Annotated in this window: 41 protein-coding genes (2 of these 41 only partly in view); 23 read left to right on the top strand and 18 right to left on the bottom strand. The window is 62.8% G+C overall.

Annotation, left to right across the window (positions count from 1 at the left end):
- The 3 genes from P0Y59_11760 to P0Y59_11750 form a co-directional block, all read right to left on the bottom strand.
- A protein-coding gene (locus tag P0Y59_11760; GenBank protein ID WEK02323.1) for a DUF5624 domain-containing protein crosses the window boundary here: on the bottom strand, positions 1 to 599 show its 5' portion. Its footprint begins 568 nt before the window's first position; the window shows 599 of its 1,167 coding nt (coding positions 1–599); its start codon is at positions 597 to 599; its stop codon lies off the left edge, out of view.
- Positions 600 to 620: 21 nt separating this feature from the next.
- Positions 621 to 1,748: a hypothetical protein gene (locus P0Y59_11755; protein ID WEK02322.1), complete on the bottom strand. Its 1,128-nt coding sequence runs from the start codon at positions 1,746 to 1,748 to the stop codon at positions 621 to 623.
- 168 nt (positions 1,749 to 1,916) lie between these two features.
- A complete protein-coding gene (locus P0Y59_11750) occupies positions 1,917 to 4,205 on the bottom strand; it encodes a TonB-dependent receptor (GenBank protein ID WEK02321.1) in 2,289 nt (762 codons plus the stop codon).
- Between P0Y59_11750 and P0Y59_11745 the strand changes: the two genes are divergently transcribed.
- Positions 4,204 to 4,458, top strand: coding sequence for a hypothetical protein (locus P0Y59_11745; protein WEK02320.1), 255 nt, complete (start codon positions 4,204 to 4,206; stop codon positions 4,456 to 4,458). The two genes, P0Y59_11750 and P0Y59_11745, sit on opposite strands and share 2 nt — an antisense overlap.
- Positions 4,459 to 4,502: 44 nt before the next feature.
- On the opposite strand, the gene P0Y59_11740 is transcribed toward P0Y59_11745, so the two are convergent.
- Positions 4,503 to 5,414: a LysR family transcriptional regulator gene (locus tag P0Y59_11740; protein ID WEK02319.1), complete on the bottom strand. Its 912-nt coding sequence runs from the start codon at positions 5,412 to 5,414 to the stop codon at positions 4,503 to 4,505.
- A gap of 168 nt (positions 5,415 to 5,582) precedes the next feature.
- Between P0Y59_11740 and P0Y59_11735 the strand changes: the two genes are divergently transcribed.
- From P0Y59_11735 to P0Y59_11725, 3 genes are read left to right on the top strand one after another with little or no spacing between them, the layout of a single operon-like run.
- A complete protein-coding gene (locus P0Y59_11735) occupies positions 5,583 to 6,392 on the top strand; it encodes an aldolase/citrate lyase family protein (protein ID WEK02318.1) in 810 nt (269 codons plus the stop codon).
- Positions 6,393 to 6,427: 35 nt separating this feature from the next.
- Positions 6,428 to 7,312 carry an amidohydrolase family protein gene (locus P0Y59_11730; GenBank protein ID WEK02317.1) on the top strand — a complete coding sequence of 295 codons (885 nt, stop codon included), beginning with the start codon at positions 6,428 to 6,430 and terminating at the stop codon, positions 7,310 to 7,312.
- 2 nt (positions 7,313 to 7,314) lie between these two features.
- Positions 7,315 to 8,556 carry an MFS transporter gene (locus tag P0Y59_11725; protein ID WEK02316.1) on the top strand — a complete coding sequence of 414 codons (1,242 nt, stop codon included), beginning with the start codon at positions 7,315 to 7,317 and terminating at the stop codon, positions 8,554 to 8,556.
- Between the two features lie 28 nt (positions 8,557 to 8,584).
- Here P0Y59_11725 and P0Y59_11720 read toward each other — a convergent pair whose 3' ends face one another.
- From P0Y59_11720 to P0Y59_11710, 3 genes are all read right to left on the bottom strand, one after another.
- A complete protein-coding gene (locus P0Y59_11720; GenBank protein WEK02315.1) occupies positions 8,585 to 9,013 on the bottom strand; it encodes a heme-binding protein in 429 nt (142 codons plus the stop codon).
- A gap of 22 nt (positions 9,014 to 9,035) precedes the next feature.
- Positions 9,036 to 10,352, bottom strand: coding sequence for a fumarylacetoacetase (fahA, locus tag P0Y59_11715; GenBank protein WEK02314.1), 1,317 nt, complete (start codon positions 10,350 to 10,352; stop codon positions 9,036 to 9,038).
- A 341-nt stretch (positions 10,353 to 10,693) separates the two neighbouring features.
- Positions 10,694 to 12,946, bottom strand: coding sequence for a TonB-dependent receptor (locus P0Y59_11710; protein ID WEK02313.1), 2,253 nt, complete (start codon positions 12,944 to 12,946; stop codon positions 10,694 to 10,696).
- Positions 12,947 to 13,313: 367 nt separating this feature from the next.
- Between P0Y59_11710 and P0Y59_11705 the strand changes: the two genes are divergently transcribed.
- From P0Y59_11705 to hmgA, 6 genes are all read left to right on the top strand, one after another.
- Positions 13,314 to 14,075 (top strand): SDR family NAD(P)-dependent oxidoreductase, encoded by a 762-nt coding sequence (locus tag P0Y59_11705; protein WEK02312.1) that lies wholly within the window; start codon positions 13,314 to 13,316, stop codon positions 14,073 to 14,075.
- 50 nt (positions 14,076 to 14,125) lie between these two features.
- The gene (locus P0Y59_11700) at positions 14,126 to 14,746 is read left to right on the top strand and encodes a cupin domain-containing protein (protein ID WEK02311.1); all 621 of its coding nucleotides are present in this window, start codon (positions 14,126 to 14,128) and stop codon (positions 14,744 to 14,746) included.
- Between the two features lie 161 nt (positions 14,747 to 14,907).
- On the top strand, positions 14,908 to 15,318 hold the full coding sequence (locus P0Y59_11695; protein WEK02310.1) for a nuclear transport factor 2 family protein: 411 nt from the start codon (positions 14,908 to 14,910) through the stop codon (positions 15,316 to 15,318).
- A complete protein-coding gene (locus P0Y59_11690) occupies positions 15,315 to 16,202 on the top strand; it encodes a fumarylacetoacetate hydrolase family protein (GenBank protein ID WEK02309.1) in 888 nt (295 codons plus the stop codon). The genes P0Y59_11695 and P0Y59_11690 overlap by 4 nt, the downstream gene beginning before the upstream one ends.
- Positions 16,199 to 16,969: an alpha/beta hydrolase gene (locus tag P0Y59_11685; GenBank protein ID WEK02308.1), complete on the top strand. Its 771-nt coding sequence runs from the start codon at positions 16,199 to 16,201 to the stop codon at positions 16,967 to 16,969. Before P0Y59_11690 ends, P0Y59_11685 begins: the two co-directional genes overlap by 4 nt.
- Before the next feature lie 88 nt (positions 16,970 to 17,057).
- Complete coding sequence (gene hmgA / locus P0Y59_11680) at positions 17,058 to 18,422, top strand: homogentisate 1,2-dioxygenase (GenBank protein WEK02307.1); 1,365 nt, start codon at positions 17,058 to 17,060, stop codon at positions 18,420 to 18,422.
- Between the two features lie 64 nt (positions 18,423 to 18,486).
- Here the strand turns inward: hmgA and P0Y59_11675 are convergent, their stop codons facing one another.
- Positions 18,487 to 19,491, bottom strand: coding sequence for a helix-turn-helix transcriptional regulator (locus P0Y59_11675; protein ID WEK02306.1), 1,005 nt, complete (start codon positions 19,489 to 19,491; stop codon positions 18,487 to 18,489).
- Between P0Y59_11675 and P0Y59_11670 the strand changes: the two genes are divergently transcribed.
- From P0Y59_11670 to P0Y59_11655, 4 genes are all read left to right on the top strand, one after another.
- Entirely contained in the window at positions 19,475 to 20,833 is a 1,359-nt protein-coding gene (locus P0Y59_11670) for an MFS transporter (GenBank protein WEK02305.1), read from the top strand. The two genes, P0Y59_11675 and P0Y59_11670, sit on opposite strands and share 17 nt — an antisense overlap.
- Positions 20,834 to 20,869: 36 nt before the next feature.
- A complete protein-coding gene (locus P0Y59_11665; GenBank protein ID WEK02304.1) occupies positions 20,870 to 21,463 on the top strand; it encodes a malonic semialdehyde reductase in 594 nt (197 codons plus the stop codon).
- A gap of 114 nt (positions 21,464 to 21,577) precedes the next feature.
- Positions 21,578 to 21,967, top strand: coding sequence for a nuclear transport factor 2 family protein (locus P0Y59_11660; protein WEK02303.1), 390 nt, complete (start codon positions 21,578 to 21,580; stop codon positions 21,965 to 21,967).
- Between the two features lie 23 nt (positions 21,968 to 21,990).
- A complete protein-coding gene (locus P0Y59_11655; GenBank protein ID WEK02302.1) occupies positions 21,991 to 22,473 on the top strand; it encodes a heme-binding protein in 483 nt (160 codons plus the stop codon).
- A 17-nt stretch (positions 22,474 to 22,490) separates the two neighbouring features.
- Here the strand turns inward: P0Y59_11655 and P0Y59_11650 are convergent, their stop codons facing one another.
- From P0Y59_11650 to P0Y59_11635, 4 genes are all read right to left on the bottom strand, one after another.
- Positions 22,491 to 23,723: an MFS transporter gene (locus P0Y59_11650; GenBank protein WEK02301.1), complete on the bottom strand. Its 1,233-nt coding sequence runs from the start codon at positions 23,721 to 23,723 to the stop codon at positions 22,491 to 22,493.
- A gap of 3 nt (positions 23,724 to 23,726) precedes the next feature.
- Entirely contained in the window at positions 23,727 to 24,707 is a 981-nt protein-coding gene (locus tag P0Y59_11645; protein WEK02300.1) for an alpha/beta hydrolase, read from the bottom strand.
- Positions 24,708 to 24,779: 72 nt separating this feature from the next.
- Positions 24,780 to 25,427 carry a cytochrome b gene (locus tag P0Y59_11640; GenBank protein ID WEK02299.1) on the bottom strand — a complete coding sequence of 216 codons (648 nt, stop codon included), beginning with the start codon at positions 25,425 to 25,427 and terminating at the stop codon, positions 24,780 to 24,782.
- A complete protein-coding gene (locus P0Y59_11635) occupies positions 25,424 to 26,965 on the bottom strand; it encodes an AMP-binding protein (GenBank protein ID WEK02298.1) in 1,542 nt (513 codons plus the stop codon). Before P0Y59_11635 ends, P0Y59_11640 begins: the two co-directional genes overlap by 4 nt.
- Before the next feature lie 172 nt (positions 26,966 to 27,137).
- Between P0Y59_11635 and P0Y59_11630 the strand changes: the two genes are divergently transcribed.
- The gene (locus P0Y59_11630; protein WEK02297.1) at positions 27,138 to 28,226 is read left to right on the top strand and encodes a BTAD domain-containing putative transcriptional regulator; all 1,089 of its coding nucleotides are present in this window, start codon (positions 27,138 to 27,140) and stop codon (positions 28,224 to 28,226) included.
- A 23-nt stretch (positions 28,227 to 28,249) separates the two neighbouring features.
- On the opposite strand, the gene P0Y59_11625 is transcribed toward P0Y59_11630, so the two are convergent.
- Together P0Y59_11625 and P0Y59_11620 are read right to left on the bottom strand one after the other, a co-directional pair.
- Positions 28,250 to 29,077 (bottom strand): hypothetical protein, encoded by an 828-nt coding sequence (locus tag P0Y59_11625; GenBank protein WEK02296.1) that lies wholly within the window; start codon positions 29,075 to 29,077, stop codon positions 28,250 to 28,252.
- Between the two features lie 17 nt (positions 29,078 to 29,094).
- Positions 29,095 to 29,700: a nitroreductase family protein gene (locus P0Y59_11620; protein ID WEK02295.1), complete on the bottom strand. Its 606-nt coding sequence runs from the start codon at positions 29,698 to 29,700 to the stop codon at positions 29,095 to 29,097.
- A gap of 241 nt (positions 29,701 to 29,941) precedes the next feature.
- On the opposite strand from P0Y59_11620, the gene P0Y59_11615 reads away from it, so the two are divergent.
- Positions 29,942 to 30,376: a lipocalin-like domain-containing protein gene (locus P0Y59_11615; protein ID WEK02294.1), complete on the top strand. Its 435-nt coding sequence runs from the start codon at positions 29,942 to 29,944 to the stop codon at positions 30,374 to 30,376.
- 186 nt (positions 30,377 to 30,562) lie between these two features.
- Positions 30,563 to 32,767, top strand: coding sequence for a TonB-dependent receptor (locus P0Y59_11610; GenBank protein ID WEK02293.1), 2,205 nt, complete (start codon positions 30,563 to 30,565; stop codon positions 32,765 to 32,767).
- Between the two features lie 193 nt (positions 32,768 to 32,960).
- Here P0Y59_11610 and P0Y59_11605 read toward each other — a convergent pair whose 3' ends face one another.
- From P0Y59_11605 to P0Y59_11590, 4 genes are all read right to left on the bottom strand, one after another.
- Positions 32,961 to 33,551 carry a hypothetical protein gene (locus tag P0Y59_11605; GenBank protein ID WEK02292.1) on the bottom strand — a complete coding sequence of 197 codons (591 nt, stop codon included), beginning with the start codon at positions 33,549 to 33,551 and terminating at the stop codon, positions 32,961 to 32,963.
- Complete coding sequence (locus P0Y59_11600; protein WEK02291.1) at positions 33,511 to 33,966, bottom strand: hypothetical protein; 456 nt, start codon at positions 33,964 to 33,966, stop codon at positions 33,511 to 33,513. The genes P0Y59_11605 and P0Y59_11600 overlap by 41 nt, the downstream gene beginning before the upstream one ends.
- A gap of 85 nt (positions 33,967 to 34,051) precedes the next feature.
- On the bottom strand, positions 34,052 to 34,645 hold the full coding sequence (locus tag P0Y59_11595; GenBank protein ID WEK02290.1) for a UbiX family flavin prenyltransferase: 594 nt from the start codon (positions 34,643 to 34,645) through the stop codon (positions 34,052 to 34,054).
- A 65-nt stretch (positions 34,646 to 34,710) separates the two neighbouring features.
- Complete coding sequence (locus P0Y59_11590; GenBank protein ID WEK02289.1) at positions 34,711 to 35,157, bottom strand: hypothetical protein; 447 nt, start codon at positions 35,155 to 35,157, stop codon at positions 34,711 to 34,713.
- A 110-nt stretch (positions 35,158 to 35,267) separates the two neighbouring features.
- Here P0Y59_11590 and P0Y59_11585 point away from each other — a divergent pair, with 110 nt between their 5' ends.
- The 6 genes from P0Y59_11585 to P0Y59_11560 form a co-directional block, all read left to right on the top strand.
- The gene (locus P0Y59_11585; GenBank protein ID WEK02288.1) at positions 35,268 to 36,221 is read left to right on the top strand and encodes an alpha/beta hydrolase; all 954 of its coding nucleotides are present in this window, start codon (positions 35,268 to 35,270) and stop codon (positions 36,219 to 36,221) included.
- The gene (locus tag P0Y59_11580) at positions 36,218 to 37,489 is read left to right on the top strand and encodes a hypothetical protein (protein ID WEK02287.1); all 1,272 of its coding nucleotides are present in this window, start codon (positions 36,218 to 36,220) and stop codon (positions 37,487 to 37,489) included. Before P0Y59_11585 ends, P0Y59_11580 begins: the two co-directional genes overlap by 4 nt.
- 173 nt (positions 37,490 to 37,662) lie before the next feature.
- Positions 37,663 to 39,207, top strand: coding sequence for a UbiD family decarboxylase (locus P0Y59_11575; GenBank protein ID WEK02286.1), 1,545 nt, complete (start codon positions 37,663 to 37,665; stop codon positions 39,205 to 39,207).
- Between the two features lie 16 nt (positions 39,208 to 39,223).
- Positions 39,224 to 40,090 carry an enoyl-CoA hydratase/isomerase family protein gene (locus tag P0Y59_11570; protein ID WEK02285.1) on the top strand — a complete coding sequence of 289 codons (867 nt, stop codon included), beginning with the start codon at positions 39,224 to 39,226 and terminating at the stop codon, positions 40,088 to 40,090.
- A gap of 283 nt (positions 40,091 to 40,373) precedes the next feature.
- Entirely contained in the window at positions 40,374 to 57,509 is a 17,136-nt protein-coding gene (locus P0Y59_11565) for a LysM peptidoglycan-binding domain-containing protein (protein ID WEK02284.1), read from the top strand.
- An 8-nt stretch (positions 57,510 to 57,517) separates the two neighbouring features.
- Positions 57,518 to 57,671 carry the 5' end (the start) of a hypothetical protein gene (locus P0Y59_11560; GenBank protein ID WEK02283.1) on the top strand. The gene runs 245 nt beyond the window's last position, so only the first 154 of its 399 coding nucleotides appear in the window; the start codon lies at positions 57,518 to 57,520; the stop codon falls past the right edge of the window.

Below are 57,671 nucleotides of genomic sequence, written 5' to 3'. Positions count from 1 at the left end.
TACCCCGTATCGAGAAAGACAAGGGCAAAGGTGGCCGCCATCATGTCGTTGAACGGCACGGGCAGGGCATCCGGGCCATCGCCCTCGAGCAGGTTCGCCTGCAGATACTCGAAATCGAAAAGCGCCGGATCTGCGAGCGCCTTTTCGAGATAGTCGGCGGTGGTCGCGCAGGTATAGTCAACGAGATCAGAGATCTTGTCTTCGAGGCCCGACCAGGCCTCGACCGCGACCGTGTCGCGCCAGTAAGCCCCGCTATTGGCGGCCCTTGTGGTGCGGCACTGGGCAATGAGGTCGCGTGCATCGCGTTCCCACCCGTCACACCCCGTCTCCCGGAGCCGGGCGAGATAGGGAATGGCGATACCAAGGTGCGAGACGCCGGTGAGCTCGAAGAAGCCCCGCGTCGACAGGCGAAAGCTTTCCGTCACCGGAGGCCGGCCGGATCCGGGAAAGAATACCAGGTCGCTTCCCGTCGCGACGAGGAGGGGATCGTCGGCGTTGACCGCCCCGAGTTGTCGCTGAAGGTGAGTCCCGATGCTGTCCTGGGTCGAGGTGAAGAGCTCGTAAAGTTTCTTGAATTCAGGGTCGGTTTCGTAACGCATCGTCTCGTCCCCTATTCTCGCTCAGGCCCGGTCCAGCGACAGTTCGTAGATCACCATGTCCTGCCGGTATCGGACATCGGGTGTCAGGCTGTCGGAGACCACCAGATAGTCTCTTCCATCCGCCCGGAAATGACTTGCATCGGTGCCGCCGAAGGTCGGAAATTCCTCGATCAGCTCGAATTTTCCGTCGGCCCATTTGAACAGCTGCGATGTGAGTGTCGTCTTGGGATCGGCAGGGGTGCCTTCGATGAAGCATATTCTCACGAGGAAGAGGCCGTGGTCGCTGTCGATCAGTTCGAATTCGCGGCCTCCCGCGCCGCCGAGCGACTGGTGGGCGACGAACAATTCACCGTTCCAGCGATAGAGCGTCGATACGCCGCCAATCGCGGCAAAGGCGAGCCAGTCGGAACCGTCACGCCTGAAATGGAGAAAGGATCGCCCCGTTTGTTCGGCGAAGGACTGGTAGGGCACGAAGGATGCCCCGTCCCAGCGGTAAATGAGACTCGGTGAGATATGATCCGCATAGGCGAGGAAGTGGTGACCATCGATCTCGAAGTCGCACCAATTATATCCCCAGCGCCCACCCAGGACCTGGAACTCGATCCATTTGCCGTTGATCCGTTCGAACAGGACCGATCGGCCGTGCCCCTCGGGCGACAGGTGGGGAAGGGTGAGGCCCTGTGCCAGCGCGAGGAATTCCCGGCCGTCGAGCGAGAAATGATGCCACTGTTTTGCCGCGAAGGTCGGTACCGTCTCGTCAAGCGTCCACTCCCCGTCGACCTCCCGATAGATCAGTGAGGTCGTGTTCGGCTGATAGGGCCCGCTTCCAGTGCGCAGATTGGCAAAGGCGAGATAGGTGCCCTCGCCGTTGTTGAAGCAAAGCGCGTCCTCGCCGCCCGGGCTGGGAAGGCGCCCATGTTCGACGAAGCGTCCGTCATTCCAGCGGTAGAGGATCGCGTCCACGTCGGAATTGCCGGCATTCATGTGCGGAGCCTGGCCCGGGATATCCTCGGCGAGCTGAGGCACGACAAGGTTCACTGTGTCTCCAAGCGTGAAGATGTGCGCGCACCGCGCGCCCGACGTGGCGAGCCGCTGGTGGACCGCGAGGATCTTTGCCTCGGCCGCCAGAAAATCGCTGTCCTGCTGCATCGAACCAGTTCCTTCTCGTCTCTCGTTCAAAAGATCATCAACCCGGCGGGGCTTCTTCCGGCAATCCCGTTCGACGAACGGAGAAAGGCTATCTGGCGGCTCCGGAATGCTCCAGAGCCGCCTGCGGGCCTGCTTGTGGTTGTGGTTGTGGTTTCCGGCTGCCCGCCATCATTCTCCAAACAGGAGCTTGACCGTGACGCCTGCCGTCCTGGGGTCGGCCACCAGGCCAACCCGTGTTGTCGTCTTGTTGTAGTCCGGAATGGCGCCGCCGCCGGTATAATAGACTTCGTTGGTGAGGTTCCGGATCCAGCCGCTGAAATCCCAGCGTCCATTGGCGGAGGTCCAGCCGATCCTGGCATCGACCACGGTGTAGGAATTGGCGCGGAGCGTCAGCTCGTTCGTCAGGGTGTTGCCCTTGAACGTCCCGTCCGCTCCTATCCTCACCTTGGAACCGTTGCCGAACCTGTGCTCATATTGCGCACCGAGCGTTGCCGTATATCTGGGAATGTTCGGCAGGCGCTTGCCGTTGAGGTCGAGGATATAGAAGGGTGGCCCGTCGGTGATCGACGGATCGAACGCCTCGATCGCATAGTTCCTGAAGGTCGCGTCGAGCAGCGAGAGGCTGCCGTTGATGTTCAGGCCCGGCAGTGGCTGAGCCCAGCCTTCGAGTTCGAAACCCTTGATGCGCGCGTCGGCGGCGTTGTTGGTGATGATCAGGCCTTGCTGGTTTACGCCCGAGACCTGCAGGTCATTGAATTTGATGTAGAAGGCGGCGGCGTTGAGCCGCAGGCGACGGTCGAGCAGGTCAGCCTTGACGCCAACCTCGAAATTGTCGGCGACCTCCGGGTTGAAGGCTTCGGTGTCCGCTGCCGTTCCCGCCTGGCCGTTGAAACCACCGCTCTTGAAGCCGCGCGCATAGCTCGCATAGGTGTGGATGTTGCCGTTCGGCGCAAACTCCAGGACGAACTTGGGCGTGAGACTGTGCCAGGTCTTGCTCCGCGATGCCCGGAAATCGCCATCAGGCATGAACAGGGAAAAGGGATCGCCGCCCGGCACGTTCGCGACGCTGGTCGCGTCGAGGTCGAAGCTCTTGTTCTCGCTGGTGTAGCGCAGGCCCGCGGTCGCGCTCAGCCGGTCGGCGATATCATACTTGATTTCGCCAAAGGCCGCGAAGCTGTCGGTGTTGACCCGCTGCAGGAAGCTCGTCGTGCTGTTCTGATAGTCGGGCGAGCCAGGCCCCAGGATCCCATCGTCGGGATCGTCGGGTTTGCCGGCATCGCATGGCTGGCTGCCGGGTGTGCAGCCGTGCAGGAAAATCTGCTGATCGCGCCTGCCCTGCTCGTGGAACCAATAGAGACCTCCCGACCAATGGAGCTTGCCACCTGCCGAGAGTGGTCCGGCATCGTCGGAGACGAAACGCAGCTCCTGGCTCGTCGCCCAGGTCTTCTGGGTTGCCGAGAAGTTGTTTTGCAGCGCGGCCGTGCGATCGACGTCCTCGACATTGTAGCTGCGTTCGCTGCGATAGGCGGAAAGGAAGGAGATGGTTCCGGCATCGGCCTTGCGGTCGACCCTCAGCACGCCGCCCCATTGGCGAATGCCCTGTTCGCCTTCGGTTTCGCTCCTGCCGCTGCGAATATCCTTTTCCTGGGTGGGGTAGGGGCCCTCGAGGAAGTCGCGGACGATGAGAGGCGTTCCGGGCACATCGGCGATGATGCTCTTGAGAACGCCGTGCTGGTCGACCTTGGAATAATCGGCCACCAGATTGATTTCCCAATCCTCGTTGGGCGTGAAGCGGACCGACCCGCGCAGCGCCTGGGAATCGATGCCGTTCGCGCGCCGGCCGGTGGTGAGATTGCGGTATGCGCCATCCGTATGGAGCGAGAAACCGGCGATCCGGGCGGACAGCTTGTCCTCGACGACCGGAGCACCTACCGCGGCTTCGAACTGGCGGCGGCCGAGCCCGCCGAGTTCGGCGAGGACATAGCCGTCCAGATGATCGGTCGGTTTGCGCGTGATGATATTGATGACCCCGCCGACGGCGTTCTTGCCGTAGAGCGTTCCCTGGGGGCCGCGCAGCACCTCGACGCGCTCGATATCGAAAAGCGCTGCGTTGGCCTCGCCCGACTGCGGAATATAGGCATCGTTGATGTTGACCGCGACGCCCGAATCCGTCGTCAGATCCTCATTGGATTTGCCGATGCCGCGAATGATATATTCTTCGTTGTTGATCTGTTCGGAATAGATCTGGAGGCTCGGCGCGATGCGCGACAGTCCCTCGACCGATACGATGCCCTGGCTTTCGAGCCTGGCGCCATCAAAGGCGCTGATTGCGATCGGCGTATCCTGCACCGAACTCTTGCGGCGTTCCGCAGTGACGATGATGTCGGCGATGCCTTGCTCTTCCCGCTCGGATTCGGGCGGGTTCACGGTCTGGGCTTCCGCGATCGGCGACATCATGGAGCCAATCAGGAAGATCGGCGCAGACCTCCCGATCGAACGTGAAAATGATCTCTTCAGCTGGTGCATCGTAACTTCCTCTCCCGAACAGGCGCGCTGCGATTTTCGTCTGTCCGGAATGGGCGGGATCGTTGCGATCAGGGCCGATAGCCTGGCCTGCAGTCGCAACGGTACCAGCGGCATTCACGGGCTGACCCGGCGGCGTCTTCGTCTGGATAGGGGAAGGAGGTTGATCTGCGCCAATTCAATGTGAAGGGCCAATTGTTTTAAATAAGCAATCAAGCTTTGTCCCGGAGCTCAGGGCGCTTCGCGGTGCGCCGATGCGATCGTCGCCTGGGCCAGGCGGCGGAAGTTCGCGACCAGCGCGCTCTCCTCGCCGGCCCGGCATCCAAGCAGCAGGCGCGTGACCGCCCCTTCATCGGCGAGCGGCCTGAAGCTGATATTAGGCACCTTGATGCACTGGAGTTCCGAGGGAACGATCGCCACGCCGAGCCCCGACGCCGCGAGGCTGATGATCGTGGATGATTCCTGCGCCTCCTGAACGATGTTCGGCATATGGCCCTGGCGCGAGAAGAGCTTGATCACCTGATCGTAGATGCCCACCCCGGATTTCCGCGGATAGAAGATGAGCGGCTCGTCCTGCAGTTCGGCGATCGTCAGCGTCTCGGCCCGATTGAGCCGATGTTCGGCATGCATTGCGACCACCAGAGGGTCCTCGACGAGATGAGTGAAGCTGATCTCGGAGCGGTTGGGGGCAGTGAGCGTGCGGATGAAGCCGATGTCGATCTCCCGATCGGCAAGTGCGGTCATCTGCCCCTGCGACGAGATTTCATGGAGGGTCACCTTCACCTGCGGATAGCGGGTCCTGAACGTCCGGACGATCTTGGGAAAGAAGAAAAGCAGGGAAGAGCCGGCGGTGAAGCCGATCCGAAGATGCCCGGCCTCGCCTTGCACCATCTCGCGGACATCATCCACGGCGCGTTCGAGTTGTCCAAGGACTGCGATGGCATTCGACCGGAACGCGGCGCCGACGTCGGTCAGCGAGACTCGCCGCTGGGTCCGGTGGAACAATTGCGCGCCGAGCTCGCGCTCGAGCGACTGGATCGCCAGGGAGAGCGGCGCCTGCGTGATGTTCAATCGTTCGGCCGCGCGTCGAAAATGAAGTTCTTCGCAGAGGACAGTGAAGTAACGCAGCTGCCGAATATCCATTGATATATTAGCCCAATCAATCGCGCTCCGGTATTAAATTAGCATAAAACGAACTCGGGCGGCAAATGACGGTTCGCGCGGTGGCCATGTCGCCGCGTCCGGAAAAAATCAGCCGTGCGGCCGCCAGGGTTCAAACCGGGGGCCCGTGCAAGAGGAGAGGGTCTGACGATGCGCTATGATCGCGAGCGCTCCATTGATCTGGAAACGCCGGTCATGGTGCGCCTTGCCGCCGGCCATCGCATATTGTCTCTCGGCATCCGCTACAGCCGCACGCCCGATATCGCGCGCATGGCGTCGGGGGCAGGCTACGACCTTGTCTGGATCGACCTTGAGCACAGCAGCATATCCATCGACGCCGCGTCGCAGATTGCCGCCACGGCACATGATATCGGGCTTGGCGCGTGGGTGCGTGTCCCGGAACGCGAATATGGGGTCATCGGCAGGCTCCTCGACAGCGGCGCCACCGGGATCATCGGGCCAAAGATTGAGAACGATGCCGAGGCACGTCTTCTCGCAGCCGCATGCCGCTTCCCGCCCGTCGGGAAGCGGTCGATGCTCGCCAGGCTTCCGCAAACGGGTTTTGTCCGCACGCCGGCGGATGAATTCGTAACGACAGCCAACCGGTCGATCACCGTTCAGGCCCTCATTGAATCCCCGCTAGGCGTTGAAAATGCCGATGCGATCGCCGCTGTCGAGGGCATCGACATCGTCGCGGTCGGCACCAACGATCTGACCGCTGAAATGGGCTGTCCGGGAAAGGTGCGCGATCCAGCGGTGATGCAGGCTTGCGAACGCGTGGCCGCGGCCGCTCGAAAGCACGGAAAGGTCGCGATCATCGGCGGCGTGGCCGATGACGATCATTTTCTGGCGTTGCTCGACATGGGGTTCGCGCCCTTCATTTTCGCCGGCATCGATACCGATGTCGTGGCGGAGGGGCTGACGCAACGTGCGGACAGCTGGCGCCGCAAGTTCGCCTGACACGATCAATTCACGGATTTACGGAAAGACATCACATGACAGCAACCGAACCGCTCGTTTCGCAGCCGATGCGCCCAGCAGAAACGCTCGAAACGCCGATGTTCGACATGCCGGAAGGCGCGGTCGACGCGCACATGCACATCTTCGGTCCGCTTGATTGCTACCCCTCCGTCGAACGGCCGCATTATACGCTGCCCGATGCCACGCTTGAGCAGTTTCGCGCGGCGATGCCGGTTCTGGGCCTTCGCCATTTCGTGATCGTGCAGCCGAGTTTCTACGATACGGACAATCGGTGCCTGATCGATAATCTGAAGGCTGCGGGCGGCATGGCCCGGGGCGTTGTGATGGTCGACCCGGACGTCGATGTCGCCACGCTCCAGGCCTATGCGGAGGCCGGTGTCTGCGGCGTGCGGCTCGACCTGTTCAAGCGCGCCCAACTGCCGTTGCAGGAAATCCAGGATTTCATCACCGCGATGGCAGCGAAGGTCGCGCCGCTTGGCTGGCACCTCCAATTCTATGCTCCAGGCTATGTTGTGCGCGACCTGATCGACTTCCTTGCGACGCTCGAGATCGATTATGTCATCGACCATATGGGCTATATGCTCGAGGAGGATGGCCTGACCGAGGACGATTTCTCGCGACTGCTCGCGCTGATGAAGCAGGGGCGTTGCTGGCTCAAGCTGTCGGCACCCTATCGCCTCGCGAAGAAGCGCGGCATGGATCCAGTCAATGAGATCGCCAAGGCAATCGTCGCCGCCGCGCCCGAGCGCGCGATCTGGGGGTCGGACTGGCCGCATATCCCGGAGGGCGGACGGGATACCGGCGCCCTGCTCAACCTGCTTGCAATATGGGCGCCCGATCCGGCGGTCAGGAAGCAGATCCTGAGCGACAACCCCAGAAAACTCCTGGGCTTCGCCTGACCATGGCCGCGGCGGAAACGAACACAGGCCTTCCGCAGGATCGCGCCACGCTCGTGCGCGTGGTGATCCTGTCGTTCCTCATCGTCATGGTCGACGGCTATGACACGCTGATGGTGTCCTTCGTCGCGCCGTTGCTCGCGCATGCGCTGCACCTCCAGCCGACGAATATCGGGCAGCTCTTCGCCGCGGGCTATTTCGGCGCGATCGTCGGCGCGGTTTCGATGGGTCCCCTGTCGGACCGCTATGGGCGAAAGCCGATGCTCGTCGGGTCCCTTCTGCTTGCCACGGCAATGACCTTCGCATGCTCGCTCGCCGTGACGTTCCACCAGCTTGCGGGCCTGCGTTTCCTCGCTGGCATCGGGCTTGGCGGTGCCTTGCCGGCTGTCATCTCGCTGACGGCCGAACATGCCGGTCACGATCGCCGTGCCGGCACGGTCACGCTGATGTATATCGGCTATCCGCTGGGCGCGGTCGTCGGCGGTGCGCTGACGGCAGGCGTCCTGCATGCCGGCTGGCCAACCGTCTTTGTCTGCGCTGGCGTCGCCTGCCTGCTGGCGACCGTGGCGGCACTCGCCATTCCTGAATCCTTCAAGGGCAAGGCAGTCGCGCGCGCGCCCGGGCGGGACCGCAATTTCCTGCGCGCGCCGCTTTCGGAAGGGCGCTTGTGGCCGGCGGTCTGCCTCTGGGTAGGGCTGTTCTGCCTGCTGATGCTGACCTACGCCCTGGTGAGCTGGACGCCGTCACTAGTGGTATCGCGGGGCGGCACGCCGCAACTGGCGGCGCTCGCGGGCGTCGCCCTCAATCTCGGCGGAATCACCGGTGCGCTTTTCAGTATTCCGTTGATCAACCGCTTCGGTCCTTTTCTCCCGATCGCTTTCATGACCCTGCTGGGCTCCTGCTTCGTCGCCTTGATCGGGGCTCCGCTTCCTTCGGAGCCATTCATCTTCGGGGTATTGTTCCTGGCGGGCTTCTGCGTCCTCGGCGCTCAGATCAACTTTCCAGCGATGATGGTCGACCTCTTCCCCCCGCCCGTTCGCGGGGCCGGTTCGGGCATCGGCATGGCGGTGGGGCGTTTCGGCTCGATCGTCGGCCCGCTGCTTGGTGGCGCGCTGGTGGCGGCCAAGGTTCCGGAAAGCCGGCTGTTCCTTGCTGCTGCGGTGCCGGCGGTGCTGGCCGCGCTGGCGATGTTCAGCGCAGCTTGGTTGCGGCGCGCGAACGGCCCGGGATCACGCGCGCCGGAATGAGGAACGGACGCTTGGACCGATCCGCCGATCAGGGGCGGTAGTCCAGTCCCGTGGCCTGGATTCCGGCGATGGCGCATAGTTCGTCATTGTCGGAGGTGTCGCCGGTCACGCCCACTGCGCCCAGCGGTTCGTCATTTCCGCCGACGATGATCAGGCCGCCGGCTGCGGGGATGATCCCGTCCGGCGCGATGGTACCCACCGCGCCGACAAAGGTGGGGCGCTCCACCGCCATCTCGGCGATCTTGCGGCTCGATACGCCCAGGGCAAGCGCACCCGCCGCCTTTCCAGCGGCGATCTTGTGACGGAGGGTCGAGGCGCCATCCTGCCGTTCGAAAGCGATAAGGTGCCCGCCGGGATCGAGTACGGCTACGCTCAGCGGCTTCAGAGAGCGGACTTCGCCTTCGGCAAATGCCTTTGCAATGATTGTCCGTGCCTGTTCGATCGTGACCTGGTTCATGGATTTGTCTTTCGTCAGATGGCTATGAGGTGAAAGTCGCGCTCGGGGTGGCGGGCAGGATCCTGGCGCGGCATTCGCCGAGGCCGATCGAGACGAAACCCTGGGCGTGCGCGTGTCCGTTGAAGATCACCTCGTCCCCGTCTTCGAGAAAGTGCCGCTGCTCCCCGGTCGGGAGCGGGAGAGGCACCGATCCGCCGCGCGTGATCTCCAGCAGGCTGCCGAAGCCCGACGGATCGGGCCCCGAAATCGTGCCGGTGCCCATCAGGTCGCCCGGGTTGAGGTTGCAGCCGTTGGAGCTGTGGTGCGCGACGATCTGCGCCGGGGTCCAGTACATGTTCGACGCGGCGCTCCGGCTGAGTTCCAGCGGCGCCAGGCCCTCGTTACGCATGCGCTCGCTCAGCAGGGCGACGCGCAGGTCGATCGCCAGGGCGCCCCGGGCCTGGTCCTCGCCGTCCGAGAGGTAGGGAAGGGGAGGTGGATCACCCTCCGGCCGGGGCGGTTGCGCGATCCGGAACGGCGCCAGCGCCTCCGAGGTGATGACCCAGGGGGAAATGCTGCTGTGGAAATTCTTGGCGAGGAACGGCCCCAGCGGGACATATTCCCACGCCTGGAAATCGCGCGCCGACCAGTCGTTGAACAGGCTGAAGCCGGCGATATGATCGGCGGCCTCGCCGATCGGGATCGGTTGTCCAAGGTCGTTCCCGCTGCCGATCCAGATGCCGAGCTCAAGTTCATAATCAAGGCGCGCCGATGGTCCGAAGCGCGGCTCCAGGTCGTCGGGGCCTTTCGACTGGCCGACTGGCCGGATCACCGGAACTCCGGACGGGCGGATCGAGGATGCCCGTCCATGATAGCCGATCGGGATATATTTATAGTTGGGTAGCAACGGGTTGTCGGGCCGGAACAACCGCCCGACATTCGTCGCGTGATGGATGCCGACATAGAAGTCGGTATAGTCCCCGATCGCCGCGGGCAGATGGAGCAGGCAATCCTCGGCCCGTGCCAGGGCCGGGACGACCGAGGCTTTGTACCTGTCGTCGCTGAGCAGGGTCGAGATCTGCCGCCTGAGCGCTCTCCGTCGCGCGGCCGGCAGCGCGAACAGGTCGTTGAGATGCTGTCCCATCGGCACGTCGCCAAGCTCCGGGGGCAGCAGGTGGCGCACGGCAGGCAGGTCTAGGATATGGTCACCGATGGCGATCCCCGGCCGCGATGCCTCACCGCTGCGCGAAAAGATCGCGAAGGGAAGATTCTGCACGGGGAAGTCGGAATGGCCGTTTGCGTCCGCCACCCAGCTTTCGAGACCCGGCGCATGCGTTTCATCGATCCCGGCCTGAGTCACGCGCTCGCTCCTCCGGAGAGGTGGCGCGTTGCGGAGAAGGGCGAGCGGCGTTCAAACATGTGGGATTCTGCCTTGCCGATAGAGAATGAGCCGACGTCCGGATGAACGCGCGCCGATCCGCCGGCGCGTTGTGTCGGGCAGATGGATCATGATCGATGCTCAAGCATCAATGACGCCATTGATTTGCGGGAGCCATCAATCGACCAGTCGAGACCAAATGGCTCTGTCGCTTATCATCGGCCGATATGGAGAGGATGGGAGGAACAAGGGTTGAGGGGCGGGCAGGCGATCGTTTCGCCCGATGGCCTCCTCTCGTCCGGCTCCTCCCGATCGATCAGTGCCTACCACGAGCGCGATATGGTGACCGAAACCGTTCGCGGCGGGCCCGCGTGCCCGGTGGGATATGCCCCGGGGGCCGCGGCGCTGTTGAGATATTGCTTGTCGGTGACGTTGCGGACGAGAAGCTGGCCGCGCCAGGCGCCGCTCTGCGATTTCCAGCCGAGCGCGAGGTTGAGCAGGCCATATTCCGGCTGGCTGAGTACGTTGACGTTGGTCACGTCGTAATAGACCTTGCCTTGCCAGCTGAATTCCCCGCGCGCGGCGATGGTGCCGATCGATGTCGGGATGTCGTACTGGATCGCCTGCAGCGTCGAGAAGCGCGGCGCCGCATTGAGCCGGTTGCCCGTGGCGTTGAACGATGTCGTCGCAGCATTGTACCGGGGGTCGCCGATAACGTAGCTCACGGCACCGGCGACGACCGCGGCGTTGGTGAAGCTGCCATAACGGGCGTCGAGATAGGAGGCATTGGAGGTCAAGGTGAGGTTCGGCACCGGCTTCGCCGTGACCTCCAGTTCGACCCCCTTCACCTTCGCGCTGTCGGCATTGCCGATAAAGGCGTTTCCAGGGCTGAGCAGCGCCTGGACCTGCAATCCCTTGTAATCATAGACGAAGCCGGTCAGGTTGACGCGCAGGCGGCGATCGAGCCAGTCGCTCTTGATGCCCGCTTCGTAGCTCCAGATCGTCTCAGGGGCGAAGTCGAGCGCGGCGAGGCTCCGCGACGAATAGTTGAAGCCGCCGCTCTTGAAGCCCCTCGTGATCGACCCGTAGATGAGGAAATCGGGAGTGACGCGGTAGTCGATCCCGAATTTCGGCGTGAACGCGTGATATTTCCGGTCGGCCGACGTCGTGAACGGCAGGCCGACCAGCCCGCCCGTGGCGAGCAATTTCGTATAGGCATAGGGATCGATGCTCTTCTCCTCCCAGGTGTAGCGAGCACCCAGGGTTACGCGCAGCGCATCGGTGACATTATAGCTGCCCTGCGCAAACACCGCCTTCGATTCAGCGACCACGTCAGGTATCGAACCGCGGATGAGCCCCGGGCCGATCAGGACCGCGGTGGTCGATCCGACGATCCTTTCCCGGAAATAATAGGCGCCCGCGACCGCGGCCAGGCCGCCGCCATTATACTGGAGGGCAACCTCCTGGGAGAATTGGTGCTGGTCTTCCGTCTGGCGGTTCTGCGTCAGATTCAGCTCGGTCGCGTCGGAATCGTTGCTGACGATATAGTGGCTTTCGCGATAGGCCGTGATCGACTTGAGCGACAGCGACGGCGCGAGACCGATATTGATCTCCTGCGAGACGCCGCCGCCCCGCGCGTCGAGCAGTTGGGGAAGGTCGAGCGCCACCTTACGGTAGGTGCCGACCGTCGAGTTGGCGAGCGGGGCCGGGACCGACACGCGCGCGAGCAACTGGTCGTAGCTCTCGATATATTCGTAGGTCCGGTACCAGTCGCCGCGCGTGATCGCCTCGACCGATCCGAGCGAAAGGCGGATCTGGCCGCGCACGGCGCCCCTGTTGGCGCTGTCGATGTCATGCCCTCCGGGTGCGATATTCTCGATATAGCCGTTGTGCCGGAGGTAGTTGCCCGACAAGCTGACCTGGAGCTTTCCCGGGATGAGCGGGCCGCTCACATATCCCTGGGTCTGGACGAGGCCATAGTCGCCCGCGGTGACGGCAAGGCGCGCGGCGAAATCGTCGCCCGGCTTGCGGGAGATGACGTTGATTGTCCCGCCGGCCGCATTGCGTCCGTACAGCGTGCCTTGCGGGCCGCGCAGGATTTCGACCCGCTCTACGTCGAAGAAATCACCAAGCTGCGCCGATGGCCGCGCGATATAGACGCCATCGACCTGGGTGGTGACGTCGGGATCGGACCCTGCATAGGTGTTGGTCGTCCCGATGCCGCGGATGAAGATCAGCGCGTTCGCCGCAGCCTGCGAAACCTGCAGGTTCGGCGTATATTGCATCATGTCCTTGATGTTGGTCGCCTGACGATCCTCGAGCTGCTGAGCGGTGAACGCGGAAATCGCGATCGGCGTTTTCTGGAGGGACTGCGCCCCGGTTCGTTGCGCGGTCACGATGATGTCCTCGTTCACCGAGGCGGAACCTGTGCTCGATTCCTGTCCGGCCGACACATCCGTACCTTGCTGCGCCAGGGCGACGCCCGGCAGCAGGAATGCGCCAAGGGCGCAACCGGCAAGGTGAAGGCGCATGGTTGCGCGCAACGTGGCGGACCGAGGCGTGATTGCTGTCGTCATGGAATATCCTCCCCCAAAGCGATGCGGCCTGGTGCTCCAGTACCGCGATTGTCGCAGCCTCTAGGGATCGTCGCGGCGATCCCGCACGGCTGGTCGACGTCACCCGTAATGAACGGGCCTCGATCGCCTAGAGAAAGTGGAAAGCCCAGGCAGCCACACGCGGCTGTGACGCGCTGGTGTCAGGTCCTGCGGCTCTGCCCATCGCGGCGCGTCGTGTGGACGGACCGGGCTGGGACACATTGGCGTGTGACTGCGCCCGGCAGGTGCGCATCCTATTCGGTCGCTTCCGGTTCGGGCGCTCGTTCGGGCTCCCTTGCCCGTCCCGGACGGGCAGTCCGGTCACCAGTTCAATCAGGATGAGCCCGTCATGACCCTCTCCATCACCCCGCTTGACGGCCGCGTGGCGGTTATTGCCGGCGCCACCGGCGGCATTGGTGCCGCGACCGCGCGCCTGATGGCGGAGGCCGGCGCTTCGATCCTTGTTGGCTATCATGCCAGCGAGGCGCGCGCCTCCGCGCTTGTCGTTTCGCTTCCGGGCGGTGCGGCGCGCCATGGTGCAATTCCCATGGACCTTGCCGATAGCGCGACGCTCCAGGCGGCCTCCGACATGTGCAGGGAGCGCTGGGGACGTTGCGACATCCTGGTGAACGCTGCCGGTCATACCAATGCGATCGCCCATCATGATCTCGACGCGCTTGATGACGAGACGTTCGACAAGATCATGGTGTCGAATGTCCGGGGCCCTTTTGCGTGCATCCGCGCCTTTGCTCCGCTGATGCGCGCGACCGGCGATGCGGCCGTGGTCAATATTTCTTCGATCTCCGGTTTTACCGGATCGGGCAGCAACGTCGCTTATTGCGCCTCCAAGGCGGCGCTCGACAATCTCGCCCTTTCGCTCGGCCGTGCCCTTGGGCCGGAAATCAGGGTCGTTTCCATTTCTCCCGCTGCGGTCAACACAGCCTTCGTTCCTGGGCGCACGGCCGATGCTCTTCAAGGAGCCGCCGCGAAGACCCCTCTCAAGCGCCTCATGGAGCCGGAAGAGGTTGCCTGGGCGGCGCTGGCGGCGGTCACGCATCTGCGGATGGCGACGGGAACGCGGATCGTGGTCGACGGCGGACGACATCTCTAGCGCCGCCGGGGTGAACCGGTGGCGAAAACAGGCAGGCACAGGAGTTGGACATGGATTGGGAGAAGGAATCCCGCGAGGCCCGTGAGGAGCAGGGTCTCGCCGACTATGAGCCGCTTCGCCCGTTCGTCGCGGAGCGAACCCTTGATCGTGCGCTGTGGTACGAAAGCCAGCTTCTCGTCATGTACGCCGACGGGCCGGCCGTGGGGCACAGTTGCTGCATCTGGGAAGGCAATATTCCGGAGGGCATGGGCCCTCCGCCGCATGTCCACCTCTATCAGCACGAAATCTTCTTCATCATCGAGGGGCATCTCACTGCCTGGGTCGAGGGAGTCCGCTACGACGTTCCCAAGGACGCGATGATCTTCCTGCCCGCGGGAAGAGCGCACTGGTTCCTCTCGGCGGCGCCGGTGACGCGGATGTTCTCCCTGACCGTCACGGCGACCGGCTTCACCTCGACGCACCAGCAACGGCGGCTGTTCGAATATGTCGGTGAGCCCGCCAGGGCGCTTACCCTGCCGCCGGCGGTGCGGGAGGAGCGTCAGCTAGACCCCGCGATCCTGGCCGAAATTTCGGAATCGGACGGCTCGAAGCTTTTCGACGTGCGCGAACATGGATGGCGAAGAGCGTTCGGTGCTGAAGGCGAGGTCGCACGAAGCGAGCCAGAACAATGATCGCCTGCCTTTCCCTTTTGCAGCACAGCCATGTGCGTGCCGCAAGGCACGGGCCGCAATCGATTACGGCATGTGGTCTCGCGATCGACGAGACGCACGTCTCGCCCACTCTTTTCGTTGCGGATTCATCGGATTCGACCTGTCCTCAATGCCGTCTTGGGGTGCCCTCCGTCGAGCCCGTTGCAAAGCGGCCGGTGGGCGGGATCGATGGTTTTTCCCGCTGGTTCATCGAGACCGTGGTCGGATCGAACGACGGCGGTGAGCTCGACCGTATTCTCGCTCCCGAGATCGCCGCCTGGCTCACCCGCGACCGGATCCAGCGGCTGCACACGCTGTTTCCGGGGTTCGGAATGGTCGTGAACGAGGTGCTCGCGCAGGAGGAGAAAGCGCTCGTCCGCTATACCGTCGCCTGTCATGACCAGTCGGGTCTTGTCGGTCCCGCCGGCGATCGCCTGCTCCTTCGCCAGGCAGTCATCCTCGAACTGGACGGCGGTCTTGTCGCCCGCATCGATCCGCTCATCGATGATTTCGCCCTCTGGAAACTCCCTTCGCCTGGAAACCGGACGACATGAAACTGGCGACTTTCTTCCACGACAACCGGACGAAGCTCGGCATCGTCGAAGATGCGACCATCTATGACGCGAGTGCCGACCGTGCTTGCCCGCAGGACATGCACTCGGTCCTCGAAGGTGGTGCCCAGGCGGTGTCGCAGCTCCGGGGCGCGAAGGCGGGGCTTCCTCGTCTTGCTCTGTCCGAGGTGATCCTGCGCGCACCCGTTTCCAGGCCGCGCAAGTTCCTGGGCATCGGCCTCAACTACCATGGTCATCGCAACGAGCTTGCGGAGCGCGGCGCGCAGCTACCGCCGATCGGTACCCAGATCTGGTTCAACAAGCAGGTGACCTGCCTCGCGGGGCCGAATGATCCGATCCATATGCCGCGCGTGTCCTCCGCTCTCGATTACGAGGGAGAACTGGCCTGTGTCATCGGGCGGCGGTGCCGGCATATCCCGGTGGCCGACGCTGGTCAGGCGATTTTCGGCTTCATGGTGGCGAACGATGTCAGCGTGCGCGACTGGCAGGCGGCGTCGCCGACAGGGACGCTCGGCAAGTCTTTCGACACGCATGGGCCATGCGGACCATGGCTCACCACGGCCGACGAGATCGTGGATCCGCATGCCCTGACCTTGCGGACTCATGTCGACGGCGAATTGCGGCAGCAGGGCAATACCGGCGACATGATCGCCTCCCTGGTTGAGATGATCGCGCATCTGAGCACGGTATTCACGCTTGAGCCCGGCGATATCCTTTGTACCGGCACGCCCGCCGGCGTCGGTCAGGGATTTGATCCGCCGAGATATCTGCGGCTCGGGCAGAAGGTTCGCATCGAAATCGACGGGCTGGGCGCGATCGAGAATGAGGTCGTTCCCGAACCTCCAGGCGAAGGATTTTCCTCATGACCCGCCACTATCCCGAACCTTTCACCGCCGGACAAGGTGTCAGTCACCTGCTCGTCATCCATGGCTGGTTCTCGGATCATCGCCTGTTCGACGATCTCGTGGCGGAACTCGATCCCGGCCATTTCACGACTGCCCGTTTCGACATCAGGGGCTATGGCAGGTCGCGCGATATCGAAGGGCGCTTCGATCTTGACGAGGTCGCCGATGACGCAATGGCGATTGCCGACGAACTTGGCTGGCCGCGATTTTCGATCGTCGGACACTCGATGGGCGGCAAGGTAGCGCAGAAGCTCGCCATCGCCCATCCCGGGCGCGTTGCGTCCGTTGCCGCGGTGACGCCGGTCCCGGCGACGCCACTCGGCCTGGACGACGATACCAGGGCCTTCTTTGCTCGGGCCGCCGAGGAAGACGAGGTCGCGCAGGCCATCGTCGCGCAATCCGTCGGATCGTCGCGCGATGCAACCTGGGTCGCCGGGCTCGTCAGGCAGACGAGGCAAACCGCGCGGCACGAGGCGTTCGCTCGCTACGCCAACTCCTTCATCGACGATGACCTGTCGGCGGGGGCGGATATCTTGTCGGCGCCATTGCTCATCCTGTTCGGGGCCGAGGATCGCGGGGTGGATCACGCATTTCTCGACCCCCTTTATCGCGCCCTTTATCGTGATGCGCGGATCGAGGTCATCCCGGAAACCGGGCACTATCCGATGGTCGATGACCCTGCGGCGCTGGCCCGTCGACTGGCAGCCTTTTTCGAAAGCCTGGCATGATCCGGGCCTGTCACCGCCGGTTGTGACTGATCGCTTCAGGTGGCCCGCCTAGTCTTCCCGCATGAAAAACCAGGTCGATGAGATAGCAATGAGCCACGCCAGCAGTGCAACAGACTTTTCCCCGCATGGCGAGGCCGTGCTTTCCCCACCTGATGGCAGCCTTGCCTATATGCCCGGGTTCCGGAACGGCTTCTCGACCGAAGCGGTCGCTGGCGCTCTTCCCATTGGCCGCAATTCGCCCCAGCGCCCGCCGCTCGGGCTCTACGCGGAGCAATTTTCGGGATCGGCCTTTACCGCGCCACGTGCGCGCAACCGGCGGACCTGGTTCTATCGGATCCGGCCTTCGGTAAGCCACGGGCACGATTTCAAGCCGATGGAGACCCGCCTCGTTCGAACGGCGCCGTGCCGCGACGAAAGCGAGATGCCGATATCCCAGCTTCGCTGGCGGCCGATCGCCATTCCCGACGACCCCTGCAACTTCCTCTCGGCGCTTCGCACGATCGTCACCACCGGCGACGCGTGGCTGCAAACCGGCATGGCCGCGCATGTGTATCTCGCCAACGAGCCGATGGGGCGGCGATATTATCGCAACCTCGACGGCGAACTTCTCCTCGTTCCCCAGCAGGGGCTCCTGTCCCTGTTCACTGAATGCGGGTGGCTTCAGGTCGGCCCAGGCGAAATCGCCATCATTCCGCGCGGGATGACGTTCAAGGTGGATCCCGTCGACGGTCCGGCTCGCGGATTCATCTGCGAAAATTACGGCGCTGCGTTCGAATTGCCCGAACGGGGGCCTATCGGCGCGAACGGGCTCGCCAACGAAAGGGACTTCCTGTCACCCGTCGCTGCCTATGAGGACGATGACGAACCGGCCCGGCTGTACGTCAAGATGCTTGGCAGGATGTATGTGAGCGAGATCGCGCATTCACCGCTCGATGTCGTCGCGTGGCACGGCAATTGCGCGCCGGTGAAATATGACCTGCGTCGTTTCTGCCCGGTCGGATCGATCCTCTACGATCATCCGGATCCTTCCATCTTCACCGTGCTCACCTCCCCTTCGGAGATTCCGGGGACGGCCAATGTCGATTTCGTGATCTTCCCGGAACGGTGGCTGGTCATGGAAAACACGTTCCGCCCGCCCTGGTATCATCGCAATGTCATGAGCGAGTTCATGGGCCTGATCTACGGCGTCTATGATGCCAAGCCCGATGGCTTCGCCCCAGGCGCGATGAGCCTGCACAACGGGATGCTGGCGCATGGGCCCGACAGCCAGGCGTTCGATGCCGCGACCAGCCGCGACCTCCAGCCCGACAGGCTCGCGAACACGCTCGCCTTCATGTTCGAAACGCGCACGCCGATGAATCCTACCGGCTATGCCAGCAGCCTGGAGCTGATCGACGCGACCTATCCGTCCTGCTGGGACGGACTTCAAGCCAGGTTCAAGGCACCGGCCTGAATTGCGGACGCACTCTGCTCCCTTGCGCAATCCCGGTAGCGGGCAACTGAGGCACGGCTTCCCGTCAGTTGATGACCGCCGCGACCTGCATCCGCACCGGGCCACCGGCCAGGCGGAGGAGTTCGTTCTGGGAGGTGATGCCAAGCCGGGTATAAGCGCGCTTGCGATAGGTCAGCACGGTATTGATGCTGATGCCGAGCCTGAGCCCGATGCCTTCCGAGCCGACGCCAAGGGCGATGAGGGCGCATACCTGCCGCTCGCGTTCTGTGAGCGCCGGCGCTACTTCGGCGAGCCTGAGGTCGAAATCCTCATAGGTTCGCAGGATTCGGTCGCAACCTTTGGCGTGCCGCCAAAGCAGCGGCATCAACAAGCCTGCGGCCTCCGCGATCGCAGCCTTTTGTTCAGGCATGAAGCCATGCGGATGGTAGAAGTTCGCGCGCATGATCCGGTCGTCGCGCGTCTCGCAAAGCGAGATGCGCTCGGCGATCCGGACCGCCGTGTAGCAGTCGTCCCGATAGTCGGCATTGTCGATGTCGTTCGACCGGATCTCGATCATGTGGAAGCCCGGAGCGAGCTGCCGCAACCGAGAGTGAACCGGGTCGAGCTGCCAGTAATGCCTGATGTAGCGGGTGCCGACTTCCCGGGCCACCTGGGAGGCACCTTCATTTCCGGCGAGGACCAATATGCGCGCATCGTCGCGACCGAAGGAAATCGCATTCATGTGGATGCAGCCGATCGCGTCGTGCACGAGGCGGAACAGATCGTCCTCGAACTGGTCGATGCCCACCGTCTCGATGAGATCTGCGACACTCCGCTGAAAAATTTGTGCGCCCTGCGAAGCCGGGGGCAATTCGTGGATCATCACCGCTTCAGGACCCTCCCTCCAGCGTCGGAACGGGCCGGGCCCGTCAGCGCTGCTTTCATTGAGCCTAATGCGATGAAGAGGGCCTGACAATGCCGCGCCAGGACGAGATGCGCCGTTCCGGGACCGGCGAGCGGCAACCGGAATGCATCGGGATTTCACGAACAGATAGAAAAGTTGGGACCAGGATATGAACCGCTCGGCCACACTTGTTGACGGGAAGGCGGATGTCGATCTCGAGACGTTCATCGATGAACGTCACTTTGGTCGCCCGCACGTGCTGCTCATCGGATTGTGCGCTCTGGCGGCCGCCATCGACGGATTCGACGCGCAACTGATTACCTACCTCGCGCCGTCGATCGCGCGCGACCTCCATCTTTCGCGGGCGATGCTGGGGCCGGTATTCTCGCTTGGCATCGTCGGCATGGCGTTCGGTTCCCTCGCCGGGGGGATGCTCGCCGATCGTTTCGGGCGCAGGCCGATCATTCTGCTGTCGCTTCTCTGGTTTGGCGTCTTCTCGATCCTCACCGCATTCAGCGCCACCGCCGGCACATTGATCGCGCTGCGGTTCATCTCGGGCCTTGGCTATGGCGCGCTCATGCCGAATGCGGCGGCGCTCGTGGCCGAATTCGCGCCCAGACGCTATCGGGCGACCGCCGTCATGGTGATGTATTGCGGGGTGGCGGTCGGCGGAGCACTGGGCGGGCCGGTGACCGCCCTAGTGCTTGAACATCATGGCTGGCACTTCCTCTTCGTCATGGGTGGTGTGCTCGGTCTGCTGATCGCGCTTCTTCTCGGCGCGCTTCTCCCGGAATCCATTCGCTTCCTTCTCGCGGCCGGGGGCTCACGCGAGCGGCTGCAGAAGTCCATGCGCTTCATCGACCCGGCCTATTCGCTGGCTCCCGACGCTCGTCTGGTTTCCGCTTCGGCAACAGGCGCAGGCAGGGTGGCCGTGCGCCAGTTGTTCCTGGATGGACGATTGCCGGTAACGCTTCTCCTCTGGTCGATCTTCCTGTGCGCGGCGCTCGATCTCTATTTCATCGTTACCTGGCTTCCGACCATTCTCCAGGATCATGGCGTGGAGCCGAGAGAGTCGCTTCTCGTCACGTCCATGTTCCAGCTCGGCGGATTGCTCTTTCCGTTGGTGCTGGCCCGCATGATCGACGGGAAGCGCGCGATCGCGACGGTCGGCTGTATCTTTGGCCTTGGCGCGGTGACGACCTGTCTGATCGGCTCCGCTGGCACCTCGGTAGCGTCGCTCGGGCTGCTGGTGTTCCTGACCGGCGCCTTCGTCCAGGGAGGCATGACCGGACTTACCGCAATTTCCGCCGGCCTCTATCCCACCCTCATTCGATCGAGCGGGGTAGGGTGGGCGCTCGGACTAAGCCGGGTGGGCGGGATCATCGGGCCGATGCTGGGGGCCGCCGCCGTTGCCGCGGGGCTGTCGTTCCAGGCGATTTTCGCAGTTTTCGCGATCCCCGCAATCATCGCCGCCCTGGCAGCGGCGGGCCTTGTCCGCGTGACTCGCCGGCAGCCGGATCCGCGCTAGCTGCGCACCTTATCACCCCGATCTCAAGGAGATTTTATGAACCGCAACCTTCCAGACGACGCTCTCGACATCCTCTTCCGGGAAGCGCGCAGCTACAATGCTTATTATGCGGAGCCAGTTGCCGAGGCTGATATCAAGGCCATCTGGGAACTCGCGAAGATGGGGCCGACGTCCGCCAACCAGTTGCCGGCGCGTCTTGTCTGGGTGACCTCGTCGGAAGGCCGCGAGCGTCTGGCAAAGGTCGTCAGCGACAAGAATCGTCCGAAGGTTCTCGGCGCCCCCGTCAGCGTCATCATCGGCATGGACGTGGATTTCCACCTCCATCTTCCTGACCTTTTCCCGCACCTCGATGCGAAGAGCTGGTTCGAGCATGATGCCGAACTGCGCTTCAGTTCCGCCTTCAGGAATTCATCCCTGCAGGGCGCCTATCTGATCATTGCGGCGCGCGCTCTTGGCTTCGATACCGGACCCATATCCGGCTTCGATCACGAGGGTGTCGAGGCGGCATTCTTCTCCGATACTCCGAACGTGCGGGTCAATTTCATCATGACGCTCGGACATGGCGATCCGTCATCGGTGTTCGGGCGGCTGCCTCGTCCCGAGTTCGAGCGGTTCAACCGCATCGCGTGAGGGCGGGTCACATGGGATGGTGGCTGCCGCCCGGTCCTGCCCGGCGCATAGGCGCAGCGGCCGGCCGAAAAGGGAAAGTGATGCCCAAAGTCTCGAGATCTGTGCGAATTCGTCATGGCTGGTGAAGCGCACCTTCATCTGCTGCGCGATCTCGAAGAGCGGCGCTGCCGGGCGACGATCGCCGTCGACCTGCCGGAACTCGACCAGCTGCTGGACGACGGCCTCGTCTGGATTCACGGCTCGGGCCGGGTCGAGGACAAGGCAATGCTGCTCGCGATGATCGAGAAGGAGCGACCGTACAGCGCGTTGACCATCAGTCAGCACAGCGTTCGAGAGATCGGCTCTGCCTGCATCTCGACCGGCATGGTGGAGATCACGCTCGCCCTGCGGAATGCTCCGCCGACCTATTTCAACCTGTTCACGAATATCTGGCTGCTCGCCGACGGTCAGCCACGGCTCGTTCACGCCCAGTCGACGCGGTGCTCCCCGCCGGAGCTTTGCTGATTCCCACCGAAAGGACCAAGACGATGACCTCCGACACTTCACCGGCCCACCAGTCCGATCGCGCATGGATCGCGCTCGCCCAGGCTTCCATCATCGTCGACCAGACGCTTCAGGCGGCGAGGGATCGCGAATTGCCGCCCATGACGGTCACCGTCCTCGATCCGGGCGGCCGGCTGGTTGCTGCAAAACGCGAAGATAATTCCAGCTTCTTCCGCGGCGAGATTTCCAGCGCCAAGGCCTGGGGTGCTCTCGCCATGGGAATGCCGACCCGCCTGCTCGCCGACCGGGCGGCAAAGGCGCCGGATTTCACCCAGTCGCTGACGGCGCTGACTCAGGGGCGCTTCATCCCCGTGCCGGGCGGGGTGCTCATTCGCGACGCGCAAGGACGCCTCCTTGGCGCGGTCGGCGTATCGGGAGCGCATCCGGACGATGACGAGGCCTGCGCCACCGTCGGCGTCGCGGCCGCCGGCCTGGTCGCCGATATCGAAGGACCGCCGCGCAAATAGGCCGGCACAGGCTCGACCTACTGCTCTTGCGGCGCCGGCGAACCGATCCGGCCAGGCAGCGCCGCAATCAGCACGCCGGCCACGACAAGGCCGATGATCGCGCCGATGATCGCGATCGAATAGGATCCCGAAAGGTCCCGGCTGCGGGCAAAGACGATCCCGCCGCCCGCCATCCCGAAATAGAGGAATACCGCTAGCCCGCCGAAGATGGCGCTATAGGCTTTCATGCCGAACAGCCTGGCACAGAAGAACGAGATGAACGCATGTTCGGATCCGACGCTCAGGCCGAGCGCCAGCGTCCCCAATATGGCCAGTGCCATCGATCCGTGCGGAAGAAGCCAGATCCCGAGCCCCAGCCCGGAGGCAATGAAGAAGCAGGCGGCGGTAATTCCGGGCGAGAAGCGATCGAGGCTCCAGCCGGCCATCACACGAAAAACCAGAACTGACAGGGCAAGTATCGCAAGGAGGATGCCTGACCTTTCCGCTGGCGCGCCATATTCGATCGCCACCGACTGGAGTTGCGATACGAACCCGACCGACGCGGCGCCGGCAAGGAAGATGGCAGCGCCGAATTGCCAGAATTCCAGCGTCCGGATCGCCTCGCGCCGCTCGATGCCGTCCGCGGCGGCGACCCGCGCAGCCCCATCGGTGGGGCGGATCAGCCAGACGGCGGCCAGGCCCCCGATCAACGCAATCGCCGCGAGCAACTGATAGCCGGCGCGCCATCCCCCATGAGCCAGCAGATTCCCGAGCAGGGGTGAAAGGAGTATCCCCGATATCGAAATGCCCGACAGCGCGATCGCGATGGCGGCCCCCTTCGACGCGGAAAACCGCGCTGCTACGGGGCGCGTATAGGCGATCGGCCCGGTTGCGCAGCCGAGCAGGTTGAAGCCGATGAAACCGATATAGAATGCCGCGAGCGATGGGCCGATCACTGACAGATAGAAGAACGACGCGGCCATTGCGGCTGCCGAGATGGCGGCAACTGGCCGAACGCCGAATCGGTCGATGAGGCGGCCGGCGAACGGCAGCGCGATCCCGGTCAGGGGCAGGGCAAGCAAGCCGAACGCAAGTGCCGTTTTCGACCAGCCGAACTCTGCTTCAAGCGCCCTGAAAAACATGCTCGTGATTGGCGTGTACATGCCCACGCCACAGGCAAGGCCAATCGTCGCCCCGACAAGCTCCCGCCAGCTCCGGCGGAATTCTCCCCGCATGCCCATATCCCCGTCTCCACCGGCTGGACTATTCAAGGCTCAGTTCCTTCGGACGAATGTGATGATTTCACGGGTGAGGGATTTGTCCGACGTGTTGATCGAATAGATCTCGGACATGTGATTGTGCCCGGCAAGCATGACGCTGCTTACACCCCGGGACCGGTCCCGCGGCACGGCGGACAGGAATTGCTGGCGCTGCCGCAGAAAATAGTCGGGATCGAATTCGGCATTGGCCAGCAGCAACGGAGTTCGGGAAGCGAGTAATCCATTGAGGGACGATTCTGCGGCGAATTTATCCGGGTCGCTGCCGAAATATGCCTTTGCCCGTGTCAGGAGCGGCCTGTCGGCCGCCGGTGCCGTTTCGGGTGCCTCGACCGTGAAGCTGCCCGATATGACGATCATCCCGCGCACTCCGGGCGTGTCGCCGCGCCAGAGCGTGCGGTCGGCACCATAGGACGCGACGTGAGTGGCACCCGCCGAGTGCCCCATCAAGAAGAGCCGATCGGGATTCCCGCCATAAGATGCTGCGTTCGCGCGCGCCCACCGAACCGCAGTGCCGATGTCCTCGGCGGCGGCCGGCCAGGTCGCCGCGGGCGCAAGGCGATAGTTGATGCTGATCGCGACAAAGCCATGGCGGGCCGCCCATAACGCCACATTGTCGTAGAACGGACTCTCCCTGGAGAGTCTGCGCGCGCCGGCGGTGAAGCCGCCGCCATGGACGAAGATCAGGACCGGGCGCTTCCGCTGTCCTTGACGTTTCTCGACGAAGACATCGGCGAGCTGCTGCTCGAACGGGCCATATCCGACGTCCCGGGCTACGATGATCCCGCGATAGGGTTCATGTTCCTGAAGCGGGCCATAGAGTTCCGCCATGGCGTGGCCGTCGACCGTGCGGCCGCCGGTGAGGATGGCTTGTTTGATCGCCGGCGGAACCTGGCCCTGGGCCGGTGAACAACAGCACCACAGACAGGCCAGCCATGTCCCGATCCCGCGGACCAGATGGGTTGAGCCGATCGTCATCCTATGCCCCTCCGTACCTGCGCTGCCGGCGTTTCTTACCCGGGATTGTGCAGGCCACGCTTCAAGAGACTCTCAAATGACGATGCTGTCCATATCGGGATCGGGGTCGGCTCTCTTCGCCATCCGCTTCCCCGGCAGGAAGATGCCGAGCGGTGCCATCCGCCATATGATGCCGTCACGGGCGACCATGTGCTTCACCGCACCGGCAAGATGCAGCAGGAGCAGGGCGAGCGTGATCTTGCCCAGGACCGAATGGGTGAGTGCGAAACCCAGATGGAGTTTCGCCAGTTCTTCCGCCCCCAATCCGCGCACGAGCGGAAAATAGGGCCATGGTACGACGCCGAAATAGGTGATCGGTGGTGCTGATACCCGAGTGGTGACCGCGATCCAGCCGCTCAGGGGAAGGCCGATCATGATCAGATAGAGACTGGTATGGATAGCATGCGCCAGGCTTCGCTCCCATCGCGGCATCGTCGCGGGAAGGGCAGGGGGGCGGTTCAGGATACGCCAGGCGAGCCGCAGGATGCTGAGCATCAGGATCGTGAGTCCGATCGACTTGTGATAGTCGAGGATCGCGAATTTCTCGGGCGGACGCGCGTCGCGGCCCATCACCCCGAGCGCGATATTGCCGACGATCAGCGCCGCGATGGTCCAGTGGAGGATGATCGATCCTGTCGCATATCGGCGCTGAGTGCTTCCGGCGCTCGGCCCGGTGATCATTTCGCGCACTCCGTTTCCCCGTGGGGCAGGGCGGCGGCGAGGAATCTTTCCCTGATCGCGGCGGTAGCGATCTTCCCTGCGCCGGTCTTGGGCAGGGGAGCGTCCGAGAAGTCGATGCGTTTCGGGGCCTTGTAGCCGGCGATCAGGCTTCGGCAGTGCCGGTCGATCTCCTCTCCTGTCGGCGCGCCGGGCCCCGGGGTGGTGTAGATCACCGCGCGGACCTCCTCCCCCCAGCGTTCGCTGGGAATCCCGAACACCGCCGCCTCCTCCACTGCGGGATGAGACAGCAGCGCGTTCACCACCTCGGCCGGGTAGATGTTCTCGCCACCCGAGATGATCATTTCCTTCTTCCGGCCGACGACCCGATAAAGGCCGTTGTTCGTGCGGATCCCCAGGTCCCCGCTGTGATACCAGCCATCGACGAAGGCGCGCGCCGTTGCCAGGGGATCGCCCCAATATTCCCGGAACAGGCGCGCGCCCTTGAGGACGATTTCGCCAACTTCATCGGGGCCGACCGTTCGCCCTTGGTCGTCGACCAGCGCGATATCGACATGGCGCGTCGGCGTCCCGACGATATTGAACGCCGTCTCCGGGTCGGGGTTGTCGCCGGCCTGTTCGTGGCACACGAAGCCGGACCCTTCGGTCAGTCCATAGGCCTGGCGCAGGTCGCACTTCAGTACCGATCGGCACCGCCGGTAGACGGCATCCTGCATGGGCGATCCGCCATAGCTGATCAGGCGAAGCGACCCGAGATCGTGGTGCAGGTCAGGCCGTTGCCGCGAGATCCAGTCGAGCAAGGTGGGCGGAAGGCTGGTCTTGGAAATGCGCTCGCGCTCGACCAGCTCGCCGAACGTCACCGGATCGAACTGAACCGCGACATGTGCGCCGCCCGCCAGTGACATGCCCCAGATCGCGAATGCGTCCACGAGGTGGAACATCGGCGCCGAATGCAGCCACACATCGTCCCGCCTGAATTCAAGTCTCTCCATCGCATCGACGGCACTGGCGAGCAGATTGCCATGGGTCAGGCACACCCCTTTGGGCAGTCCGGTTGTCCCGCTGGTGAAGAAGATCTGGGCAATCGTATCGGCGTCGCATCGTTCGGGCGGCGCAGCATGCGGGAGCGCGTGGGCGATCGCGTCTTCATAGGGATTCCGGCCTCCCGGGCCGTCTGCATCGTTCCACGACAGGGAATCGATACCGTGATGTTCGGGCAAAGCCTGCCCGACCAAAAGCTTGCAGCCGACTCTTTGGAGGATGTCTTCGATCTCGCCCGCAGCCAGCCTGGTATTGAGCGGAACGAGCACGACACCCAGCATTGTGCAGGCGAAATTCACTTCGAGATATCTGAACCCGTTCGGGGCGAAGATCGCGACCCTGTCACCCGTCATCAAGCCAGTCGCCGCAAGGACCGAGGCGAGCCTGCGAGAGCGGGACAGCAACGTCGCGTAGGAAAGGTGCGTGCCATGTGTCGAAACCGCGACGCGGTCGGAATGGATGGCATCGACTTGCTCGAGCAGATCATGGAGCGTGCGCATGCCCCATTCCTTTGAACCCCTGGCTCAAAGGAGCGTCAAAAATGGGGTGCTGTCCCATTCCCATGCGACCTGCGCCCCGACTGACATAGGCTAGGGAAAGACGGGGCGGCTCGAACACGCCCATATTCGCGCCGGCGACTCAGGAATAGCCGGATCGCAGCAGGAGGGAGGCATGTCGCACCTCGAGATGAAGGCGCTGGGACCGCTCAGGTTCGAGGACCGTAACGGTCGCGAACGGCGGCCCCCCACACGCAAGACCGCGATGCTCGCCGCCTATCTCGCAATCCATCCGGAACGCAGGTTCAGCAGGGAAATGATCGCCGGCATGCTGTGGGGCGAGAAGGACGAGGCCCGGGCTCGTCACAGCCTGAGCCAGGCCCTGTCGGATTTGCGCCGGACGTTCGGCGATCAGCTGGTTCTCGGCGACTCCCAATTCGTGTGGAGCCCGTCGAACGCGATCAGCGTCGACGTCGCCCGCCTTTCCACGATCGAGCCGGCCTATGCATCGCGCGAGGAGCTGGAACTTTTCGAGACGCTGCACCAGGGCGAATTCCTCCAGGGGTTCGATTTCGCCCAGACCGGGCTGTCGAGCTGGATGGAGGCCGAACGAGAGCGTCTCAGCCGCAGGCTCCACGACGCGCTGGCCAGGCTGGCTCAAATCCGGCTTGCCGCACGGGAATATGATCTGACGCTTTCGACGGCCCAGCGCATCCTGGAGCTCGATCCCTATGACGAGACCGCGCATCGCACGATCATGCGGTGCCATGCCGGCAAGGGGTTCCCACGCCGCGCGCGCGATCATTTCGAGGCCCTGGCACGGGAGCTCGAGATTGAACTCGGCGTGACGCCGGAGGACGGGACGACGGACCTTTTGAGCCAGATCCTGAACGGTGAGGCTCTTTCACCCCTTTCCCGGACGCTGGCCGATTTTGCGTTCGTGCTCGAACAATTGCCCTATGCGGTTGCCGTGACCGACACGGAGAACCGCATCGTCGGCTGGAATCGCATCGCCGAGGATTCCCTTGGGTTCGCCAAGGACGAAATGTTCGGCCGGCCGCCCACGGCAGTCTATGCTGAAGGCGGGGATGTCGGCCTTGCCGAACAGATCCTCCGCCAGGCTGTTTCCGGAGGGCGTTGGGTCGGCGATGTCCACCTCACGTCGAAGGAGGGAAACACTTTTGCCCAGCGGCGGATCGTGAGTCCTCTTTTCGGGCAGGACGGCAATATGGTCGGTGCGTTTGGGCATGGCATCACGCTTTAGCGTGTCGATACGGACTGATGCGCTCAGTGTGGGCTGAAGGGACCGGGGTAAGGGCCGGGGAAGCGCGCCCTGATCTCGGACGCGTCGAGGATATAGCCGTCCCATAGCCATTCCCACAGCGTGCTGCGGCCGAGCGGCAGCGATAGCAGGAACACCAGCGCGACACTGCCCAGCGCGATCGCGAACCAGCGGTCGTGCCACCCCGTCATCCGCCATTTCAGGAGATAGAGCAGCAGGCCGAAGGAAAGCACCGGGCCGTAAGCGTAAAGCGGCGGGGTGGCGGCCAGCAAGTCGACGACCGGCACGCGGGCAAGCGCGCCGGACGCGATGACGATCGTCGCAGTCAGGATGAAAGGGCGATGCACCTCGGCCCTGGCACGATTGGCAATGGCGGTCGCGACGAGGACGCCGAACAGCCCGATTTCAGTCAGCATCTCCATCAGGAAGAATTTCGGCCCGCTGAACATCATATAGGCCGTCGGATTATAGTGGGCTGAGAGGATGGCCATCGCCGCGCCGAGCCCGACTACGGCAACCGCGACCACAGCGCCGACCCATCCCCACAGGCGATGCTGTCGCAACTTGCCGCGATAGACCAGCAGGCTTTGGGTCACGAGCAGGACCATCCAGCTCGACATCGCGAAGGCATGAGTCAGGATAACCGGAACCACCTCGCGCGTCAGGGGATTTCCCATGAAGCCCTTGCCGCCCATGAGATAGAAATAGCGAAAGCCCGTCAGCGCGATACCGAACGAAATGAGACTGGCGACGACGTAGAATAGTCGCTCGCGCTTCAGCATGGCCCGCGGCCCGTGGGTGCTGGAGGGTGGCGCCCCACGCTGATCCTGCATGATCTTCGTTCTCCATTTTATCCAGTCGTTTCGCCAAAGCGTCCCTGCCAGGCGAAGGAGGCAACCGGGTTGCGGCCGCTGGGCGTTTCGCGTGCGCGCAATGGCTCGGGGAGCAGGTCCCTCTCCGCCCGGCGGCCGACGACAATGGCAGCCTCGATATGGAAATCGTCGGGCACGCCCAGTTCGGTCTGGGCGCGCTCGAAATCTACCCCTGCGAGGCCGTGGGTGGACAAGCCGATCCGGGTCGCCTGGAGCGCGAGGCACGCCCAGGCGGCGCCGGCGTCGAAGGAATGGCTGCGTGAGACTTCGGGGGATTCCCGGCCCGGGAGCTGGATCATCCTGTCCGACAGGACGAAAAGGATGACCGAGGCACCCGCGGCCCATGCCGCGTTGAAGGGCTTCAACAGGCCAAGGAACGTTGCCCATTCGGCCGAATCCCGATGGGCATAGACGAAGCGCCAAGGCTGCCGGTTATAGGATGAAGGGGCCCAGCGCGCCGCCTCGAACAGAACGTGAAGCTCCCGGTCATCCACCTTCGAGCCGTCGAAGGAGCGCGGCGACCAGCGCTGGGTGAAGATCGGGTCGATATCATGGTCGGTGCTTCTTGGCGCTCCGGGTTGCATCAGGCTGGTTCCTCGCTTGTCGAACTGGCTGAACTGGCCGGGGCGTCCGATTCCGATGGTGTCCGGTCGACCGCGGTGATCATCTGCCGGCGGGAGCGGCCGCGGTTCCTCGACCCCATTCCAGTTCGTCCCGGCCGGCCTGCCAGCCGGCGCTCAAAGGATTCTCAAAGCATTGTCCGCCGCCGATTTGATGGATGATTGATCCAACGACCCCATTGCGGCGGGATCGGAGGATCGGTTCATGACACCAGCCAATGCGGAGCTCATCGGGGTTTGGGATATGCTCGGCGAAGAGGATGTGGACGAGCAGGGTAATCCGCTGCATCCGCCCGTGCCGCGCTCGGGCCGCCTCGTCTATACCTCCGGAGGCCTGGTTTCGGTCGTCTCGACGCCGGCGGTTCGCGCAAGGCTTGCGGGCGTGAGTCCCCGGCCAGTCATCGTCGGAGCGACTGACGCCGATCTGAAGGCCGCCGTCACTGGGTGCGCTGCCTATTCGGGACGATACCGGGTCGACGGCGACATGGTGACTCATATCGTCGAGATCGCACTCAATCCGAATGCTGTCGGCGTAGAGCTTACCCGCCGTTTTCTCATCGAAGGGGAGCGCATGACCTTTCTGGCTGCGCCGATCGGAGGTGGAGCGGCGCTTCGAATTCGCTGGCGCCGGATCGGATAGCTCCAAGCCTGCCGCACAGACCTGAATTGTCAGGTTGAAGACGCCGATGGCTGCGCCGCAATTGATCCGGGTCGCCTGTGCAGCATTTCTCGTCTTTCCGCTTTTGACGCTGCTTTGACTTCACTCTCCTAGCCCGGCCGCCAATCCAACGGTGACGCGGTGAAGCCGCGCAATAAGGAGGGGACATTGCCTATTCAGTTCTCGCGCGGGAATCTGCTGCGCAAGCGCCGTTTGCTTCTGGGTGCTGCCTTTGTCGTCGGCATCGGCTGGACGACGGTGGCGGTGGCGCAGTCCGAGCCACCCCAGGAGCCCGGCACGCTGGCGGTCGAGGATATCGTCGTCACGGCGCAGCGTCGCGCGGAACGCCTCCAGGATGTGCCGATCGCAGTTACCGCGATTACCTCGTCAGCGCTGGAGACCCGTGGGGTGACGACGTCGTCGGATCTGGCGCAAACGGTTTCGGGCCTCTCGATCACCAATAACAGCGGCTATGTTCAGCCGCGCCTGCGCGGGGTGGGCAACAACGTCATTGGCCTCGGCTACGAGGGCGGGGTCGCCACCTATATCGACGGAGTCTATATCGGCTCGGCCCCCGCCTCCCTCTTGTCGCTCAGCAATATCGAGCGTGTCGAAGTCCTGAAGGGGCCGCAGGGTACGCTCTTCGGGCGGAATGCGACGGGCGGTCTGATCCAGGTCGTCACACGGGAGCCGAGCAGGCAATCTGGCGGGCAAGTCTCCCTGGGGTACGGCAATTATGGCACGATCTCGGCTGACGCCTATGTGACCGGAGGGGTGACCGATTCCCTCGCGGTCGATCTCGCGGGCCATGCCTCGGCGATGAAGGACGGCTTCGGCCACAATGTGCGTAACGGCCAGGACGTCTACAAGACCGACCGCGATGTCGCGCTGCGCTCCTCGCTTCTGTACGACAAGGGAAGCACCAGGATCCGCATCAGCGCCGACTATTCGGAGCTTGCCGGCTCCCTGTTCACGGCCCTGCGGCCGGCGCCGGGTGCGCAGGTCTATCTGCCGATCGCGCCGCTCCCGCATCGCTGGGATGTCGATAACGACTTCCAGCCTTATTACGCCTTTCGCGGCTGGGGTGTCGCCGGAACGGTCAATCAGGATGTTGGTGGGGTCCGCATCACCAGCATCACGGCTTATCGTCGGTCGCGCATGATCTTCGATCAGGATACCGATGCCACCGGCACGCCCGGCCTGAATATCCGGCTCACCCAGACCGACAAGCAGTTCAGCCAGGAATTGCAGCTCTCGTCGACTCCCGGCTCACCCATCAGTTGGGTGGTCGGCGCCTATTATTTCCACGCGACGGGCATCACCGATCCGACGACCCTCGACTTCTACGGTCCGGTCCGGCCGGTGATCCCCGGCTTTGGCGTGGTCACGAACAACGTCAACAATGCCACGACGAAGACTGAAGCCTTTGCCGGTTTCGCGCAGGCGACCGTACCGATCGCCCGGCGCACCAATCTCACGCTCGGCTTTCGCTACAGCACTGAAAGGCGCTCGCTCGACAGCGACCTGACGACGGTGATCTCAGCACCCTTCGTTCCCTTCCCGATCACCAACCAGGCGGTGTCGTCGCAGTCGAAGCGCTTCTCCGACCCGACATGGCGCGTCTCGCTCGACCATCACTTCAGCGACGACGTGATGGTCTATGCCTCTTACAATCGCGGCTTCAAGAGCGGCGGCTACAATGCAGCCCTCGCGACCCAGGCACCCTATAGCCCGGAAAGGCTCGATGCTTATGAGGTCGGATTGAAGAGTTCGCTCCTCGATCGCAGGGTGCGGCTCAACGCCTCCGCCTTCTTCTACGATTACAAGGATATTCAGGTCGGGGGATTCGCGCTCGGCCAGATCTACTACTACAACGGAGCCCGCGCCCATATCTGGGGAGCCGAGCTTGAACTGGTGGCACGGGTGACGTCCGCGTTGCGCCTGTCCGGCGGACTGACGATCCTGGACGACAAGTTCACGGCTTTCCCGAACGCGATATATTTCGTCGGATTCAACCAGGTCACCACGCGCGATGCCAAGGGCAACCGGCTGCCGCAGACCGCGCGATTCACCGGAAATGTAACGGCTGACTATGAAATCCCGGTGAGTATCGGAAAGATAAACCTTTCAGCTACCTACAGCTACAACAGCGGCTATTATACCGAGGTGGACAACAACCTGTACCAGCCGCGCTTCGGACTGCTGAACGGAGGTGTCGGATTGAAGCTCGAGGACGGCCTCGGCATTCGGGGATGGGTGCGCAACCTGACGAACGCCAAGGTCACCAACTCGATGAACACGACGAACATCGGCGCCACGACCAACTATCAGCCGCCACGGACATATGGCGTGACGGTCAGCGCTTCCTTCTGAGTCTGGGGGAGGGATGGGGCAAGGGCGCCAGAAAGGCGACCTTGCCCCATTTCCGTTCGGGATCGGGGGCCCCGTGCCGGCGCGCCATGATGGTTCGCGCAAAGGCGCGGGGCCCGCCGAGATCATCTCAGCGGGCTCCGCGCTTCTGCATGAGCCTTCCACTATCGCGGGTCTCGACGTCGGAAAGGGGTGGTCAATCCGCGTCGGTAGAATGCGTGCCGCGGAATTCGGCCCGGGTCCCAAGCAGGATGACCGGCATGAAGGCGAGGGCGATCAGGCACCCGTGAAACATGTTCAGGGCGAAATGGCTGCTGGTATTCATGGGCAGCAATCCGAGCGCCCAGATGATGGCGACCCGCAGCGGCAGCAGGAGCGGCAGGGCGATCAGGGCGAGCGAGACGGCCCGCACGATCACCTGGCGGGGCAATCGGGAAAAGCGGGCAAGGGAAATGGCGGAATCCGCCGGTAGTTGTCGTGCGAAGCGCGCGCGCAGGACGAACGTCATCAGGATCGTCATCAGCAGTACCGGACAGACCGTCGCGAGTATCCCGTCGATCACGGCGCCCTCCCGGCCGAGCATCGCACGGGGAGGCGGCAGGCCCGCTGCACGGAGGAGAAGGGGAAAGGCGACCGCGTTCACCAAGACGGCGACCAGCGTGTCGACGACCAGCATTCGCTGCAATGTCGCCGGTTCCCTGCCTGCCTGCGAAGCCATGCCGCTCACGCGCCCGTCATCATGCGGGTCATTGCGCCCCGGGCGGCGGGCCGCGCCGGCCGCCGCCACGGGCGATCTCGAGATAGGCCGCGGCAAAGTCCGGCGGCAGGAACTCGCACATCCGCATATTCTCGATCCAGAATTCCATGACCGGGAATTCGGCCCGGTCGTTGCGTCGGCACAGCCAGCCTTCACGATCGGCGATCGCCTGGATCTCGTCGCGCGGGCGCCGCACGCTCATCGCGAAATGCGTCGGCGCATAATCGGGCGCGCGCGGCACGACCTGCTCAAAGCCCGATCCTTCCGGCACCAGGATCGTGCCTGTCTTGTGGATTTCGATCATCGTGCCGAAGTCGTCCTTCTGGAAGACGAAGAAGCTGCCGGCATTGGGCGGGAACGGTCGGAAATCGCCTTCCATGACTTCGGCGAGCACGCGCGCGACCCGGTCGGGCTGGTCCACGCTGATCGAAAGATGATGCAGCATTCTATCCTCCAGATCTCCGGCTTCAGCTGCCGAAGCTTGTTCCGGTGAAATGGCTGCGCACCGTCAAAAAAGGGTCAAACCCGGATCAGGCGAACGTCTGTCGTGTGCCCCGCCAGCGATGGACACCCGCAGCACTGATCCCGAAAAGATCGAGCGCACGTCCCACTGCGTGATCGATGATGTCGTCGATATGCTCCGGCCGGCCGTAAAAGGCTGGCACGGGCGGCGCGACGATCGCGCCCATCTCGGTGACCGTCAGCATCGATTTGAGATGCCCGGCGTGCAGAGGCGTCTCGCGAACCATCAGCACGACCCGGCGCCGCTCCTTCAGCGCGACATCTGCGGCCCGCGCGAGCAGCCCGCTCGTCACCCCGGTCGAGATCTCGGACAGGCTCCGGATCGAACAGGGTGCGACCAGCATGCCGAGGGTCTGGAAAGAGCCGCTCGAAATCGCCGCGCCGATATCGTCGGCGCGGTGGACGACGCTCGCGAGCGCCTCGACCTGGGCAACCTTGAAATCGGTCTCGTGCGCGAGCGTGATTTTCGCCGCCTGGGTCATGACCAAGTGCGTCTCCACGCCGGCCTCGCGCAATCGTTCGAGCGCGCGGATGCCGAATATCACGCCGGACGCTCCGGAAATGCCGACGATGAGGCGATCGGGACTGAATTCTGGTTGCATGAAAGCCTCCTCGCGTACCCGCGATGGTCGCGAGCCAGTGCGGGCGATGTCAAACGCGGTTGATGTCACTGAACGAAGGCACCCAATCGGGCGATCTGGCCTCGCCATCGTTCCAGCGTCGAGGCCGCATCGGCAAGCTCGAAGTCGATCATCGCTCGCACATCCGCATAGGGCGCGCGGTGGCGGATAGTGTCGACGACACACATTTCGGCCATGAAAGTCCGGTCGTCGGCGAGCAGCCGGCTTGTCGTCAGACGAGCTTCCCAGACGATTCCCCCGGTCGCCGAATGAAGGCTGGCGCGGCCGGATGCCTTGAGATTCTGGGCGGTGCCCGAAGCCGGCCAGAGGTACAGGCGTATCTGGTCGGGCGACACCGCGAGGATCTCGCCACCGCTCAGATAGGCGACATGGGGCCAGCCATCCCCGGCGGTGGCCAGAATCGCCGAGACGCCGGTCTTGTCCTCTATCGCGGTACCATCGAACTGCGCCATCCACGCAGGAAGCACTGTCATTGCACGGTTTCCGACATCGCTCGCCATGTGCGCCGGGCTTTGACGCTTCTTTGATCCCGCTGCCCAATTGGCGCCCGCATCGATCGGAAAGAGAAGGAGTTTTTACGCGCATGGAAGTGCTTGAGCGCATTTCCGGGGCGATCAGGGAAGCCGGCCCGGTGATCGATCTCCGGGAGATGGTTTCCCTCTACGCGCCGCTGCACGAGACCGAACCCTATCAGGGCGTGTCCGTCAGGCGGGACCTTGCTTATGGTCCTGATCAGCGGCACCGCGCCGACCTGTTCGTCGAGCCGGGCGCCGGCAATCGACCAGTGCTCCTCTTCGTCCATGGCGGCGGCTATATCGCGGGAGACCGGCGGGTGCGTGCCGGCAGTTCGTTTTATGACAATGTCGGGCTTTGGGGTGCGCGGCACGGCTTTCTCTCGGTCACCATGAGCTATCGGCTCGCCCCCGGCGCGCCCTGGCCGTCCGCCCAGGAAGACATCGCAGCCGCGCTTGCATGGCTCGACGCGAACGCCGCCGCGTTCGGTGGCGATCCACGCACCGTCGTGCTGATGGGGCATTCGGCTGGCGCCACGCATGCCGCCTGCTTTCTCGGCCAGTCCGCTTGCTGGCCCGACCGGATGCCGGTCAGGGCCGCGATCCTCCTGTCGACGACGCTTCAGGCCACGGCGGACGAAGACATAGCGCCGGGGGACGCGCAGTTCATCGAGCATGAGCGCGCTTATTTCGGGCATGATCAGTCCAGCTATCCGGCCCGGGGCGCGCTGCCGGGCATGATCGAATGCGGCATTCCAACCTTGCTCGTATCGCCCGAGTTCGACCCGCCCTTTTTCAAACGCCACTACGACCATCTCGCCCGGCTCCTTCCCGCGGATCGGAGCATATACCAGGCGAACTCACTTGCCGGTCACAACCACATGTCACAGATTTTCTGTCTGAATACGCGCGATACTCGCCTGGGCGACGCCATCCTCGCCTTTGTCCGGAACGCGCTCGGGAGATCTTGGCAGACCGGAGGAGCGCCAACCGCCCCTCGGCACTTCGATGGAGCACGATCATGAATATGCCTCAGCTGTCACGCTATCGTCCCGGGACGGACCTGCTTGGTTTCGACCGCCCGCCCGAAGGGGTGGTCCCCGAACTCGTTCGGCTTGTCGCCAAGGATGGTCCGGGCTCGCGAGGCGTCCTCTATTCGAAAGGTGGCGAGAAAACCGTCATCTGCATCGTTCATCCCAAAGGCGACATGTCGCGCCACTATCTGATCCCGGGGTTCGTGGACGCAGGCTTTGCTGCCTTCGGGCATGAGAGCCGGTCGCCGAACAACGATTCCAACATGACTCACGAGGCGCTGCTGGCCGATATCGATGCCGCCATGCGTTTCCTGCGCGGTCGCGGCTTCGAGAAAGTGGTGTGCCTCGGCTATAGCGGTGGCGGCGCGGCCTTCACTTTCTACCAGGCGCAGGCCCTGATCGCCCCGCCGGGAAGGCTCACTGACACCGCCGCCGGCGACCCCTTCGATCTGAACCCGCTGGAGATGCCGCCGGCCGACGGGTTCATGTATGCCGCCGCGCATCTCGGCACGGGGGTCACGATGCAGGACGAGATCGACCCGTCGGTTGTCGACGAGAAGGACGGTCTCTCGTGCGATCCGGCGCTCGATATGTACGATCCGGCCAACGGCTTTCGCGAACCGCCGGAGCAAAGCCGATATTCAGGAGAGTTCCTGGAACGTTATCGGGCTGCCCAGCGGGCCCGGATCGCGCGCATCGACGCCATCGCGCGCGACATGATCGCCACGCAGCGCAGTTTTCGGTCGCTCGTCCAGGGCGAGGATTTCCATGGCCTGCCTCCGCGCGAACGCACCCTCCTTCAGCGCCGCGCGATGCACGGCCAGTTCCTTCAGGTCCATCGGACGAACGCCAATCCGGCGCTGCTTGACCTTTCGATCGATCCTTCGCGGCGCACGATCGGCGACATCAACTGTCTCCGGCCGGATCTCTGGAATTATACCGAGAACGGCTTTGCCCGGATATTGTCCCCCAGGGCGTGGCTGAGCCAATGGTCGGCGATCTCGTCGCGATCCTCGATGCTCGACAATCTTCCCAAGGTGACCCAGCCGACCATCGTCATCGGGCTTTCGGGCGACAATGCGATCCTGCCGCACGTGAGCCGGGCGATCTTCGAGCATAGCGGGGCAGCCGACAAGCGGATCGAGCGGGTCGACGGCGACCATTTCGGCATGCCGCTCGACGGAACGTCGCAGAATGGCGGGCGGGCGCAGATCTCGGGCATCCTGGTCGACTGGCTGCGGGAGCGGTTCCCCGTCTGATCGGTCGGCAATGGGAGCCGAAGCACTTGGTTTGACGATCCTTTGAACTGGCGGGGGCAGGGCGTGTCCATGAAATCGAGCAATTATGCGGGTCGGGGCAGGGCGCCCGAATCCCGGACCAGCCAGTCGTCCGATGGACGCTTCCTCGGCATCACCGTGTGCGGAGAGGGCGCATGACCGATTTTGCGCGCTTCCGCCTGCGGACGTTCCTGGAGGAGCTCGTCAAGGTGGGGGAATGCCTCATCGTGGAGGAACCGGTCGACCTGATCGACGTCGCCGTCCGGCTTGAGGGGGAAACGCGCGCGATCTGGTTCAAGGCGGCCGGACCCGATCGTCAGGAGCTTGTCGGCAACGTTGCCGGCGCCAGGAGCCGGCTTGCCATGGCATTCGGCGTATCGGCGACCGAGCTTCCTCTTCGCCTGCGGGATGCGGCAGCAGTGCCGATCCCGTCCGAGGAAGTATCGTCGGCTGACGCACCGGTGCATCAGGTCGTCCAGATCGGCGACGAGGCGAGTTTCTATTCGCTGCCGGTTCACCTCCAGCATCAGTTCGACGGCGCGCCCTATATTTCGGCCAGCCTGGATTTCGCGCGGGATTCGGCCACCGGCGGGACGAACATCGGGGTGCGCCGCATGATGCTGCGCGGCTCCAGAGCCGCTGGCATCGATCTCAACGCTCCTAGCGATCTGCGCGCCATCTTCCAGGCCCGATGCGTCGAGGGCACGCGCACCGAGGTCGCCTATGTCATCGGATCGCATCCTGCAGACTTGCTCGCGGCCACTGCCTCCAATCGGGTGTCCGACGAACTTGCGCTCATGGGCGCGATGCGGGGGAGCGCGGTACCGGTCGTCCGATGCAGGACCATTGACGTCATGGTGCCGGCCGACGCTGAATATGTGCTGGAAGGCTATCTCGAACCGACCGGTTTTGCCGAGGCCGAGGGGCCTTATGGCGAGTTCCTTGGCTATTATGGCGAGGTAAAGCGCAACCCGGTGTTCCATCTGACTGCGATCACCAGACGCGCGGATGCCGTGTTCCAGACCGCCACCATCGGCGGGAAGTATCTCTCCCGGACCGACACGGCGCAGCTCGTGGCCGCAAAAACCGAGGCGACGATCTGGAGCGCGCTCGAACAGGCCGTACGCGAGCCGCGGGCGGTCTGTTGCACCCCGTCCTGCGGCGGGATGTTCAACGTGCGGGTATCCTTGCGGCAGCGTTATCCCGGCGAGGCACGCAATGCGATCGCCGCCGTGTTCGGCTCGGTCGCCGATATCAAGCATGTCTTCGTCGTCGATGATGATATCGACGTTTTCGATGACGGGCAGGTCGACTGGGCGTTCGCGACCCGCTTCCAGGCCGATCGCGATATCGTGATCGGGTCGGGCTATCGCGCGGTGCCGATCGATCCGTCGCTGGCCGGCGCGCGTGTCGGGGCGAAGGCGGGTTTCGATTGCACGCGCCCGGTCACGGCCGAGCGCGGACTGTCCAGCCATGTGCCCTTGCCGCCGGTTCTGGAATCGAGTGCCCATGAGACGGCGTTGGCCGCGCTCGAGACCGGGCCGGCCAGCTTCGTCGAACTGATGGCGGCCGAACACACGCGCGACGAGCGGGTGGTCCTGCGCCTGCTCGAACCGCTTTACGCCGCGGGTCGCATCGTCCGCGAGCCCGACGGACGGTATCGGCTGCTGCCGGACGACATCGCCAATTCCAGAAACTGAAACGGGGAGAAAGATCGTGGCATCGACCGCCAAAGGGGAGGCAGTCGTCCTTGACGACAAGGGACTTCCGGAGGGCTTCCTCAAGCTCGCGGAGGATCGCAACCGGATACGCTACGAACTCACGGAAGATGGCATCGGCATCATCACCCTTGCCCGGCCCGAAAAGCTGAATGCGTTTGACGAGCGCATGATCCGGGAAATGCGCACCGTCATCTGGCAGGCCAATTTCGACGACAAGGTTCGCGTCCTCGTGATCACGGGAACGGGGCGCGCCTTCTGTGCCGGGCGCGACATCGGCGGCCTCGATTACGAGAACAACCTCACCACGCCGCAATATCGTGCCTATGTCCGGGCCAATCACGAATTGTTCGACGACATCGAAGCGATCGAGAAGCCGGTGGTCGCCGCGGTCAACGGCATCTGCGCGGGTGGTGGCATCGAAATGGCGATCGCCTGCGATTTCCGCATCGCGGCCTCGACCGCCACCTTTTCGCTGCCCGAAAATCAGCTCGGCGTGATTCCGGCCTCGGGCGCGTGTTCGCGCATGATCCAGATGATCGGCATCGGCCGCCTCAAGCAGATGATCATGGCGGTCGAAACCGTGGATGCCGAAGAGGCGCTCTGCATCGGCCTGGTCGGGCAGGTGCATGCGCCCGAGGTGCTGCTCGACCGGACGCTTGATTTCGCACGTGGCCTTTTGACCAAGGCGCCGCAGGCGATGGGCATGGCGAAGCACATCATCAACGCCTGTCAGAATGTCGATACCGAGACGGGGCGTCTCCTCGAACGGCTCGGCCAGTCGGTGTTGATCCGTACCCAGGACAATGGCGAAGGAATGTCGGCTTTTCAGCAAAAGAGAACCGCGCGGTTCAAAGGACGCTGACGTCGGGGATGCTGCGCGCGGTCAATTCTGGACAAAGTGCGGTGCTTGCCCGGCGCTCCTTCGCGTTTGACGTGCCGGTCACGCCCCAATCGCGGCACGCCTAGTGCCTCGCGGCACGTCGATCATCGGATTGAAATATTTTTCTTATATTCCAATTGATTGAAAGATTGTTCAGGCCGGTGCTAAAAAATATCTAAACAAAGGCAATGATCTCCTGATCACCCACTTACAGCCGCGGCGCGTCGTTGTTTCCGCTGGCTTTGGGTTTGAGCTGGGGGATTCCATGGTTTCGATTTTCACCGGGCTTGGCGCTGGCTTCGAGCGCGGGTCGGGCGCAATGCTGGGTTCGACCGGTCTGCTCGGATCGGGATCGATCGGGCGGAACAACGAGCAGGTGTCGCTGAACGCGGCGACCGGCAACCTGCTGATCAGCCAGCGCGATGAATTTCTGGTCGGACGTGGGCCCGATGCGGCGATCGGGCGGACCTATAACAGCCTTGGCGACATGTCGGACGAGAATGGCGACAACTGGCGCCAGAGCACCGATCGCCGCGTCTATGGGCTGACCGGTACGGTCAACACGACGGGAAGCACGGTCAAGCGGGTCTCGGGCGACGGATCGGAGATCACCTATACCTGGCAGACGATCAATTTGGTCGCGGCCTATTGGACGACCGATGGCGCCGGCGCACACGACAAGCTCAGCTATGCTGGCGGGGTTTGGACCTGGACCGATGGCGACACCCAGGGGACGGAGAAATACGCGGCGCACGGCGTCTATGGGCTGACGGGTACGGTCAATACCGCGGGCAGCACGATCAAGCGGGTGCTGGCCGACGGCACGAGCAGTACGTACAGCTGGGACGCGGCGACCTCGAAATATATCGTCAGTTCAGGCACGGCGAGCACCGACAACCTGACTTACGCGGCTGGTGTGTGGACCTGGTCGAACAGCGGCAGCCCGCTCACCCAGGTCTATAGCAACAATGGTGCAAGTTGGCGGATCGCCGAGGCCTCGGACAAGACCTCCAACAAGCTGACCTTCACTTATAGCGGTGCGAACCTGACCCGGGTGACGACCGCGACCGGCGACTATGAGGAATATGTCTGGTCGGGCGGGAATATCGCGCAGATCGTCACAAGCTACACCGACGGCACGCTTAAGACGCTGACCCGTACGAGCTACGGTTATGACACGTCGAACCGGTTGACGACCGTGACCGTTGACCTGACGCCGGGCGACAACAGCATCGCCGACGGCGCCACCTATGTCACGACCTACACCTATGATGGAACCTCGAAGCGGGTCGCGTCGATCGGTCAGACCGACGGGTCCCTCGTCACCTTCGTCTACGATACATCCGGTCGAATCACGCGTCTGACTCAGACGAGTGCGGCCGGCCAGTTTCGGACGACGGTGATTGCCTATTCGGCCGGCTCGACGACGATCACCGATCCGCTCGGCAAGGTCACGACGCTCGACTATAACAGCGATGGATCGTTGAAGAAGGTCACCTCGCCGCCCGCTTATACCGGTGCGACGGCGCAGGTGCTTCAGTTCGCCTATACGGGCACTGGCACCGGGGACGTGTCCTCAATCACCGACGCACTTGGGGCGGTGACCGCGTTTACCTATGATGCGGCGGGCAATGTCCTGACGTCATCCGACCGGCTGGGCAATGTGGTTACCCGGACCTACGGGTCGAAGAACGAAGTCCTGACGGAGACGCGGACCGGGTCCGATGCGACTTCTGCCGGGGCAGCCCACACGACGCGCTATGTGTACGACACAAATGGCCTCTTGCGGTACAGGATATCCGCTGAAGGGAGCGTGACCGAATATCGTTACAACGGCTACGGCCAGCAGACGTCATCGCTTGAATATGTCGACCAGAAATTTACCGTTTCCGGTTCTGATTCAGAGTCCTACCTCAACGGGTGGGTGCTCGGGCTCGCCGACCGGAGCGCGGTCATGCGGACTGACACCGGCTATGACGCGCGGGGCAATGCGGTAAGCAGCACGACTTATGAAAGCCTGTCGGCCAGCGGGACGGTGACGGGAGATCCCGTCGCGATTCAGGCAGGCATCGGGACTGCTGTCAGCCCCCAGCCCAATGGCCTGACTCGGGTCACCAAGACCTCGGGTACGACGGCGTGGGACGCCGATGCATCCTCGACCATGGGGGCAAGCGGGGATTTTGTCCTGCAGATCAGCCCGACACAGGTCTTCAACAGCCAGATGATCGGCGTGTCGCAGAATCCGTCGAGCTCCGCCTCTTATGACAGTCTCCAATACGCCTTTTATTTCATCGGGGGGAGTGTCTGGCGGTCGAATGGCGGGGGCGCTTACTCGCTCGGGACGACCCTGGCCGTTGGAGACAATTTCTGGCTCGTCCGCACTGGGACCACCATCAGCTTTCTCAAAGGGGCGACGCTTGAGGCCGCAAGCTCGGCCGGCGCGCTTTACTCTGTCGGCGGGGCGACGGGCACCTTCTATTTCGATTGCTCGCTGAATTCCGCGGGTACCGCCACCGATGTCAAATTTACGCCCGCTGCCGGTGTGTCCATCAGCAGCGGAGTCGGTACTGCGGTCAGTCTGCAGCCAAATGGCCTGACTCGGGTCACCAAGATCTCGGGTACGACGGGATGGGACGCGGATGCGTCCTCGACCATGGGGGCAAGCGGGGATTTTGTCCTGCAGGTCAGCCCGACACAGGTCTTTAACAGCCAGATGATCGGGGTGTCGCAGAACCCTTTGAGTTCTGCCTCCTATGACAGTCTCCAGTACGCCTTTTATTTCATCGGGGGGAGTGTCTGGCGGTCGAATGGCGGTGGCGTCTACTCGCTCGGCACTACCCTGGCCGTCGGGGATAATTTCTGGCTCGTCCGCACCGGCACCACCATCAGCTATCTCAAAGGGGCGACGCTTGAGGCCGCTCGGTCGGCTGGCGCGCTGTATTCGGTCGATGGGGCTATCGGGACCTTCTACTTCGATTGCTCGCTGAATTCCGCCGGCACGGTTTCGGACGTCGCGTTCATGCCCGTCGGCACGGCGGAAGTTACGTCCCGCACCTCCTATACCTATGATCAGGCGGGCCAGTTGCTTCGCAGGGCCGGAGCCGGCTTCAATGCGGAGACCTTCATCTATGATGGTCTGGGCCGCGTCATCGCGTCGGTCGACCTTGACGGCAACAGCACAAGTATCGCGTTCAATGACGCTGCCATGCAGACCGTCGTCACGCTAGGCAACGGCTTCACCCGGACTTCCGTCTACAACAAGGCCGGTGAACTGAACAGCGTTTCCGAAACGGGCGACAACGTCACCGCTTCGACATTCTACAGCTATACTGACCAGATGGGCCGGCTGCGCACCGACGGGCCCAACTCCAAATATTATCTCTACGATAACCTTGGCAGGAAGGTCGCGGATATCGGCCGATATACGGGGGATTTCACTGAATATCGCTATGACGCCAACAACAGGCTCGTCACGACAATCCGGTACGCTACTGCTCTGACGAGTGGACAGTTCTCGGTCCTGGGTAACCATCTTGTCCAGGTCGAGCTCTCATCCATCCGCCCCGATTCCGCGACGACCGATCTCTGGACCTGGAACGTCTATGATGCCGAAGATCGCCTGGTCCAGGCGATCAATGGCGATGGTGCCGTCACCACCTATCAATATGACGCATCCGGCAGACTGGTCGGCACGACCGCTTTTGCCAATAAGCTGAGTGCCGCGCAGTTGGCTGCGCTGAAAACCGGATCGCTGGCTCCCATTGCGGCGGCTGATGCGGCGCGAGACAGCGTCGCGCGCAATTTCTACGACAAGGCCGGGCTGCTGATCGGCGTGCTCGACGGCGAAGGGTATCTCAGCCAGATCACCTACGACAACGCAGGTCGCAAGGTGCGGGAGACGGCGTTTGCGACCGCGACGGACGCCAGCCTCCGCGCGTCGGGCACGTTCCTGGCGTTGGTGGGGTCAGTTACCGCCGCGGCCAACCCCGCCGACCGCACCGTGCGCTATGTCTATGATGCGCAGGGTAATCTTCGCTTCGAGGTCGACGGCCTCAATCATGTGACCGAATATCTCTATACCGGCGGCGTTCCGGGCAGCGCGGTCGCCGTGCCGCGGCAGACCATTAAATATGCGGGCACGATTGCCACGCTGGCCGACTATCGGATCGCTACCGTCAAGGCGGCGGTTGCCGTCCTGGCAAGCGATGCGAACAACCGTATCAACTGGACCGTGCTCAATGGATCGGGCCGTGCTGCCTATACCATCGATGCGACCGGCGCGGTCATCAGCTACCGCTATGACGCTCTCGGGCAGGTGACGAAAATCGTTCGGTTCGATACGCTTCGGACGACGGCTTCGCTGCCGGATCTGGCCACGATGGATGCCTGGTCGGTCGCCAACACCGGTGCCGCAGCCAACCGGATCACGCGCAACTATTACAGCGCGCGCGGCGAACTGCGATACTCGGTCGATGGAGAGGGCTATGTCACTCGCTTCATCTACGATCAATATGGCCGTCCGACCGTGTCCCTGCGCTGGGACACGCCGATCGTAACCACCGACGACACCACGATCGCGACCATCGCGACACTGCCGACTGGATCGGGCACGACCAATTCGACGGCGTATGATTATCTCAACCGTGTCGTCTCGCGGACCGATGGCGCAGGCGTCGTCACCACCTATGTGTACAATGCCAACGGCACGCTGGGTTCGACCTACCAGGCTTATGGCACTGCCGACCAGACCCAGACCGTCTACACCTATGACAATGCTGGTCAGGTACTGACGCGAACTGACGCTTATGGTACCGCGGAGCAGACGCTTACTTCCTATACATATGACGGCCTGGGCAATATCCTGACCGTCACCGATCCAAATGGAAGCGTGACGACCAGCAGCTATGACCGGCTTGGTCGGCTGCTGACGCGGACCAACGCACTGTCAGGTGTGGTGGCCTACCAGTATAACGGCTTCGGCGAGGCGGTTAAGGCAACCGACCCGCGCGGTAGCGCCAGCTACACTTATTATGACAGGCTCGGCCGGGTCATCTCCACGCGCGATGCGGACAATTATGTCACCGAGAGGGTGTATACGGCGTTTGGCGAACTCGCCTCGGTCACCCGACGCTACAACCGGGCGAGCGGTACCGCGAGCGACACCACGCCACCGGCGCCCACCGCCGATGCCGCGCGCGACGCGACGGTCAGCTTCCAATATGATCGGGCCGGCCAAGTCGCGAGCAAGACCGATGCGCTGGGTGCCGTCACGACCTATGGTCGCAATGCCTTTGGCGACGTGATCACCGAGGTCGATCCGCTCGAGAACGGCCCCGCGACCACGATCCAGACCACCCGTACCTATGACAAGCGTGGCCTGCTCAAGACCGAGGTGGTCGATTCAGCCGCCGGCGGCAAGGCGCTGACGACCAGCTATGGCTATGACGCGTTCGGGCGCGTCCTGACGCTGACCGACCCGGCGAGCCAGAACACGATCAAGACCTATGATCGTGAAGGGCGTGTCCTCACCGTCAAGAATGCGCTGAACCAGACCACCAGCTACAGCTATGACAAGCGGGGCAACCTTGCGGCGGTGCAGGATGCGCTCGGCAAGATCACGCGCTACGCCTATGACAAGAACGACCGGCTGATCTACGCGGTCGACGCGCTCGGTGGCGTCACCCAGAAGAGCTACGACAATGACGGCAGGGTGATCCTCAGCCAGTCCTATGCCAGCGCGATTTCGCTGACGGGACTTGCCACGGTCACCACCACGGCAGCGATCGCGGCAGCCCTGGCCGCCCGCGTTTCCCCGTCGGGCAACAACGCGCTCACCCGCTCGGTCTATGATGCCGACGGGCGGCTTCGCTATACCGTCGATGCCGCTAACTTCCTGACCGAGTTCGTCTATGACGCGGCCGGCAACGCGATCCGCAGCATCGCCTATTCGACCGCGATCGCATCCTCGCCGACCTACACCATGGCGACGATCGCCACGCAGGTGGCGGGCATGAGCGCGCCCGCGCTCGCCGCGGCGCGCACGACCCGCAACGTCTACACCGCCGAAGGCAAGCGTAGCTTCACTATCGATGCTTTGGGCAACGTCACTGCCTATCGTTACGATGCCCAGGGCAATGTCGTGAAGCAGCAGCGCGTTGCCGCCAATTATGGCGTGGCGGGCGATCCCACTGACGCTGCGATGACCACCTGGCTCACCAGCAACGGCAACACGACCAACGACCGCATATCGAGCGCGATCTATGATCGTAACGGGCAGTTGCGCTTCGACGTCGATGCCGAAGGCTATGTCACCCAATATACCTACAATGCGGCCGGCAGCGTTCGCACCAAGATACGCTACGCCACCAATACCTATGCGATCAACGACGAGACACCCCTTGCCACCGCACTGGCGCTGGTCGGGGCAACGCCGCCTACCACGGCGGCGGTCACCGAATTCAAATATGACAGTGCCGGCCGTCTGACCGAGACGATCGATCCGCTCGGCACGCGCACGGTGATGACACTCAACCTGCTCGGCCAGGCACTGACCACGGCGGTTGCCTATGGCACGCCTGACGAGAGTGTCACGACGAGAACCTATGACGCGCTCGGCCGGGTCCTCACCGAGACCCGCGCCTCCGGCCAGGCCGAGGCGACGACCCGCACCTTCACCTACGACGCCGTCGGCAACAAGCTCACCGAGAAGGATGGCCGCGGGAACATCACGACCCGCACCTATGATGCACTCGGCCATTTGCTGACCATTACCGAGCCCCTCGAAGGAAGCGCAACCGCGCTGACCACCAACAGCTACGACGCGTTCGGCAATCTCGTGAAGGTGATCGATCCGCGCAGCAATGCGAGCTACTTCTATTACGACGCGCTAGGCCGGATCATCTCCACGCGTGATGCGGACAATTACGTCACCGAGAGGGTGTATACGGCGTTCGGCGAACTCGCCTCGGTCACCCGGCGTTATAACAAGGCGAGCGGGACCGCGAGCGACACCACGCCCCCCACGCCGACCCCCGATGCAGCGCGTGATGCGACGGTCAGTTTCCAATATGACCGGGTCGGCCAGGTCGCGAGCAAGGCCGACGCGCTGGGCGCCGTCACGACCTATGGCCGCAATGCGTTTGGCGACGTGATCACCGAGGTCGATCCGCTCGAGAACGGCCCCGCGACCACGATCCAGACCACCCGCACCTATGACAAGCGCGGCATGCTCAAGACCGAGGTGGTCGATTCAGCCGCCGGCGGCAAGGCGCTGACGACCAGCTATGGCTATGACGCGTTCGGGCGTGTCCTCACGCTGACCGATCCGGCAAATCAGGTTAGCTCCAAGGTCTATGATCGTAGCGGGCTGCTCGTCAGCAGCACTGATGCGCTGAACCAGACGACCAGCTACAGCTATGACAAGCGGGGTAACCTTGCGGCGGTGCAGGATGCGCTCGGCAAGATCACGCGCTACGCCTATGACAAGAACGACCGGCTGATCTACACGGTCGACGCGCTCGGGGGCGTCACCCAGAAGAGCTACGACAATGATGGCAGGGTGATCCTCAGCCAGTCCTATGCCAGCGCGATTTCGCTGACGGGACTTGCCACGGTCACCACCACGGCAGCGATCGCGGCAGCCCTGGCCGCCCGCGTTTCCCCGTCGGGCAACAATGCGCTCACCCGCTCGGTCTATGATGCTGACGGTCGGCTTCGCTATACCGTCGATGCCGCGAACTTCCTGACCGAGTTCGTCTATGACGCGGCCGGTAACGCGATCCGCAGCATCGCCTATTCGACCGCGATCGCGTCCTCGCCGACCTACACCATGGCGACGATCGCCACGCAGGTCGCGGGGATGAGTGCCCCGGCGCTCGCCGCGGCGCGCACGACCCGCAACGTCTACACCGCCGAAGGCAAGCGCAGCTTCACCATCGACGCTTTGGGCAACGTCACTGCCTATAGTTACGACGCCCAGGGCAACGTCGTGAAGCAGCAGCGGGTCGCCGCCAATTACGGCACGACCGGCGATCCGACCGATGCGGCGATGACCACCTGGCTGTCGAACAATGCCAGCACGACGGCCGATCGGATTTCGCGCGCGATCTACGATCAGGCAGGGCGGCTGCGATTTGAGGCAATTGAATACCGGCTCCCGTCCGACCCGGATCCAGACCCCGCGCCTAAAAGCTATGTAACGCAATACACCTATGATGCCCAAGGCAACGTCCGCACCAAGATCCGTTACGCTGACCGTTATGCCGTTACCGACGCAACCAGTCTCGTTGTCGCGCTTGGGCTGGTCGGGGCAACGCCGCCCGCCACGGCGGCGGTCACCGAGTTCAAATATGACAGCGCCGGCCGCCTGATCGAGACGATCGATCCCAGCGGTGTCCGCACCGTGATGACGCTTAACAAGCTCGGCCAGGCGCTGACCACTGCGGTGGCTTACGGCACCGCCGACGAGAGCGTCACGAGCAGGACCTATGATGCGCTCGGCCGGGTCCTCACCGAGACCCGCGCTTCCGGCCGGAGCGAGGCGGCCACCCGCACGTTCACCTATGATTCCAACGGCAACCTCCTCACGGAGCAGGTCGGCCTCAACATCATCACCCGCACCTATGATGCGCTTGGCCAGGTGCTGACCGTCGCCGTGTCGCTCGACGCGACGACGAACGCCGTCACCACCAACAGCTACGACGCGTTCGGCAACCTCGTGAAGGTGACAGACCCGCGCGGGAATTCGGGCTATTTCTACTATGACGCGCTTGGCCGGCTGGTCCTTCAGGTCGACCCCGAGCGCTACGCCACCGAGACGACTTATACCTTCGCCGGGCAGACCGCCTCGGTCACGCGCTACGCCACGAAGCTGGGAAGCGAACCGGTCATCGGCACGAAGCCGGCGCCTGTCTCGACCCCGGCATCGGACTCGGTCTCGACCTTCACGTACGACAAGCTCGACCGAGTCACCTCGACGATACAGGTGACCGACACCAATCCGGCCAACAATATTGTCGAGAGTTATGGCTACAACGCCTTTGGCGACCGGGTCACCGTCATCAACAAGCTTGGCGGCACCACCACCAACAGCTTCGACAAGCGCGGCCTGCTGATCAGGGAAGTGCTCCAGATCGACTCGTCCGGGGCGACCATCACCAACAGCTATGCCTATGACGCGCGCGGCAACCGGTTGTCAGCGATCGAGGCCGGTGGCCTGCGCACCACGACCTACACCTATGATCTGCTCGATCAGCTCAAGACCAAGACGGTCAGCGGCGTCCCCGTCGCCAACGCAACCTTTACGGGCAGCACGGCCCAGGCGATGGTCGAGAGCTATGTCTATGACAAACGGGGTAATCTCGTTCAGGTCACTGATGCCAATAACGGCAAGAGCTTCCTGTTCTACGACGGGCTCGGTCGCAAGACCGCCGAGATCAGCCGCGTCGGAACGTTGACGACCTACAAGCTCGACGTGAACGGCAACATCACGGCGATGCAGGTCTATGGCACAGCGGTCGCACTGCCGTCCACGCCGGGCGGCACGCCACCCGCGGGCGGGACCGACAAGCGTGAGACGCTGTACAATTACGATCGCAACAATCGCCTGACGTCTACGGTGATAAAGGACGTCCAATATAGCGAGTATCCCAACTCCTTGTATCTCAAGACCGATGTCATCAACTCGACGGAGTATGACGCCGCCGGCAATGTGGTGCGGCAGACCGATGGTCGGGGCAACAGCGTCTATACCTATTACGACAGGCTCAACCGGAAGATCGCATCGGTCGATCAGGAACGGTATCTGACGAGCTGGACGCTTGATGCCGAGGGCAATGTGCTCTCGGAGCGGCGCTCAAGCACCCAATTGGCGGGTGCCGACATCGGCACGCTGCCCGGTGCGACGGCAAACCTCATTAAAAACAGTCAGTTCGCTGGGACGGATGGCTGGTATAGCTACAACCCCAACAACATCCTCAATGCTGGTTCGCCGTTCACCGGTGGCTATATGGGCAAGAATTTCCTCAAGGACGAATTCACGGCTACCGCTGCTAACCAGTCGGTATCGCTCAGGGTTGACGGTAATAACTCATTTGCCGTTGCCGGTGGCGAGCGGGTGGCGATTCAAGCCGGTGTGGAAGGGGCTGGCACGGTCGGTCGCCTCGTCCTCCTCATGTGGTGGTACGACTCCGGTGGCAACACGGTGCGGGTCGATGAGGTCGGCACGCTGAACGGGAGCCAGTGGTACGATACTAAAATCTCGACCTTTGCCACTGCCCCCGCCGGCGCAGTGAGCGGAGCGCTTGAACTCTATGCAATCACGTCCGGGGCCGGATCCGGCTTTTTCACCCTCGTCGAACCGACAGTGCGTCTTGTTGACGCGACCCAGGCGACAATGCCCGCGTTCACATCGGCCTATGCCGCTGATCGCGTCACGACCTTCACCTATGACAGAAACGGCCGCCGCCTGACCGAAACACGCGGCGCGGTGGAGACTTCCGCGGTCGGTGGAAACGGCGCGCTGTCCTCATCGAAGGCCGGTTCCGTCATTCGCTACGAGTATAACGGGCTCGGTCAGGTCACGAAGAAGACCGAGGCGAACCTGGATTATACCAGGCACGAATATGATTATCTGGGTCGTGAGACGCGCACGACGCAGACGCCCTTCGTCGATTATCGTCAAACCCAGGTAACCCCGACCACTGACATCACCTACAACGGCCTCAACCAGGTCTTGCAGACTATTCAACGCGGGGATGGCACGACGGCCGATCGCATCACGACCTATACCTATGATGCCGGTCGCCTGACGGGCATGACCGATCCCACGGGCTTCAGCACCAGCTATTATTATGACACGGCGGGACAGCTGGTCGCGCAGACCTATAGCCGCCAGAAGTCCAACGGCAGCTCCGAAACGAACGGAAACTTCTTCAGCTACGATGCGGCGGGTCGTGAAATCAGCCGCAAGACGGGTGTGCTGAATGGTTCGACCTGGACGTTCGGGGATACCACCGATGAATATTACAATGGTTATGGCGAGATCGTTGCCCAGGGGACCAATACCGGCGGCGTCAAGGCCAATGCCCAGCAGTTTGCCGACTATGACAAGGCTGGCAGGGTGTGGCGCACCAATTTCAAGGACGGCATCACCAAGGTTTATGCCTATGACAAGAACGGCAATGCGACGATGCTGTTGCAGAGCGCCGGCACCGCGAATCTGAAGAGCAAAGAGAGCGTAGAGCAGATTTTCGCGGACCTTTCCGGTGTGTCTGTAATGTTCAGCGTCTTCGACAAGCGCAATCAATTGATCGAGACATTCCAGCAGGCCAGCAACAATATCGGCGCCAATCCGATCCGCCCCGAACTCATTCCCGATCCGACCGGCCACGGTGTCGCCTCCTTCTATGCGGACGGAGACGTCGCAGTGAAGGTGAGCAGAGAGGAGGTGAAGAACAACCCTGCGGTAAAGCCCGCCGAGAGTCCGGAAAGCCGCTTTACAGCTACCGGCGGCGGCGTCTCGTTCGATGCAGTGATCACGCTTGGCTGGCAAGGTATCGGTAAATGGGACCGTAGGCAGCTCACGATATCGACTGATCCTGCCATATTCTACGGAAGCGGTGTGGTACATGTTACCATAACGGATTCGCAGGGGACGCGCTCTCTGGGAGATATTACTCCTGGCAGAAACTTTATTATTGAGGATACGACCTACACTCCTTTTTCCAGTTTCATATTCGCCTCTGGCGCAGTTTCATTCACCCTCACGCAGGAAGTGCCGGGCGGGCAAGTCGTCATTGCTCAGACCAGCATGAATATTGAGATGCCGTACCCTGGGCCAAAATCTGAACCGCCAGAGTGGAAGATATCCCATGGGGATGCGTACCCGGCGCCGAAACTTCACTTCCAGAACGAAAACGCCAATGCCACCGTTGTTCAGATGTTTGTCCGGCCGACCGGGTCGGGCGGGGCGTATCAAAAATTAACAGCGACTCAGCTGAATAATTCGATGGGCTCGAATATCGCGGGGTGGTTCACCTATGATTTGACTCAGTCGCCGTTCAACGGCCTGCCGGCAAACAGCAGCTGGGACATCAAATATCTGGCCATGGACGCGGCCGGCAAAATCTACGATTCCAAACAGGCTGTCCTGTCGAGAAACAGCAATGGCAGCCCGGTCCTGGACAATGTCATATTGGTCGATGTGCGCGGTCCCGGCCAGGCGATGCTCACGAATGATTCCGGCCGCGACTGGTTGATCCTCTCGGGCCTGCCAGCCGCGCCCGTGAACATGCGCTACAGGCCGCTCGGCAGCAGCGGTGGCTGGTCAGTGCCGGTCGGCGTCAATCCGGCCGGTTACGGCCAGAACGGCCTGGCGGCAGTCGATGTCACCGGCGTTGGCGGTCCGGTCGAATATTGGGTCGAACTCGCCGATGGCACGAAGCTCCACGGTACGCTCACCGTCGGGGGGCAGGCATCACTGCTAACGCAATATAAGGACGCATCGAGGGAGATTATCCTGAGGCCGCCGCCTGGCCAGACGGTTACCTGGCAGCAGTTCCGCTATTTCCGGGACGGCGCCTGGTCGTCATGGATCCCGCAAAGCGGGGGAGGGAATTGGACCTATAACGCGAAGGATCTCGCGGATTTCTACTCAAGCCGTAGCTATCCGATAGAATATGAGACTTATAACGTTGATACGCTGGTCTCCCGTTCCGAGGCAACGCTGACATTCGGCTATGACAGCCAGTCCATGAGCACCTTCAGCGGCGCGCCGGGGATGGCCGCCAAAGTATTGTTCGATCCGAAGCAGAACGGCGTGGCGAAGATCGTCCTGTACTGGCGTGACCGGGGATCCACCGGGGCCTTCACGGCCGTCACCATTTCCAAGGCAGGTGGCATCTTTGCCTGGGACGTCGATGCGGCGGGTGTGCGGCCGGGCACAGGCACCCGGAATCTCGAATATTATTACGATGCGTACGCAGCCGACAACACGATCCTGCCGACGCTCAACCATGCCGACCATGCGATGGGGTATCTCGCGATCCAGAGCGATCGTTATGCCGATACGACCAACAACGCGCTGGTGTGGCGCATCGACACCGCCGTGGCGTCCCAATATCTCGTCCACCGCACGCAAAGCTTCAACGCATTCGGGGAGATCGCTTCCGAGACTGACGGCAATGGCCGTATCACCAGCTTCAACTACAACACGATGGGCAGGCTGACCGGCAAGATCAGTCCACAGGTCGATGTGACTGACGAATCCGGCGTCACGACCAGGCAGTCGCCCACCGAATATTATTATTATGACCAATCCGGCCGCCTCGTCGGCAAGAGGGACGCGAACCAGAAATTCTTCACCCAGACCCTGCTGGCCGGCAGTGGGCAGGGCGGCGACACGGCGCTCACCATCGGCGAGTTCAATCCAGACAATAGCCAGAAGGCGTACGGGTACGATATCTTCGGCGATCTGCGAAAGATCACCGATGGGCTCGGTGCCGTCACCAATAACACCTATGACAAGGCTGGCCGGCTGATCCAGGTCGACCATCCGGTACGCGTCAACGGTAATTCGCCAGGCGTCCGGCTGGTCGACTATTATAGCTATGACGGGCTTGGCCAGCGCATCAAGCACAGCAACTCGGTCTATGGTGGTACGGTCGCCGAGACGACCGATTACGATGTGCAGGGGCGGGTGGTCAGCACGGTCAGCTTCGGCGGCTTGGCGACGACATATTCCTATACCTGGTACAGCATCGCCAGCAATCTTCTTGGTACCATCGGTCTCGGCAATTTCGGCGGGTGGCAGACGATCACCACCAATTCCGCCGGCCTCAATTCCTATGAGAATCGCGGCCTCTTCGGCCAGATAAACTGGCGGCAGGACTTTGGCGGCCATAGCTCGCACTACACCTATGACCTCGCGGGCCATCTCGTCGGCCAGACCGGCTCGACCGGGCAGTCGATCTCCTACACCTATTACAACAACGGCTATATCGCGAGCATCACTGACAATACGCTGCGCATGCGGTCCACCTTCCAGTATGACAATGAAGGAAACCGCACGCTCGAAACCTATAACAGCACGGATGCGTCGCCGATTATCTATCAGAACGCCTCGGTCAGCTATGACGAACTGAATCGCGTGGTGCGTTTCAAGGACGCCAAGGCGGAAATCACCTATAAATACGACGCCAATGGCAATCGCCGCGAGGTGAAGAGCATCTATAATGACGGGGTCGACGGGACGGAGCGAACCCAGGACTATTGGTACAAATATGACAGCATGAATCGCTTCGTTCTGACGATGGGCACGCTGTTGGGCGGGAACATCGTCGCCGGCAATGCCGGGGTCGCCCTTACCTATGATCCTGCGGGCAATCGCAAGACGGCGACAACGGCGGGTTCTTCGGAGGTGGAGACCTACACCTATACCGCCGATGGTTATCTCGAGGATACGATCATCGCCGGCGTGGTGCGCGCGCGGCGTACCAACGATGCGCTGGGCAGGGTGACGAGCTATACCCAGTTTGCGCCTGATGGCGCCGTCTCTTTTACTCGCACCTTGACCTATGACCGGAACAACCGGGTCACCGACCAGACCGAGACCGATGCCGCGAACGGCAACGTCATCACGACGATCCACAACGACTACAGGGCCTATGTCGCCGGCAGCGGCTATACGGGGCTCGACCAGGGGGTGATCACCCATAGCAGCCTGGTGAAGTCGACCGTCACGACCGAGACAGTCTACAGCTATGAATGGTGGGATGAAGCGAAGCAACTCGCCATCCGCGTTGACCCGACTGACCGGAGCAACCCCAATACGGGCCAATGGGCATCGGGCTTCTCCAGGCTCAGCTACGATGAGAATGGTCATCTGAAGCAGGTCGTCGATACCCAGGCCAACCGCGTCCTCTCCTATCGCAACGACGCCTATGGGCAGGTGCTGGTCCGCGAGGAGAAGATCAACAATGTGCTCGGGGCGCGGCAGCTCTATTATTATTTCGACGGCCGTCGCATCGGCGATGTCGGCAATAGCGGCCCCAGCCCGAGCCTGATCGACTATGCGCAGGAACTGGCGCTGGATCGCAACGCGCCGCGCGACAAGGGCGGGTTCCGCAACGGGCGGCCCGTGGAAAGCGCCGATTTCGACCAGAATTTCCAGCCAATCAACGCGAGCTATCCGGGTCCGGTGGCGGCGATGTACACCGCGCGGAACGGCGACACGCTGCAATCGATCGCCCGGGCCGCGTGGGGCGATGCCAACCTCTGGTACCTGATCGCCGACGCGAACGGCCTGACGGGGAATGCCACGCTGGTCGCCGGGCAGACGCTGTCGATCCCCAACAAGGTCACCAACTTCCACAACACCAGCGAGACCTTCCGCGTCTACAACCCCGGCGAGGCGATCGGCGACGCCATGCCGACCCTGCCGGCTGCGCCGACCATGCCCGCACCGCCTCCGCCCAAGAAGAATGGCTGCGGTATCTTCGGCATGATCCTGCTCGTAGTGATCGCAGTCGCGGTCGCGGCGGTCGCGGGGCCCGCCATCATCGGTTCGCCTGCGGTTCTCGGCCCTGGCGGCGCCGTGGTAGTGAATGCCACAGGGTTGACCGCCATTCTTGGCGGCAGCGCGGCTGCCGCCGGTAGTATAGGCGCGGTCGGTGCGGCCGTCATAGGCGGTGCGATCGCGGGTGCGGGGGCTAGCATCGTAAGCCAGGGCGTCGGGGTCGCTTTGGGTATCCAGGACAAGTTTAGCTGGAAGGGCGTTGCGCTCGGCGCTCTATCGGGAGCCGTCGGTGGCGGAGTGGGCAGTACATTCGGGAAGTCGGTGGCGTTCGGTAGCAAATTCCTGACCGACGTTGCCAAGGGGGTTACGACCAACGTGGTCACCCAGGGCATTTCGGTCGCGACCGGGCTGCAGAAGAAGTTCGACTGGGCCGGTGTCGCTGTTGCGGGTGCGGTGAGCGGCGCAGTCGGTATCGCCAACCGGACGTTGGCCAACGCCAAGGTCGGAACCGACGCGTACAAGATCGACTCGAATACGGCGCGCAATGTCGGCTTCTACGCGAATCAAGCGCTTTCCGGCGTTGCCGGCTCCGTCGCGGGGGGTGCTGTACGCAGCTTCGTCAGCGGCTCGAGTTTTGGGGACAATGTCCTCGCCACTTTGCCGGATGTGGTCGGCAGTACCATTGGGAGTCTCGTGGCCGATGGTGTGGCCCGAATTGGTCGTAGCTCAGGCAAGATGTCACCGGGTGAGAAAGCGTTCCTTGGCGAGGCGAAAAGAAGCGCCAAGGCGGTCCCCGCAGCGCTGGCCAACGCATCTGGCGCATCGTCGCAGCAGGGTGATGTCGATCAACCCGGTAAAGACATTGTCGTTGTCGCTAGACGTCAAGATCGCGACTTGATTGGGGCAATGAATACCTACCAGTGGGGGCGGTATTTTGCTCAATATGGACAACAGACCGACGAGTCCGGAGAGCGGTGGGCACTGCGCCAGCAACAGCCCGCCTCCCCGCCTGTGGCGGCAAGCCGCGACTCCTCGGTACAGGCCCCGTCCGCGACCTTCTTCGGTGGTGTCAGCAGGGCGTTTATTCAGAACTTCGGTGCGCTCGGAACGGACGAGGGCAGGCGGGCCATTGCATCCGGCCTAATTGGGTTCGCGCGCGACGTGGGCTTGCAGGTTGCACCCTTTGGAACGGTTCTGGACCCCACTGTAACTCAACGTAACGCTCAACGGGTGCTAGCCTTCGGGATAGGCACGCTTGAACTGGTTCCAAAGTTGGGAATGGGTGCCGCCCAGATAATTGACGGCGTGACGTTTGGACGGAATGATTTGGTGGGTGAAGGTGTATTTAACACCAGTCTCACTACCTTCGAGATCGTCGGCCTGAAGGGCCTCGGACGTGGTGTCAATGCGCTGACGCGGGCTGAACTGGTTGCCACAGAGGGTACTGCGTTCGGAGCCCCCCGCCTCGGGATGCAAATCCCGCAAGGCGTAGGTCCACGAACCTTTGACGTGATATCCGGCAAGGTACGCGCCGCTGTCGGCGATTTGGGCTTGGGTGACGATATTTTCGTGATGGGTTCGCGGTCTGGCGGTACAGCGAAGGCTGCGTCTGACTTCGACTTCGGAGTGCGCGTGTCACCCAATAAATTTGATGAGTTGATAGCTGAAAGCTTCGGGAATCCGAAAGCTGGTAGCGCGTTGTCGCGGACTAGAGACATTGCGATTAGGGATGGTAGAATACAGACCGGTGAGGCCGGTTTACGACCTGTCCGGACAACGATCTCGCGCACCTTGAACGTGCCGCAAAACAAGGTGCAGATTTCAGTGATCCGAGCCGGGGGAGTGTTCGATAATGGACCTCAAACGCCGCTCGCGTTTAAATTTTAGGAGGCGTCATGCCAGACCCGTACTACTGCAAACTGTATGTCGATACTGACGAGGATATCGAGAGGGTTGAAACGGCTTTAGATGACGCGGCAGCCGACGCTTTCGCAGATATCAGGGTAGATTACCCTGTATATGACAACGAGAACTTTGACCCGAGTTCTC

The organism is Candidatus Sphingomonas phytovorans (assembly GCA_029202385.1).
Taxonomy (GTDB): domain Bacteria; phylum Pseudomonadota; class Alphaproteobacteria; order Sphingomonadales; family Sphingomonadaceae; genus Sphingomonas; species Sphingomonas phytovorans.
Note: the sequence above shows the minus strand (reverse complement) of the source record. Positions and strands in the feature narration are given on the sequence as shown.

Bases quoted from the DNA above. Each gene is read 5' to 3' on its own strand.
- P0Y59_11725 (WEK02316.1), top strand. From the start codon at position 7,315: ATGGCCGCGGCGGAAACGAACACAGGCCTTCCGCAGGATCGCGCCACG.
- P0Y59_11590 (WEK02289.1), bottom strand. From the start codon at position 35,157: ATGACAGTGCTTCCTGCGTGGATGGCGCAGTTCGATGGTACCGCGATA.
- P0Y59_11700 (WEK02311.1), top strand. From the start codon at position 14,126: ATGGATTGGGAGAAGGAATCCCGCGAGGCCCGTGAGGAGCAGGGTCTC.
- P0Y59_11625 (WEK02296.1), bottom strand. From the start codon at position 29,077: ATGCAGGATCAGCGTGGGGCGCCACCCTCCAGCACCCACGGGCCGCGG.
- P0Y59_11595 (WEK02290.1), bottom strand. From the start codon at position 34,645: ATGCAACCAGAATTCAGTCCCGATCGCCTCATCGTCGGCATTTCCGGA.
- P0Y59_11645 (WEK02300.1), bottom strand. From the start codon at position 24,707: ATGACGATCGGCTCAACCCATCTGGTCCGCGGGATCGGGACATGGCTG.
- P0Y59_11690 (WEK02309.1), top strand. From the start codon at position 15,315: ATGAAACTGGCGACTTTCTTCCACGACAACCGGACGAAGCTCGGCATC.
- P0Y59_11685 (WEK02308.1), top strand. From the start codon at position 16,199: ATGACCCGCCACTATCCCGAACCTTTCACCGCCGGACAAGGTGTCAGT.
- P0Y59_11670 (WEK02305.1), top strand. From the start codon at position 19,475: ATGAACCGCTCGGCCACACTTGTTGACGGGAAGGCGGATGTCGATCTC.
- P0Y59_11655 (WEK02302.1), top strand. From the start codon at position 21,991: ATGACCTCCGACACTTCACCGGCCCACCAGTCCGATCGCGCATGGATC.
- P0Y59_11635 (WEK02298.1), bottom strand. From the start codon at position 26,965: ATGCGCACGCTCCATGATCTGCTCGAGCAAGTCGATGCCATCCATTCC.
- P0Y59_11755 (WEK02322.1), bottom strand. From the start codon at position 1,748: ATGCAGCAGGACAGCGATTTTCTGGCGGCCGAGGCAAAGATCCTCGCG.
- P0Y59_11665 (WEK02304.1), top strand. From the start codon at position 20,870: ATGAACCGCAACCTTCCAGACGACGCTCTCGACATCCTCTTCCGGGAA.
- P0Y59_11660 (WEK02303.1), top strand. From the start codon at position 21,578: ATGGCTGGTGAAGCGCACCTTCATCTGCTGCGCGATCTCGAAGAGCGG.
- P0Y59_11750 (WEK02321.1), bottom strand. From the start codon at position 4,205: ATGATGTCGCCGATCGCGGAAGCCCAGACCGTGAACCCGCCCGAATCC.
- P0Y59_11745 (WEK02320.1), top strand. From the start codon at position 4,204: ATGGAGCCAATCAGGAAGATCGGCGCAGACCTCCCGATCGAACGTGAA.
- P0Y59_11740 (WEK02319.1), bottom strand. From the start codon at position 5,414: ATGGATATTCGGCAGCTGCGTTACTTCACTGTCCTCTGCGAAGAACTT.
- P0Y59_11580 (WEK02287.1), top strand. From the start codon at position 36,218: ATGAATATGCCTCAGCTGTCACGCTATCGTCCCGGGACGGACCTGCTT.
- P0Y59_11600 (WEK02291.1), bottom strand. From the start codon at position 33,966: ATGCTGCATCATCTTTCGATCAGCGTGGACCAGCCCGACCGGGTCGCG.
- P0Y59_11720 (WEK02315.1), bottom strand. From the start codon at position 9,013: ATGAACCAGGTCACGATCGAACAGGCACGGACAATCATTGCAAAGGCA.
- P0Y59_11730 (WEK02317.1), top strand. From the start codon at position 6,428: ATGACAGCAACCGAACCGCTCGTTTCGCAGCCGATGCGCCCAGCAGAA.
- P0Y59_11640 (WEK02299.1), bottom strand. From the start codon at position 25,427: ATGATCACCGGGCCGAGCGCCGGAAGCACTCAGCGCCGATATGCGACA.
- P0Y59_11615 (WEK02294.1), top strand. From the start codon at position 29,942: ATGACACCAGCCAATGCGGAGCTCATCGGGGTTTGGGATATGCTCGGC.
- P0Y59_11710 (WEK02313.1), bottom strand. From the start codon at position 12,946: ATGACGACAGCAATCACGCCTCGGTCCGCCACGTTGCGCGCAACCATG.
- hmgA (WEK02307.1), top strand. From the start codon at position 17,058: ATGAGCCACGCCAGCAGTGCAACAGACTTTTCCCCGCATGGCGAGGCC.
- P0Y59_11630 (WEK02297.1), top strand. From the start codon at position 27,138: ATGTCGCACCTCGAGATGAAGGCGCTGGGACCGCTCAGGTTCGAGGAC.
- P0Y59_11620 (WEK02295.1), bottom strand. From the start codon at position 29,700: ATGCAACCCGGAGCGCCAAGAAGCACCGACCATGATATCGACCCGATC.
- P0Y59_11705 (WEK02312.1), top strand. From the start codon at position 13,314: ATGACCCTCTCCATCACCCCGCTTGACGGCCGCGTGGCGGTTATTGCC.
- P0Y59_11585 (WEK02288.1), top strand. From the start codon at position 35,268: ATGGAAGTGCTTGAGCGCATTTCCGGGGCGATCAGGGAAGCCGGCCCG.
- P0Y59_11575 (WEK02286.1), top strand. From the start codon at position 37,663: ATGACCGATTTTGCGCGCTTCCGCCTGCGGACGTTCCTGGAGGAGCTC.
- P0Y59_11565 (WEK02284.1), top strand. From the start codon at position 40,374: ATGGTTTCGATTTTCACCGGGCTTGGCGCTGGCTTCGAGCGCGGGTCG.
- P0Y59_11735 (WEK02318.1), top strand. From the start codon at position 5,583: ATGCGCTATGATCGCGAGCGCTCCATTGATCTGGAAACGCCGGTCATG.